The organism is Streptomyces sp. NPDC048473 (assembly GCF_043200155.1).
In the GTDB taxonomy this organism is placed as follows: domain Bacteria; phylum Actinomycetota; class Actinomycetes; order Streptomycetales; family Streptomycetaceae; genus Streptomyces.
The window spans coordinates 112,680-170,350 of record NZ_JBICXE010000016.1; the positions used below are offsets into that span (position 1 = coordinate 112,680).

A 57,671-nucleotide genomic window follows, 5' to 3' on the forward strand; every position below is an offset into this window, starting at 1 on the left:
CTTGCCCGTGGCCGCGACGTACGTCGTCAGCGTCTGACCGTCCCTGAGCCGGGTCAGCGGCACCACCGAAGCCCCGCCGAGCGTGGTCTTCCTGCCCTTGTTCAGCGTCCCCCGGTCGTTGTCGGCGTTGTCGCTGACCAGCTTCTGGAAGGTGTCCAGATCGCAGCCGTTCGCCACGTCGCGCAGCCTCGGGTCGTCGGCCGAGCCCTTCATATAGCGCCCGTTGAGGATCGCGGCGAAGGCCGAGCCACCGCCCGGAACCTGGTTCTTCCAGAAGTTCGCATCCGGCTTGACCCAGATGTCGTCGCCGCGCTTCACGATCCGGACCGACCCCTGGTTCTTGCCGAGGTCCACCGAACCGTTGCAGTTGCCGTCCCGGTCCAGGGTGAGATCCAGGGCCACCGACGGGCTGCCGCTGTCGAGATGGCCACGCGTGCTGAGGTGCACGGAGTGGACGCTCAGAAGGGCGTCACGTGAGCGGTCGGCGATCTGCTGGGCGGAGAGCGTGTCGATGCCGTTGTCCGCCCGCGCCACACCGCCGCCGATGACGCTGCCGCTGGTGAGTCCCAGCACGAGGACCGCTGCCCGGGCGGCCTGGCGTGTGCCGATGAGTTGGCCGGTCACGGCGCCTCCCTCGAAGGGCCCGTCGGGCCTGTTCAGGTGTGCGATCCGATCCTTTTGAGAGTACGCCGGGGCGCGGCGGGCCGCTCGGCGTGAGCCCAGGCCGTCGGACCGGCCGATGTGGCCCGGCGGCCGGTCCGATCCTCATGACGACGGAGCATTCCGGTCCAGGAACCGTGCCAGCGCACCCGCCAGCCGCTCCCGCAGCCGGCCCGGATCACTGTCCACCCACGGATGGGCGGCGTGGAACGCGGCCCAGTCCACCAACCAGTCCAGCACCGTCCCGGGCGTGAACCCTTCCGCGTGCGGGCCGAGCACGGTGCGCAGCAGGCGGGGCGGCAGCAGAGTCGACGGGTGCTCCGCGAGCAGCACCGCGTCGTACAGGTCCTTGGCAGCCGACCGGCCCTCGGCCTCCTGGTCCTCGGCGAGCCACAACAGCTTCCAGGCGAGCGAGAGTTCCGGACTCGCGGTACGGACCGGCGTGGGCGGTCCGCCGTCGCCGCGCGGGCAGGCCGTCCACACCGGGGCCTGGGGCAACCGCTCGTCCTGGGCGAAGTCCATCCGCAGCTCGCCCGGCGGCAGCCCGTCGGCCTGCCAGGGGACGACGACGCGCATGCCGGGCGACTCGTACTCCCGGTACATCCACACGCCGTCCGAGGTCACCGTGGACGTGTCGATCCGTATCCCCTCGGGCAGCGGCGGACCGGCCTGCAGCGCCTCGATGACCTCATCGGCCGGGGAGGGGGAGGGTTCCATGTCGTCGGAATCGATCCAGCGCAACCCCTCGGGTGCGCGTACGGGCCGGGCGCCGCCGGTGGCGTGGCACCGGCCGTCCGTCCACAGCTCGGGGGCCGCCGCGCCGTGCGCGGCCTCCGGCCACTGCTGGACGACATCGATCCCGGCGACGTACGGGTAGGGATCGAGGCGGTCGACGAAACTGTCCGCGGACGGCTCCAGCACGATCCAGTCCAGATCGCCCGGCTCCCGGGCGGCAGCGCCCACCCACGCCTGGAGCGGGAGGCTGCCCCGCAGGATCAGGCCGTCGCCCCAGGGCGACTCGGCGATCACACGCAGCAGATGGTCCTGGACACTGCGCCGGGCCGCCCGCCAGCGCGGTGCCAGGGACGGGTCTTCGAACACCGGCTCCCCGGGGAGCGGCCGGTCCGTCGCGCTCATACGGGCACCCCGGCCCGCTCGTCGATCCAGCCCGCGTCCACCGCCGGATGGTCGTCGTGCACCACGAACTCCTCCTCGGCCTCCAGCACTTCGAGCCCGGCGGCGCCCAGTGCGCCGAGGAGCGCGTCGAGCCGGGCGCGCGCCTCGGGGCGGCCGACCGCGCGGCAGCGCTGGGTGACGAACCGCTCGTGACGTCCCTCCCGGACAGCGCGGCGGGCATTGCGCGAGAGGTGAGCGCTGTGCCGCTCGGCCACGGCCCGTGCGACGGCGAACTCCGGCTCACCGGAGAGCAGCAGCTTGATGTGGTGTTCGAAATGGCAGACGGGGGACAGCGCGGCCGCCTCGTCGGCCGTCCGCGGTATGTCCTCGTTCCACGGAGCGGCCTCGATCTTCACCCGTATGACGGGGAAGCCCGCCGCGCGCAGCTCGGCCGACCGGAGCCGGGCCGCGAACCGCCGCCCGGTGAGCGAACCCCGGCCCTGCTCGGTCAGCATCGGCTGGTCCGGCACGGCGCCGCGGTCCAGGACGATGCGGGTGAGCTTCAGGCCGTTGCAGTCCGCCCAGCGCTCCAGACGGGCACTCTCGTCCGCCTCGCCGGTACCCGTACCGGGGCGTGGATCGAACCGCACCGTCAGATGCGTCTCGAACTCTCCCTCGAACTCCGCTTCCACGCGCCCCCCAGCAGTACTTTTGCCGTCCGCTTCCGTCAGTGAACGTAGCAAGCGGCACTGACAGTCTCCGGCCACTCTCCGCGACAGTCTCCGGCCACTCTCCACCGAACGGTTGAGCGGACCGCCCACTACTCATTACCCTCCGGTAAGTTCGTTCGGGCGTACAGGTGCGGGCGCGCGCACCTGCCGATACGAGGAAGGCAGGCAGCCCATGTCCTCAGCGGAAGCCGTCGAAACCACCGAACCGGCGGGCCCGACCGGACTGGCCGACAGCGCACGGGAGCTGGCCGAAGGCCGTACCACCTCGGCCGAACAGGTGTCCGCCGCCCTGAGCCGTATCGAAGCGAGCCAGGGCACCCTCAACGCCTTCAGGCACCTGCGCGCCGAGGCCGCACTCGCCGAGGCCGAAGAGGCCGACCGCCGGCTCGCCGCGGGGGAGCGGCTGCCCCTGCTCGGGGTTCCGGTCGCCGTCAAGGACGACACCGATGTCGTCGGGATGCCGACCTACTTCGGCTGCGACGGCGATCTGCCCGCCGCCACCGCCGACAGCGAGGTCGTACGCAGGCTGCGGGCCGCCGGGGCCGTGATCGTCGGCAAGACCAACTCCTGCGAGCTGGGCCAGTGGCCGTTCACCGAGGGCCGAGCCTTCGGCGCCACCCGCAACCCGTGGAACACCGGACACACCCCCGGCGGCTCGTCCGGCGGATCCGCGGCGGCCGTCGCGGCCGGGCTCGTACCCGCCGCGCTCGGCTCCGACGGCGCCGGGTCCGTCCGTATCCCCGCAGCCTGGACCCATCTCGTCGGCATCAAACCGCAGCGCGGCCGGATCTCCGTCCACCCGCAGAGCGACGCCTTCCAGGGCCTGACCGTCAACGGCCCCCTGGCCAGGACCGTCGCCGACGCCGCCCTGCTGCTCGACGCCGTCGCCGGACCCCATCCCGACGACCCGCACCGCCCGCCTCCCGTCGCGGCGTCGGCCGCCGCCCGCCGCGACCCGGGCAGACTGCGCATCGCCCTCGCCTGGCGCCCCCCGCTCACCCTCACCGGCTCCGCACCCCACCCCGATGTGCGACGGGCCGTCACCGCACTGGCCGAGGCCCTCGCCCGCCTCGGCCACGACGTCGAGGAGGCCAGACCCCGCTACGGGCTGATCGGCCTCGGCTTCGTCCCCCGCGCCACCGCCGGGATCGCCGAACTCGCCGCCCGCCACCCCGACCCCTCCCTCCTCGACCCGCGCACCCGCAGCGCCCTGCGCACCGGCACCCGGCTGGGCGGCCGGGTGGTGCGCGCGGCCAGGGAGCGGGAGGTGCGCCAGCACCGCAGGATCGGCGCGTTCTTCCACACGTCCCGGGCCCGCGCCGGCTACGACGTACTGCTCACCCCGACGACCGCCCTGCCCCCGCCCCCGATCGGCAGGTTCGACGGGCTGAGCGCCTGGCGCACCGATGTGACGATGGCCGAGGCCTGCCCGTACGCCTGGCCCTGGAACGTACTGGGCTGGCCCGGCATCAACGTACCGGCCGGGTTCACCGCCGACGGGCTGCCCGTCGGCGCCCAGTTGCTCGGCCCCTCCCGCAGCGAGGAACGGCTGATCTCCCTCGCCGCCCAGCTGGAGGCCGACCGGCGCTGGTACGAGCACCGGCCCGCCGCACCGTCCCCCTCGCTCAGGCCGGGCGGCGGGCGCTGACCACCCACACCCTCGCCCGCATCAGCACACCGCCCGGGGTCTCGTGCGGCAGCAGCACCTCCGTCATCGAGGCCCGGGTGGCGTCGGAGACGGCGAGCCCCGGCGTCCGGGAGAAGGACACCGGGCCCGCCGAACTCCTGAGGGCCATCCGCGTCGCGGCGGGCGGTGACGCACTGCTCTCGCCCGCCGTCACCCGCCGGCTGATCGGCGAATTCGTCGCCGGACCACCCGACCGGACCACTGCGCCCGGCTTCGAGACCCTCACCCGCCGGGAACGCGAAGTCAGCGCGCTCGCCGCCCGCGGTCTCACCAACGAGGAGATCGCCGCGCACATGGTGATCAGCCCGTTCACCGCGAAGACCCACATCAGCCGCGCCATGACGAAGCTGGGCGCCCGCGACCGGGCGCAGCTCGTCGTTTTCGCCTACGAATCGGGCCTCGTCGCACCCCGGGAACCCCGCCCCTGAAGGCGGCGCGACGGGAGCCCCGCCCGCCCGGTCCACGGCGGCGGACGTTCGCACCGGAGCGCCGTAGGCGGGATCATGGACTGGAACGGAGTGGATGGGTGGTGACCAGTATGGCGTCCGCAGGCCCGCAGTCGGCGCCCGGAGCCGAACCGTCGCAGCCCAGGACCCCCCAGCACTCCTTCGACACAGCGAACGACGCGACCGCGGTGGTCGCCGCCAACGGGACGGTCGTCGGGTGGACGCACAGCGCACAGGACCTGCTGGGGTACCGCGCCGCCGAGGTGGTCGGGCGGTCCGCCGGCTTCCTTCTCGCGATGCCCGAGGACCCGCTGAGAGTGGCGAGGATCGCCGAGCGGTGCCGTGCGGGCGTGGGCTGGAGCGGCCGCGCCGATGTGCGCCGGCGCGACGGCCGGCAGATCGAAGTGGATCTGCGGGTCTCGGCCTCGTTCCACCTGGACGGCCGGGAGTGTTTCCTGATCTCCGGACGTGAACGGAAGCCGGAGTGGACGGTCGGGCAGTCCGTGCTGGATACCTTGCTGACCAGCGCGCCGATCGGTCTGGCGGTGATGAGCCCGCAACTGCGCTATGTCTGGATGAACAAAACCCTGGAACGCATCGGCGGCATCCCGCGTGAGCAGCGTGTGGGCCGCCGGATGAGCGAAGTGCTCCCGGGACTGGAGACCGACGCCATAGAGCCCCTGATGCGCCGTGTGCTGGACACCGGGGTCCCCGTCATCGACTTCGAGTACCGGGGCTGGAGCTGGGCAGATCCGCACCGTGAGCGCGCCTACTCCACGTCGTTCTTCCCCTTGACCGACGGCGATGGCACGGTCACCGGCATCTGCTACATGGTCCTGGATGTCACCGACCGGTGGAAGGCCCAGCAGCGCCTGGCCCTGGTCAACGACGCCGGAGCCAGCATCGGCTCCACCCTGGACGTGATGCGCACGGCTCAGGAGCTGGCCGACTTCGCGGTGCCGCGGTTCGCCGACTTCGTCCTGGTCGACCTGCTGGAGCCGGTTGCCAGCCCCGAGGAGACCGGTCCGTGGCCCTCCGGCACGGGGCTGTCCGGCATGAGGCTTTCCGGTACGGGAGCCGCCCGTCCCGGTGCGCCTACCGAGTCGGCCCGGCCGAGGATGCGCCGCGCCGGGATGAGTTCGGTGCGGGAGGGCTGCCCGGAGGCGGTCTGCCGGATCGGGGACCCGGTGGATTTCGTGCCCCCGCCCCACGACATCCGGTTCCTCATCGACGGTGAACCCATCCTGATCCCGGTCCTCGACTCCGTCAGACATCTGTGGGCGGTCGAACAACCCGCCAGGGCGGCGCGCATCCGCGAGTACGGTTTCCACTCCCTCATCGCCGTACCCATGCGGGCCCGGGACACGGTGCTCGGCCTGACCACCTTCGTACGATCGGTGAATCCGGTCCCATTCGAACCGGACGACGTGCTGCCGGCCCGCGAGCTGGTGGCACGGGCGGCGGTGTGCGTGGACAACGCCCGCCGCTACACCCGAGAGCACGCCGCGGCGCTGACACTGCAGCGCAGTCTGCTCCCGCACACGCTGCCCGGAGGGATGGCCCTGGACGTGGCCTCCGCGTATCTCCCGGCGGACGCCAAGGACGGTGTCGGGGGCGACTGGTTCGATGTGATCCCGCTGTCCGGCGCCCGGGTCGCCCTGGTCGTCGGCGATGTCGTCGGCCACGGCATCAGCGCCGCCGCGACCATGGGCAGGCTCCGCACCGCGGTGCACACCCTCGCCGACATGGACCTTCCCCCCGACGAACTGCTGGCCCACCTCGACGACCTCGTACTGCGCCTGAGCGATGAGGAACCCGAGGGCCAAGCGAGCGGCGCGACCGTGCTCGGCGCCACCTGCCTGTACGCCATCTACGACCCGGTCACCCAGCTCTGCACGATGGCGCGCGCCGGCCACCCGCCCCCCGTCGTCGTCTCCCCGGACGGGTGCGTCGACTTCCCCGAACTGCCCGCAGGACCCCCGCTGGGCCTGGGCGGGTTGCCCTTCGAGACAGCGGAGATCGAGCTGCCGGAAGGGACCCTGATCGGCCTCTACACCAACGGTCTCATCGAAGGCAGGGACCGGGACGCCGAACTCGGGATGGCCCGCCTCGGCGGCGCCCTGGCCCAGCGCGGACTTCCCCTCGGCACACTGTGCGACACGGTCGTGGAGCAACTGCTTCCCGTGCCGCAGCCCGACGACGTAGCCCTGCTGCTCGCCCGCACCCACGAGCTGAGCGCCGACCACGTCGTCTCATGGGACGTGCCCTCCGACCCGGCAGCCGTCGCGGGCGTGAGGGCCCGGACGTCCCGCCTGCTGAGGGCCTGGGGCCTGGAAGAGCTGGAAATGACCACCGAGCTGATCGTCAGCGAACTGGTCACCAACGCTGTGCGCTACGCGACCGGCCCGATCCGGCTGCGGCTGCTGCGCCAGTCCGTCCTGATCTGCGAGGTCTCCGACGCCAGCAGCACCTCCCCCCGGCTGCGTCACGCCAGGACCACCGACGAGGGCGGTCGCGGCCTCTTCCTCGTAGCCCAGCTCACCCACCGCTGGGGTACCCGCTACACGCCCGAAGGCAAGATCATCTGGACCGAGCAGGAACTACCGGCGACGGAAGCGTGAGGACGTTCCGGGGGGAGCCGTTCACAGCACCGGCTCCAGAGGTCTTGCAACACCGGCTCTACGGCACCCGAGCGGTCCATTGCGCGGTGCCGAACTTCGTACGTACGAGCTCCTCGGCCTGCGCCATCTCCTCGTCCGTCACCTTGCCCCGCGTGAGGCCGTGCCGGGTACGGAAGGAGTCGATCATCCGCTCGATGACGGCCTCGCGCGCCAGCCCGGTCTGGCGGCGCAGCGGGTCGACACGCTTCTTGGCGCTCGTGGTGCCCTTGTCGGAGAGCTTCTCCTTGCCGATCCGGAGCACCTCCAGCATCTTGTCGGCGTCGATGTCGTACGACATGGTCACGTGGTGCAGAACGGCACCCTCCCCGCCCGCCACACGCTTCTGAGCCGCGCCCGCGATCTTCCCGGCTTCCGTGGCGATGTCGTTGAGCGGCTGATACCAGGCCTTGATGCCCATGTCGCCGAGCGCACCGAGCACCCAGTCGTCGAGATAGGCGTAGCTGTCGACGAACGAGAGGCCGGAGACGAGGGAGTCCGGGACGGAGAGCGAGTACGTGATGGTGTTGCCGGGCTCCACGAACATGGCCCCACCACCGGATACGCGGCGCACGACCGTGATGCCGTGGCGTTCGGCGCCGGCCGGGTCGACCTCGTTGCGCAAGGACTGGAAGCTGCCGATGATCACGGCGGGGGAGGCCCACTCCCAGACCCGGAGTGTCGGCGGTCGCCGGCCCGCGGCGACCTCGGCGGTGATGACCTCGTCGAGTGCCATGTGGAGTGCGGGGGACTGCGGGGCCTCGTGAATGAGCTGCCAGTCGTAGTCGCTCCACTCGGTGGCCTGCGCGAGGGCCCGGCGTACGGCGACGGCGACGCCCTCGGAGGTGAGGCCGAGCATCACGGTCGAGGCGGGGAGAGCCGCGTCGATCCGGGCGGCGAGACCGGCGGTGTCGGTGTTGGCCGGGGCACCTTCGAGCGCCGCGTCGATCGCGAGGATCGCCTCGTCCGGCTCCAGGAAGAAGTCCCCAGCCACCCGCACGTTGCGCAACGCCCCGCCCTCGACGTCCAGGTCGACGACGACGAGCTTGCCGCCCGGGACCTTGTACTCACCGTGCACAGCCATGCCTCCAGTTCCCGCCCGACTCTCATCTCTGCGAATCGGCTCCGATCTGGCATAACTCCGCCGCCGTACGGTTTAATCCGCACGGGTATCGCTACCGCACCGCATGGTGAGGGCGCCGCCGTTGACGCGGATGGTCTGGCCGGTGATGTGCCCGGTGCCGGGAGAGGTCACCCGGATGAGGCCGGCAGTTTCGCCTCATCGCGATGACGAGCATCCGGGCAGCTTGGAGCTGCCGGTGAGCTGCGCCGGCATCGCGAAGGCGTCGGCAGACGGTTCCTCCATGATGACGAGCGGGTCCTGGCCCGGGAAGCAGGCAGCCTCCAGGACGGCGGCGCACACCGCTCGTGCCCGCCGGTACAGGAAGCGGGAGCCGGCCACCACGACAACCAGCAGAAGAGGCCCGGATACCATCGCCACCGAGATCCACGCGGGGTCGTCGCGCTGGAGCACCGCCGGTGACAGCCCGGTGAGTTCGGCGACCAGGGGGATACGTACCAGACCGGCGAGGGCCAGGAGTCCCAGGACCGTGGTGCTTCCCGCGGCCGGCACCACAGCACCCGCCGTCAGCACCCAGGTGGCCAGGCGCGGCTCCAGCCGGTCGGCGAGCGGTCGGCGGGCGCGGCGAACAACGGGATGAGCAACGGCAGATGGACGGCCGGATACATCCGGGCGGTGTCCTTTACTGTCCGGAGTCCAGGTCGCCGCCGAGCAGCCGGCGAAGCAGTGCCTCGTCACCGCTCGACAGGTCGTCGACGAAGCGGGTGAGGACCGTCTCGCGGTCCGCCACCTCCTCCATCGCCCGGTGCATCCGGCGGGCGGCGAAGCCCGGCTCGTCCGTGGCGGGCGCGTAGGCGAAGGCCCGGCCACGTGGAACGCGGGCGAGGACATCCTTGTCGTACAGCCGGGTCAGGATCGTCACGACCGTGCTGTACGACAGGCCCTCGCCCATACGTTCCAGCACTTCCCGCGGAGTGAGCGGCCCGGACACGGACCGGAGCACGGCGAGAACCTCCGCCTCCCGCTTCCCGTTGGCCAGCCGGCGCTCCGCCTCATGTGCCCCGGCACGCTGCTGCGCGTCCACGGTTGGCTGCCTCCTCGCTCATCCTCTACAGTCACGCTCATCTTCTACGCGCGCGTAGAAGATAGTGTCATTTCCGAGTGCGCCACGCATGCTGTGGTCCTGTGACGCCCGTCGTCGTCCGGTACGACGCCATGACAGGAATCCCGTGCCTCGTCCCGCTGTCCGCCTCACGCCCGAGCCTCGGTACGTTCTGTGGGGGCCCTGGCCGTCGGCGCGAGCCGGGTCCACCTCGGTGATGTCCTGGCCGGCCGGCTGCCGGCCGGCCGCCCGGACCTCACTTCTCGGGGCGTCGGCCCTGAGACACGCACAACAACGCACCGCCGCCATCCCATCGGACTCCTCTCAAGGACGGACCACTTGAGCGCCATCAGCATCGGACAGGCCATCGTTCTCGGCGTCGTCGAGGGGGTGACCGAGTTCCTGCCGATCTCCTCCACCGGCCACCTGAAGATCACCGAGGGGCTGATGGACATCCCTGTCGACGACAAGGCCGTGGTCGCCTTCACCGCCGTGATCCAGGTCGGAGCGATCGCCGCCGTCCTCGTCTACTTCTTCAAGGACATCGTGCGCTTCGTCACCGCCTGGGGACGGGGTCTCGTGAACCGCGAGGAGCGTTACCACCACGACTACAAGTTCACCTGGTGGGTCATTTACGCGACCATCCCCATCGTCGTCGTCGGCCTGGCGGCGAAACCGCTCATCGAGGGCCCACTCGCCTCGCTGTGGGTGGTGGCCGGCTCGCTCATCGTCGGCAGCGGTGTGATGTGGGCGGCCGACCAGATGGGCCGGCACAAGCGCGGCGAGGACGACACCTCGTTCAAGGACGCGATGCTGGTCGGCTCCTCGCAGATCCTGGCCCTTCTCTTCCCCGGCTTCTCCCGCTCCGGCGCCACCATGTCCACCGGCCTCATCCTCGACCTGGACCGGGTCGCGGCGACCCGCCTGTCGTTCTTCCTCGGCATTCCGTCCCTGACCGGCGCCGGGCTCTACGAGCTGAAGGACGCGGTCGGCGGCGGCGTGGGCGCGCTGCCGCTCGCCGTCGGCACGCTGGTGTCGTTCGTCGTGGCGTACGCCTCGATCGCCTGGCTGCTGAAGTTCGTCGCCAAGCACTCCTTCAACGCCTTCGTCATCTACCGCATCGTCGTCGGCGTCCTGCTGTTCGGCCTGCTGGGTACGGGGATCCTCAACGCGTGACGGCGGCGCCGCGGGGGACGGCGAAATCGGCGAGCGCCGCCGTGCCCGGCGCGAGCCGGGCCCACGTGCCGGGCAGCACCAGAACCGCGACCGCGGAGGTCGGGAACTTCACGTGGGCCCGCGCAATTGCCTTGTCGTCCCCGTCTCCCGCCAGGGACAGGACCAGGTCCTGCACTCCGGGCTGGTGGCCGATCAGCAGCACGGTCCGCCGCCGCTCCGGGACATCGCGCACGACGGCGACCAAGGCGGACGCGCTCGCCTCGTACACCCGCGGCTCGAACACCACCTCCGGTGCCGCGCCCAGTTCCGCCGCGACCAAGCCCCACGTCTGTCGGGTGCGCCGGGCGGTCGAGCAGATGACCAGGTCGGGCACGCACTGTGCCTCGTACAGCCGGCGCCCAGCCGCCGGGGCGTCCCGGCGGCCCCGGCCGGCCAGCGGGCGTTCGTGATCGGGTACGCCGTCCGGCCGGGCCGACTTGGCGTGCCGCAGCACGATCAGCCGGGCCGGTGCGGGCCTGGGCACGGTCTCACCCCGCTTCCGGCAGCGGGACGCGCCCGATCTCGCGGATGAGTTCCAGGCCGAGCATCCGGTCCGGAGAGGCGAAGGTCTCGAACCTCGCACCCTCGGGCATGCCATCGGCAGCCTCGGCGCGGAGCAGCAGGTCGAGGACGGCCGGTGTGTGCCGCCGGCCATCCTGGGACGAGCCCTCGCCTGACAGCGTTCCGTCCTTGAAACGCTCCTCAGTCATGGGAACAGCATAGGTACGAGCGGCCCCGACCTCCCGGCTCGTCACTCCGAGTCCTGCGACGAGGGATCCAGTCGCGGCCGGAACCAGTTGCGAAGATGTGAAATCGCCGGTCTGCGCTCACCAGTCAGGAATCGCGTCGCTCATGCCGTCGTCTCCGGGGCGATCTCCTCGATCAGGCCCTCGACGAGCGTCTTGATCTCGTCGCGGATGGGGCGGACCGCTGCGACGCCCCGGCCTGCCGGGTCCTCCAGCTTCCAGTCCAGGTAGCGCTTGCCGGGAAAGACCGGGCAGCTGTCGCCGCAGCCCATGGTGATGCAGACGTCCGACTCCTTGACCGCGTCCACGGTGAGGATCTTCGGGGTCTCGGCGGAGATGTCGATGCCGACCTCGGCCATCGCCTCGACGGCGGCCGGGTTCACGGCGTCGCCGGGGTTCGATCCCGCCGAGCGGACCTCGACGCGGTCCCCGGCCAGGTGGGTCAGCCAGGCGCCGGCCATCTGGGAACGGCCGGCGTTGTGGACACAGACGAACAGCACAGAGGGCTTGTCGGACATCAGAGATCTCTCTTGTCTCACGACGGAATCAGCTATCGGTGATATCGACACCAGGTGATATCACCACCCGGTGGTGTCAGTCGCCGCTGATGTGACAATATCAGTCCATGATGACGTCAGTTGACACTGACCTGATTCGGGTTCTCGCCGACCCGCTCAGGCTCCGGATCGTGACCCTGCTCGCCCACGAGACGCTCTGCACCACGCATCTGGTCAAGGAGACCGGTGCCAAGCAGACGAACCTCTCCAACCACCTGCGCGTCCTGCGTGAGGCCGGGGTGGTGGAGACGGAGCCCTGCGGGCGCTTCACGTACTACAAGCTCCGTCCCGACGTCATCGAAGCAGTGGCGGGCTCGTTCAGTGCCCTGGCCGCGACCGCCCGTGCCACCCGAGCCGCCGACACGAAGAGGTTCTGTCCGTGACCAGCGCCGAACCGGCCGCCACCCCACGCACGCAGTCCGGGGAAGACTCGGTCGTCGCCAAGCTCTCCACGCTCGACCGCTTCCTCGCCGTGTGGATCCTTATCGCGATGGCCCTCGGCCTGGGCCTGGGCCGCCTGATCCCCGGCCTCGATGACGCGCTCGCCGAGGTCGAGATCGGCGGCATCTCGCTGCCGATCGCCGTCGGCCTGCTGATCATGATGTATCCGGTCCTGGCCAAGGTCCGCTACGACAAGCTCGACGCCGTCACCGGTGACCGCAAGCTCATGGCGTCCTCCCTGGTCATCAACTGGATCGTCGGCCCGGCCGTCATGTTCGCGCTGGCCTGGATCTTCCTCCCCGACCTGCCCGAGTACCGCACCGGCCTGATCATCGTCGGCCTGGCCCGCTGCATCGCCATGGTCATCATCTGGAACGACCTGGCCTGCGGCGACCGCGAAGCCGCCGCCGTGCTCGTGGCGCTCAACTCGGTCTTCCAGGTTGTCGCGTTCGGGGTGCTCGGCTGGTTCTACCTCGACCTCCTGCCCGGCCGGCTCGGCCTGGGTGACGGCCGGCCCCTCGACATCTCCATGGGGAAGATCGCCCTCAACGTCGTCATCTTCCTCGGCGTCCCGCTGCTTGCCGGATTCCTCACCCGTCGCATCGGCGAGAAGAAGATGGGCCTGGAGAAGTACGAGAACAACTTCCTCCCCAAGATCGGCCCTTGGGCCCTCCACGGACTGCTCTTCACCATCGTGATCCTCTTCGCCCTCCAGGGGAAGACGATCACCTCACAGCCGCTGGACGTTGTCCGTATCGCGCTGCCGCTGCTCGCCTACTTCGCCGTGATGTGGTTCGGCACGTTCCTGTTCGGCAAGGCCATCGGCCTGAACTACGACCGCACCGCGACCCTCGCCTTCACGGCGGCGGGCAACAACTTCGAACTGGCCATCGCGGTCGCCATCGCCACCTTCGGCGTCACCAGCGGCCAGGCCCTCTCCGGGGTTGTCGGTCCGCTCATCGAGGTCCCCGTCCTGGTCGCACTCGTCTACGTATCGCTGGCCTGGCGCAAGAAGTTCGCGGCCACGGCCCTCGCCACCTCTGGAGGCGAAAGCTGATGCACTGCCTCTACTGCCGTGCAACCGGAACCGGAATTGGAACCTCCACCGTCGGTGTCTGTCAGAGCTGCGGCGCCTGAGTCGGAGCGACGCACGCCCGCATCGCCACCCGCACGGTGCGGCGCGGCGCTCTGATCGAAACCCCCGATGAGGGCGAGGCCCGTACGGTCTTGTGCCCGGTATGCGCCACAGCCGAGGCACCGGCCGCGACAGCCCTGGCGTCGTGACCACGACGACCGATGTGGTGGTGATCGGCGGCGGACCAGGCAGGGCTTGCCGCCGGTTACGTACAGGTCCGCGGTGTCCACCGCGACGGACCGCGCCTGCGCGTCACGACAGATGCGCCTGTGCTTCGGCCCGGGGCGCCATGCCGTCATCGCCCTCCGGTACGTCCCTGCTCGTCGGAGCTCGGGGTGGTCAGCTCCGCGACGCCAGCATCTGGCCCATCGCGGCCAGGACGGACGGCTCGACCCGGTAGTAGACCCAGGTGCCCCGCCGCTCGGAGGAGAGCAGGCCGGCTTCCTTGAGCTTCTTCAGGTGGTGGGACACGGTCGGCTGGGAGACGCCCACGTCGGAGATGTCGCACACGCAGGCTTCGCCGCCCTCGTGCGAGGCCACCAGCGAGAAGAGGCGCAGCCGGACCGGATCGCCGAGCGCCTTGAACATCGCGGCCGTCCGCACGGCCTCCTCGGCGGTCAGGGCGCGCTCGGTCATCGGCGGGCAGCACGGTGCGACCTCGGGCTCCAGCACCGGCAACGCCTTCACGTTCGACATATGTCTATGTTGACACACATCGAACCAGGCGTCCGGGTGCTCGGCCGGCGGTCAGGGGCGGGCGAGGTGCCTGGCCAGGCGGCGGGCGATGCGGTCGGCGTCGCGGCCGACGTCGCACAGGGGGGCGGAGGGCAGGCTGCGCTGCCAACTCAAGGCCGACGAGGCCGAGCCAAGGATGGGCGAGGGGCGTTCCGTCCAGGTGCCGGGATGGCCGTTCTCGTCGAGCGCGCCGAGCGGGGCGAGGCAGGCGAATGCTTCGGGGGAGTGGCAGTCCTTCACATGCAGTACCCGCCCCGTGCAGGTGTCGAGGCCCGGCAGCGTCGGCAGGTTCGGACGGACCGAAGCCGCCGGTGGCGGCGATTGCGCCGCGCGTGGCCGGTTCGGTGCCGTTCTCCAGGGTGAGACCGAAGCCCCGGTCTGTTCTGCGGACCTGCCTGACGTGGTGCCCGGCGCGGATGTCGGCGTCCAGGTGGTCGGCGTAACGCAAGAGGTACTCGACGACCTCGTCGCGGCGTGGGTACCGGTTCCCGCCGCCTGGTCGAATGCCTCAAGCGCCACGAGATTCGGGCCGCGGCGTCCCGGTGCGTACGTGGCAGCCAGGCCGGACTGTCCGCCACCGATGACCACGACATCGAGATGCGCCATGAATCGCTCTTGATTCGATGAGTGTCTATGTTGACGCATGTCGAAACAGGTGTGACGCTGTCTGTGCAAGCCATCGACGGATGTCGAAACAAAGGGGCGTACACCGTGAACGTGCCCACCGTGGTGATCGGAGCCGGCCCCATTGGCCTGGCGGCCGCAGCGCACCTCGTCGAGAGGGGTATCGACCCGCTGGTCCTGGAAGCCGGGCCGCGGGCCGCCTCCGCCGTGCGCGAGTGGAGTCATGTACGGCTGTTCTCCACCTGGTCCGAGCTCGTCGACCCGGCCGCCGAGAAGCTTCTCGCCCCCACTGGCTGGACCGCGCCGGAAGGCTCCGGCTGTCCCTCGGGCGGCGACTGGGCCGAGCAGTACCTCCAGCCGCTCGCCGAGGTGCTGGGCGACAAGGTCCGTTACGGTGCCCGCGTCACCGGCGTCTCGCGACTCGGCCGCGACCGTGTCGTCGACGCCGACCGTGGTGACCAGCCCTTCACCGTCCACATCGCGCTCGCCGACGGCACCGAGGAGCGGATCACCGCCCGCTCCGTCATTGACGCCTCCGGTACCTGGACCACACCCGGCCCGATCGGCGGCGACGGCCTCCCCGCCCTCGGGGAGCGGGCGGCAGCCGAGCGCATCTCCTACCGCGTCCCCGACCTCAAGGACCCCGCCGTCCGCGCCCGTTACGCGGGCAAGCGCACCGCTGTCATCGGCTCCGGCGCCTCCGCCTTCACGGCCCTCGCCCACCTGTCCGGCCTCGCCAAGGAGACCCCCGGCACCCACGCCGTATGGATCCTGCGACGCGGCATCAGCGGCTCCACCTTCGGCGGCGGGAGCGCCGACCAGCTCCCCGCCCGTGGCGCACTCGGCCTCGCGGCCAAGGCCGCCGTCGACGACGGACACGCCGACGCCGTCACCGGCTTCCGCACTTTCGCCACGGAGAAGTCCGGCGCCCAGCTGGTCCTCGTCGCCGAGGACGGCCGTCGCCTCGACCCGGTCGACGAGGTCATCGTCCTGACCGGCTTCCGCCCGGACACCGGCATCCTGTCCGAGCTCCGCCTGAACCTGGACGAGCGCCTCCAGGCCCCGGTGGAACTGGCCCCGCTCATCGACCCCAACCAGCACTCCTGCGGCACGGTCTACCCGCACGGCGCCAAGGAACTGGCCCACCCGGAGCAGGACGTGTATGTCGTCGGCATGAAGTCCTACGGCCGCGCCCCGACCTTCCTCGCGATGACCGGCTACGAACAGGTCCGCTCCGTCGCCGCCGCCCTCGCAGGCGACAAGGAGGCCGCCGAGCGCGTCGAACTGACCCTGCCCGAGACCGGTGTCTGCGGCGGCGCGGGACTCTTCGACGACCCGAACACCGCCCGGTCCGAGGGTGAAGGCGGAGGCTGCTGCGCCGCCCCGGGCACACTCCAGATCGGCATCGGCGCCCCTGCAGCCACCCCCCACCAGTGACAAGCCCGTCACGAAGACCACGCAGCAGCACATCCGCGCCTCGTCCGCGCCCGCGGTGTCCGTTCATGGTCGAGCCGAGGTTGTTGCTGCCCGTGGTCAGGAACATGGTCGCGGGCAGCGAACCGCCGCTGCCCCCGTGTCCCGTACGCCGTGTCCGCACTGGTCGACGTGAAAGGCGGGGTCGGCACGCCGCTGTCCCAGTTGTTGCCGGCCGAGACGGTGGAGCCGCCGGGCTTGAAGCCGTTGCCGTTGTCGTTGCGTTCGAAGGAGCTGTCGTTCCACCGGTTCCTGCCCTCATGACTGCCGCCCCGGACTGACGGCCGCCCCCGTCTACAGCACGGGGCGGCGTTCCGGTGTGTACGCCCACGGCCGTACCCGTTCCACGGCCTTGCCGACGCGGAAGACGGTCGGGTCGTCGAAGGTGTGGCCCACGATCTGGACGCCCGTCGGAATGCCCCAACTCGACCGGCCGGAGGGGACATTGAGGACCGGGCAGCGGTTGCTGATGTTGAACGGGCTGGTCATCGCGGCCCAGAAGGTGTCGCACTGCTCCTCGCCGTTCACGGTGAGCCGTTCGTCCGCCAGATCGTCGCCCGCGTGCCAGCCCGGCACGGCCGTCGTCGGGCAGAGCAGCGCGTCGAACGGGGCCATGGCCTCGGAGAGCTGACGCTGCAGGCGCTGTTCGGCGCGCAGGCTGTCGAGGTAGCTGACACGGGTGCGGGCGTAGGCCATCGTGTCGGCGAACTTCACGGCGTACGACGAGAGCCGGTCGCGGTCGCGCTCGGCGACCTCGCTGACGACCGCGCCGAAGATGGTGGAGAAATGCCCGGCGACTGCGGTCAGCAGATCCTCCCGGGTCCAGGGCAGTTCGATCTCCTCGACCTTCGCCCCCGCATCGGCGAGTGCCTTTGCCGTGGCCCGCAGATTGGTCTCGACCTCGGGGTGGACGTCGTAGGCGCCGAGCCGGACGCAGAGCGCCAGGCGCAGGCCGGCGGCGTCCTCGTACCGCGTCGGGAGGGTCAGTTTCGGGCGCAGGGAGGTGTGGTCGCGCGGGTCGGGGCCGGCCAGGACGTTCTGGAGGGCGATGCAGTCGTCGACCGTACGGGCCATGGGTCCGTCGCCCCGGTAGTGGTCGGCGACCAGCGGGCCGAGGCCCGGGTTGCGGCCGTAGGGGGCCTTGAATCCGACAGTTCCGGTGAACGCGGCGGGGATGCGGGTGGAGCCGCCGATGTCCGAGGCGGTGGCGAGCAGCGCCGTACCGGCGGCGAGGGCGGCACCGGAGCCGCCCGAGGAGCCGCCGGGCGTGAAGTCGGGGTTCCACGGGTTGCGGGTGACACCCCACAGGCGGGTGTGGGTGTACGTCGCGATGGAGAACTCGGGGGTCGCGGTGCGGGCGTGGATGATGCCGCCCGCCTCCACGACGCGGTCGATGACAGGGGCGTTCTCGGTGGCGATGTTGCCCTGGTTGGTGAGGGATCCCTCGGTGAGGGAGCGGCCGGCAATCGCGTGCTTCTCCTTCGCGGCGACCGGAATGCCCTCCAGAGGGCGGGGCGTGAGGCCGCCCTTGCCGAGGTAGCGGTCCTCGGCGTCCCGGGCCTGTTCAAGGGCCTCGTCGAAGAGGCGCTCGGTGAAGGCGTTGATCGTCGGCTCGACCTTCTCCGTGCGCTCGATGACGGTCTTCATCAGCTCGACCGGCGACAGCTCGCCGGAGGTGAACAGGGCCTGGGCCTCGGTGGCGCTGAGATAGGGGAGGTCGCTGCCGAGAGGATTCGAGGTCATGGGAGAACGTCCTTCCGGTCCGGCGTGAACACGCGAACATGCGTGTATGCCTCGGTGAGGCGCCGCCAGCATCGGAGGTCCGACCGCCGTTACGGCCCGTACTGCACGGATCCGCCACGCAGAGCACGGAAATGCAGGATTACGCAGCCACCGGCTGCACCGTCACGGGCGCATGGACCTCCATCGGCACACAGCCCGCGCTGCGCACCCGGCGCAGCGTGACGGCCCGGTCAAGGACCCGCAGGCACGCGGGGTGCGCCCGCCGGACGTCCGGGTCGGGTGCGCCCGAAGTGCCACGCATCGTGGTACCGCCGCCCATTCCATTGCCGAGTGGTGGCCTCGTTGTCGCGCGGGAGACTGGGACCAGGCACGGTCTACCGGACGAGGCTGGTGGCGATGGGTGTAGCCGATGTTACTTACAGTAGCGACGAATATGGCGGGCCCTCGGCGCGGGCCTGGGCCCGGATCGTGGTCGACATGCACGGCGCGGTGACCGGATGGAGCGCCGCGGCCGAGCGGCTGCTCGGCCACACGGCCGATCGGGTGCTGGGCCGTCCGGTGGCCGAGCTCCTGGCCACGGCCCGGGAACCGGCTGCCGAAACGGGTGGCGGGGTGGTCGCCCTGCGTCATCGTGACGGCCGGGCAGTGTCCTGCCGGCTCGGCATCCGCCCTGAGAAGGGCCCCGGCACCGACGCGGGAGCCGACGCCGAGCCGCGCTGGGAGGTGATGCTCGCCCCGGCCGACCTGACGGACCCGGCATCAGGTCCGGCGCTGGAACAGGAGCTCGACCGGGCGCTTCTGGAGGCGCTGTTCACACAGTCCCCGGTGGGACTGTTCGTCCTCGACCCGCAGTTGCGTTTCAGGCGGTTCAACACTGCCGCCGAATGGATGCGGGGCACCCTGGCCGCGGAGGCACTGGGCAAGCGCCCGACGGAAATATGGCCTGACTTCAGTGCCGAACTGACCGAACGAGTGATGTCGCAGCTGCTTGCCTCGGGGCAGTCGGTGATCGGATTCGAGAAGCGCGGGCGGCCTCCGGGTGACCCTGGTCGCGAGCACGTCTACTCGGCCTCCGCGTTCCGGCTCCAGGACGCGCACGGCCGGACCCTGGGGGTCGCCGACGCAGTCGTCGACGTCACCGAGCGTCATCTGGCGCAGCAGCGCCTCGCCCTGCTCGCGGAAGGCGGTGCCAGGATCGGAACCACGCTCGATCTGCTGCGCACGGCCCAGGAACTGGTCGATGTGGCGGTGCCGCGGCTGGCCGACAGTGCCGCGGTCGAGATCCTGGAGCCCGTACTCACGGGCGAGGACATCGTCCCCGGGCCGGTACCCCCGGATGCGGTGTTGCGCCGGGCGGCCTCCCGTTCCTCCCGGTCCGCTGTGCCGCCCGGGGTGTACGAGGTCGGAGAGGTGAGCACGCTCCCGCTCGCCGCACGGTGCGTCCCGGTACTGGCCGAGCTCCAGCCCCGTCTGGTCAGCCCGGTGCACGCCGACAGCGAGTGGGTGAGCGGGGATCCGGTCCGCGGTGGGCGGATGCTGGAGGAGCAGGTGCACTCGGTCATGTTCGTGCCGCTGGTCACCCAGAACCATGCCCTGGGTCTCGCGGCCTTCTACCGGTGGGGTGACCAAGGCCCGTTCGACGAGAACGATCTGACCCTGGCCACGGAGCTCGCCCGCCGCACGGCCGTGTGCATGGACAACGCCCGCCGCTACCTGCGCGAGCGCAACTCCCTCGTGGCACTGCAACGCAGTCTGCTTCCGGGCGAACCGCCCCATCACAACGGTGTGGAGGTGGCCCACGAGTACGTGCACGCCGGCGCGGGCGGCGACTGGGTCGAGGTCGTACCGCTGTCCGGAGCCCGGGTCGCGCTGGTGTCCGGCAGTGTGCCCGGTCGCGGCGTGCATACCGCCGCAGCCATGGGACGGCTCCGCGCCGCCGTGCACACACTGTCGGACCTGGATCTGGAGCCCGACGAACTGCTCGCCCGCCTCGACGACCTGGTACGCCGCCTTGCGGGGGCCGACGGTGCGAGGGGCGACGGAGCAGGGGGCGACAGCCCCGAGGACACACTCGACGGACCGGAGCGGGAAGCGAGGTCCGGGCTGCCTCCGGTGGGCGACGAGGCCGGATGCAGCTGCCTGTATGCGGTCTACGATCCCATCTCCCAGCGCTGCACCATGTCCGGCGCGGGATGCCCCGGCCCCGTCGTCGCCTTCCCGGACGGCACCGTCAGGGCTCTGGACCTGCCCGACTCCAGGCCACTCGGCAGCCCCGGACCCCCGTTCGAAAAGACGGAGCTCGAACTGCCCGAGGGTTCGACGCTCGCGCTCTACACCGCCGGGCTGCTTCAGGCGCAGCCCGGCGAGTCGGGCCGGGCCGGGCTCGTGGGCCTGCTCGCCCGGTCGCCGGGCTCCGTACGCGAGACCTGCCACATGCTGACCGACGCTCTGGTCCCCGCCCGGCCTCGCGAGGACGCTGCGGTGCTCGTCGTCCGTACGTACGGACTGGGCCCCGGCCGGGTCGCGTCGTGGGACCTGCCGAGTGACCCGGCCGTCGTCTCCACCGCCCGTTCACTTGTCACCCGACAGCTCGGATCATGGGCCCTGGACGAGGCGGCCTTCGCCACCGAACTCATCGCCAGTGAGCTCGTCACCAACGCCATCCGGCACGCCAAGGCCCCGGTACGGCTGCGACTGATCCGCGATGACGTTCTGACCTGCGAGGTCTCCGACGGCAGCAGCACATCACCACGTCTGCGGCATGCCCGCACCACCGATGAAGGCGGCCGTGGGCTGCTGCTCGTCGCTCAGTGCTCCGAGCGATGGGGCACTCGCTACACAGGTGAGGGCAAGACCATCTGGGCCGAACAGAGCGTCGAGATCGCTGCGTGAGCGGTGGGGTGCCGACGATGACGTCGGCGCCCACGGCGCGTGTTCGTTCAGCCTTCGAGCCACCAGGTCCAGGCGCAGGGGACGGCACCGATTGAATGATCAAAGTGGCAGGGGGTTAGCATATGAGCGCCGCCTAGCTCGAAAGATAAACCTGTGACTGTCAATGACGACTCGTTCACCAACTGGAAGAACCGCGAGGAGATCGCGGAGTCGATGATCCCCATCATCGGGAAGCTGCATCGGGAGCGGGACGTCACGGTCCTGCTTCACAGCCGCTCCTTGGTGAACAAGTCGGTGGTCAGCATCCTCAAGACCCACCGATTCGCCCGGCAGATCGCCGGTGAGGAGCTCTCGGTCACCGAGACGCTGCCGTTCCTGCAGGCTCTCACCACGCTCGATCTCGGCCCTTCCCAGATCGACATCGGCATGCTCGCCGCGACGTACAGGACCGACGACCGCGGTCTCTCGGCGGAGGAGTTCACCGCCGAGGCCGTCGCAGGCGCCACGGGTGCCAACAAGATCGAGCGCCGCGAGTCGCGCGATGTCGTCCTCTACGGGTTCGGCCGCATCGGTCGTCTCGTCGCCCGCCTGCTCATCGAGAAGGCCGGCTCCGGCAACGGCCTGCGGTTGCGCGCCATCGTCGTCCGCCAGGGCGGCGACCAGGACATCATCAAGCGCGCCTCGCTGCTGCGCCGCGACTCCATCCACGGCCAGTTCCAGGGCACGATCACCGTCGACGAGGCGAGCAGCACGATCATCGCCAATGGCAACGAGATCAAGGTGATCTACGCCAACGACCCGTCGGAGGTCGACTACACGGCGTACGGCATCAAGGACGCCATCCTCATCGACAACACCGGCAAGTGGCGCGACCGCGAGGGCCTGTCGAAGCACCTGCGCCCCGGCGTCGACAAGGTCGTCCTGACCGCGCCGGGCAAGGGCGACGTTCCCAACATCGTCCATGGCGTCAACCACGACATGATCAAGCCGGACGAGCAGATCCTGTCCTGCGCGTCCTGCACGACCAACGCGATCGTCCCGCCGCTGAAGGCGATGGCGGACGAGTACGGCGTCCTGCGCGGCCACGTGGAGACCGTCCACTCGTTCACCAACGACCAGAACCTGCTGGACAACTTCCACAGCGCCGACCGCCGCGGCCGCTCGGCGCCGCTCAACATGGTCATGACCGAGACCGGTGCTGCCTCCGCCGTCGCCAAGGCGCTGCCCGACCTCAAGGCGCCGATCAGCGGCAGCTCGATCCGCGTCCCGGTGCCGGACGTCTCGATCGCGATCCTCAGCCTGCGGCTCGGGCGCGAGACCAACCGCGAGGAGGTCCTCGACTACCTCCGTAACGTGTCGCTGACCTCGCCGCTCAAGCGCCAGATCGACTTCACCACCGCCCCCGACGCGGTGTCGAGCGACTTCATCGGCTCGCGCCACGCCTCGATCGTCGACGCCGGCGCCACCAAGGTCGACGGTGACAACGCGATCCTCTACCTGTGGTACGACAACGAGTTCGGCTACTCCTGCCAGGTCATCCGCGTCGTCCAGCACGTGTCCGGGGTGGAGTACCCGACCTACCCGGTTCCGGCGGTCTGATCTCGGCGGACTGCCCGACCCGATGTCCTGGCAGGCGGGGCGGCAGTGGGGCGGCAACCGATCCCGATCGGTATCAGGTTGCTCTCCCACCGCCACCCGCAGGCCACCGCCGGCAGCGGAATGGCCCGGCTCGTGCGGAGCCGCGGACGATGTCGATGAATCCGGTGCGCGTCCGGTGATTCGCCGTTCCGGGTGAAATCGACACCGTACAGCCCATTTGCAGTGTCATCAGCGGCACTTGTGGGGTTGTCTGGTGATCCGGAGTCCGGCGGGAGGTGTGCATGGTGCCCAGCAGCGGCAGTGCGATGCGCATGCTGTCCCGTGCCCTCTGTGTGATCACGCTGATCACTCTGGCGACGCTGGCACACGCCGTCTCGGCCCCGTCCGGGCAGCAGCCGATGGTCTCGCATGCCGGCTTGGAAGGCCGCACCGTTCACACCGTGACCGAGGACGTCGACCGTGCCACTCTCCCTGTAGTGGGGTCCGCCGTACCGGACTCCGGAGGTCACGGGGGCGGCCATGGATGGCGAGTGAGTTCGACTTCTGTCGGCAAGCCGAAGCATGCTGCTGACCTCGCGGGTGCTTCCTCTGCCATGCCACACGTGGCCCGCCGGGATGCAGAGGCGGGCAGTGGCACTGCTCGGCCCGCTCCTGCCGCAGCCGCGGGCGCTGCCGGGTTCTCCTCAGGGTGCGCTCTGCGCTGCTGAGCGCACCCGGCCTCTTCGACGACGTGCCTGCCGGCCGGCAGGGCGCCACGGAAGAGGCCTGCCGTCACAGTAGTTGACGCTCATTGACTCCGCAGGAGCACTCCGCCATGCCCGCAGATGTCTTTGCGGCCATGGGCGCGTTGGTACGCGCCGAGGCCGCCCGGAAACTCACCTCACCAGCCCCGCCCGTGAACATCGCCCCGTCCCCACTCGGCGATGGGTCCGTTCACGGCCCCGGTCCGCTGCCACAGGCACCACGCCCTACGAAGGCGCCGTCCGGGTGGTGGCGCCGGGTCGTCGTCACGCGGCACCCCTGGTGTGTCACGTTGTGCCGCCACGACCCACCGGGGACGGCTCACCCCAAACCCCGCCTCTGACTGCTTCCCGGCGATAAGTGGGCCCAGCGGCGTATGCCGCACCGGCTCCTTCTGCTCGGGTGCCTTCACCCAGGTCACAGACGCGCCTCGGGCGCATTGGGGACACCTGCCTGACATGCAATTCTTCATCGATCACGCCCGCGTCCTTCGCGATCGAGCCCTTCGCCGTCGAGCCCTTCGATGCGGCAATGACCTGGCCTGTCCGGCAACGGCGGGTGGCATGACTCCTCACCTCCCGCTGTGACCGGCCCCCGCGTACCCGACCGCGATCGGCACCCCAGGGGCAGGGGGGACGACCCCGCAGCCGGTAAACCGCGCGCCGGAGCGCCGGGACGTGAGGTAGCGGCGTCCTTCGTCGTCTTCCTCGTGGCGCTTCCCCTGTGCGTCGGAGTGGCGACCGCGTCTGGCGTTCCGGCTGAACTCGGCCTGGTCACCGGCATTGTCGGCGGACTGGTGGTCGGCTGTCTGCCTGGCAGCAGCCTGCAGGTGAGCGGCCCGGCAGCCGGCCTGACAGTGCTGGTCCATGAGGCGGTCAGTGCTTATGGCATCACCGTGGTGGGGGTGATTGTCCTCGCGGCAGGCGTACTGCAGCTGGCCATGGGCCTTGCACGCATCGGAGGTTGGTTCCGGGCGGTCACTGTCGCCGTCGTACAAGGAATGCTCGCCGGAATCGGGCTCGTGCTGATCGCCGGTCAGCTCTACGCGATGGCGGACGCGACATCACCGAGTACCGGCCCGGCAAAGATCATCGGTCTGCCGGGATTGTTCGCAGGAGCAGCGGGCTCTTTCGAGGCACAGGCCGCACTCGCACTTGGGGCCACAACCATCGCGGTGATGACCATGTGGAGGTATCTGCCGCACGCTGTACGACGAGTACCGGCTCCGCTTGCCGGGGTCGGTGTGGCCACCGGATTGGCGGTTCTGTCCGAGGCCCCTGTGGCGAAGATCGACGTACAGGGGGTGTTCCAGGCCGTTCAGCCTCCGACCGCAGACGCCTTCGGGCAGTTGGCCGGGGTGAGCGTGGTCGGCACCGTGATCGCCTTTGCCCTCATCGCCTCGGCGGAAAGCTTGTTCAGCGCAGCGGCTGTGGACCGGCTGCACGATGGGCCGCGTACCGACTACGACAAGGAGCTGATTGCCCAGGGCGTCGGAAACACGGTCTGCGGGATGCTCGGCGCCCTGCCGCTGACGGCGGTCATCGTGCGCAGTGCGGCCAACGTCCAGGCAGGTGCGCACACCAAGGCTTCCCGTGTACTGCATGGTGTGTGGCTTCTGCTGTTCGCCGCGATCCTGCCGGCCGCCCTCTCCGTAGTGCCGCTCGCCTCGCTGGCCGGGGTCCTGATCTACTCGGGCGGCAAGCTGATCCCCGTCAGGGAATGGCGCGGACTGTGGCGCGAACAACGCGGAGAGGCCGTGATCCTCGTGGCAACGGCAGCCTCGATCGTCATGGTCAACATGTTCGAAGGCGTGCTGATCGGTCTGGTGTTCGCCGTGGCCAAGACTGCTTGGGACACCTCCCACCTGCGCTTGGAGGTGTCCGATCAGGGCAACGGGCCGGTCAGGGTGTCCCTGATCGGCAACGCCACCTTTCTGCGACTGCCGAAAATGCTGGACGCGTTGGAGGCACTGCCCCGAAACCGCAGCGTGGAAATCGACCTGACGGGCCTGCGGCACCTTGACCACGCGTGCCGCACCGCATTGTCCACATGGGCGGAGCCACGCAATGAGCCTCCGTCAACTTGAAGTCGCAGGTCAAAGGGCTGGTATGACCAGCTCTCGGGGTGTTCACCCTGGTCGTGGGCGGCAGTCTGCGGCGTAGATCGTTTGTCAGCGGTTGACTTCGAGGTTCGTCAGGACGAGCAGAGCGCGCAGGAGGTGGGTGGCGCGGGCGGGGTCGGTGCGAAGTTTGGTGAGGGTCCGCCAATTCTTGAGGTGAGCGAAACCATGTTCGACCGGTGCGACCTATGAGCCCGCCATGCCATCTCATTGGGTAACAGTCCGCACCCAGGGGGAGTAATGAATCATCGCTCAGGCCGTGTACTCGGCATGACTGCCGCCGCGTTAATCGGCCTCGTCGGTTGCGGCAGCGGTAAGCCCTTCGACGGCCCTGCGCCCGAGTCCCGCTCGTCTGCCGTACCTGAGTACGTTGCTGCCTACCGTGCCGGATACACCGCGGGCAAGGCCGTCTACGACTCCTCGGGCAAGGGGGCGGCCGTGCGCGAGACCGTATGGGGCGGCTGTACCCGCCGGGCCCTGCAGGCCGGCAGCGCCGCCGAGATGGATCGTGGCTCCTGGGTGCAAGGCTGCCTCAACGGCGTCGCCAACGCTCCTGAGCAGTTGCCCACCGGCCCCATGACCAAGCGGACCACGGATGCAAAGATGCTGGAGCGGTTCCGTGCCTGGGCTCGCACCAAGGGTGAGGAGCAGCAAGTCGACCACGTCCGCATGCTGGCCACAGTCCAACTGACTGAACAGGACTATGACGTTGAGTTGAGCACGGACTACTCGGCAGGGTCCGGAAATCCTGGATCTGAATCGCTTGCCCAGAGTTTCGTCGAGTGGTGGGACGGCGATCACGGCCGGGACGGTACCGCCAGGAACATTCTGGTCCTTGGGGCAGATGGAAAGAGGCTGACCGCACAGCGCATCTGAGGAGCGTCAACGGCCCCGTAGCGCTGGCTCTTCGGCAGCCGAAAGTGCCGAAGAGCCGGTTCCTGCGCGCTGTAGCCGGGCGGCCTCTACGGTCCGGTGCATGCGGGATCCCGAGATGCTGGAACGGATCACCGCGCGACGCGCGGAACTGGACGAACTCGAAGAACAGCTGGCCAAGCAGTTGGCGGAGGTACGGGCCGAGCGGGACGAACTCGCCGTCGCCGAAGGCGTCCTTGAGCGGATGAGCAAGCAGCTCGCCGACGAGCGCGCCTCGGCCGCGCCAGCGCCCGGACAGGTCGGCGGACAGGCTGTGATGCTGATCCCGCACCGCGCGCCGGACGTGCAGGAGACCATGCTCCCGCCGGACTACCAGCGCACCCTCGCCACTGTGCGGCAGGCCGCGGGACCGGTCATGGCCCGGCAGGTCGGCGAGGTGCTGGGGGTGGACGTCAGCGTGCGGGGCAGGCTGGAACCGCTGCGCGGGAAGCTGGTCAGACTGGCCGACCGCGGCTGGCTGCGGAAACGGCCCGACGGCCGGTTCGCCACCCGCCTGTGACCTGTTCCGCCGCCCGGAGCGGTGCGGCCCGGGCGTAACCGAAGTGCCCCCGGCGGCCGTTGGAATGAGCGACGATGCGTCGGTCCATCTCCCCACCCAGCCGGCCGATCCCCGAAGCAGACGCTGAATCACAAGCTCAGCAGCTGACTTCGAGGTTCGTCAAGACGAGCAGGGCGCGCAGGAGACGGGTGGCGCGGGCAGGGTCGGTGCGGAGCTTGGTGAGGATCCGCCAGTTCTTGAGGTGGGCGAAGCCGTGTTCGACCGGTGCACGTCCGACGGCGAGGACTCGGTTGGCGTCCTTCTGGCCTGGGGTGAGTTTGTGGGCGCGGGTGGCGGTGAAGCCGGTGACGATCACGGGATCGCGTACGTCGTTGTCCAGACCGCGGAAGCCGAGGTCCGCCGGCGCCCCGAGACCGGCGGCGCGCAGGTGGGCCAGGATGTGGTCGTGGCGGGCGGCGGTGATGTCGTGGGTGCGGCCGGATCGGGCGGCAGATATCCAGATCAGGCGGCCTCTCTCGTCGGTCAGGGCGAGGAAGCGCAGGCCGTGATGACGGTGCTTTCCGGAGTAGTTCTTGCGGTCGGCTCTTCCGGTGCGGCGCTGGGTGGGGATGAGGGTGCCGTCGATCAGGACCACCTCCCCGCCTTGCTTGGCGACTTTGTTCAGGGCGCGGTCCAGGCGCTGGGCCTGTGCGGCGAGTAGTCCGATCAGTTCGTCGCGCCAGCGGCGGACGGTGGACTCGGAGACGTTATTGCCGTCGGCCGTGTCGGCCAGGCGCTGGTCGTGGCGCAGATCGGCTCGCCGGCGTAAACGACCACCCCACGCCCTGTTCCGTGCGAAGCAGGTGTCTGAGTCATACTGAGGCGCCGGAGCACAAAGGAGGCACACAGCGCATGGGGTACGGGGCGGACGGTGCGGGCCTGCCGGAGCGCATCGGCGGGTACGTCGTGGAGCGGGAGTTGGGCGCCGGCGGGATGGGCATCGTCTATCTGGCGCGTTCGCGCGGCGGGCGCGCGGTGGCCGTGAAGGTGGCGCGCCCGGAGCTTGCGACCGACCCGCACTTCCGGGAGCGGTTCCGTGCCGAGGTCGAGGCCGCGCGCAGCGTGGGCGGCTTCCACACGGCCCCGGTCGTGGACGCGGACCCGGCAGCGGCGGCACCCTGGCTGGCCACGGCGTATGTTCCCGGGCCCACGCTTGCTGCGCTGATCGAGTCCGAGGGGCCGATGGACGAGGCGCGGCTACGGCAGCTGGGCGCGGCGCTCGCCGAGGCGCTGGCGGCGATCCACGGCTGCGGCCTGGTGCACCGTGACCTGAAGCCCGGGAACATCATCATGGCTTCGGACGGCCCGCGGGTCCTGGACTTCGGTATCGCGCGGGCGCTGGAGTCCACGCGCCTGACGGCCACCGGTACGGCCTTCGGGACGCCGGGCTTCCTGGCGCCCGAGCAGGCGCTGGGGGAGCAGGAAGTCAGCGGCGCCGCCGACGTGTTCGCGCTCGGCGCCGTGCTTGTCGCGGCGGCGGGCGGCAGCGCGTTCGGGGCGGGCACGCCGATGGGTCTCATGTACCGGTCGGTGCATGAGACGCCGGATCTGGCCGCAGTGCCGGACGGCCTGCGTCCGATCCTGGCGTCGTGCCTGGCCAAGAACCCCTACGTACGGCCCACGCCCGATGGCCTGTTGGACCTGTTCATGTGTGCACCGGGCATCGCGACGCCCTCCCCGACGGTGGTGGTACCTCCGCCGCCCTCCTACGCACCCTCCAACGTCGTTCCGTTGCACGAGGCCCCGGCCGAGTACGCCCCTGTGGGCAACGCGTCGCCCGACACGGACCTCGACTTCATGGCGGTTGCCGCGGAGAGCGCCCTCCTGATCGACGCCATGGGGGTCAGTCTCGCCTCGGAGGCCGGTGAGCTGCAGTTCACCTGGGCCGAGATCAGCACGGTCGAGTACGCGGCCGTGGGCCCCAAGCACCTCAGGGTCTTCGTCCGTCTCCACAACGGCGCCACGTACCCGTGCTTGCTCGCCGCACGCAAGCGGTCCCGCCTCCGGGAATGGCTGACGGACCTGCCGCTGATCCTGGAGTGCTTCACGTAGCCGCCGCACCGCCTGGGCAGACGGCGGCCCTCCCCCAGGTGGCCGGCCATCGCGGTGTTGAGGCCGATCGGACCATCCGCTCAGCGAGGCCCCTCCGGTGTGCGGTCTTGACCCCACACCGGACGCGGCGGTGTAGGGGCAGTGAAGCTTCCCCTTGACGCGGCCCGTGTCAAGGGGAAACGCGCCGCTCGTGCGCACCCGGAACACCGCACCGCGCGCACCCGATGCGCGCCACTCCCACCCGCCGGCCACCCGACGCGGCTACCTGAGTCTCCGCCGGCGCGGGCCGGGTTTCCTGATGACCGGCGTCCAACCGCATCCGCCGGGCCGCCGGCCGCGTGGCTGAGCTCAGCCGACGTGGATACGGGGCCGTCGGGCCAGGTCCGGCTCGGCGCGGCGCAGCACCTCGCGCGTCACCGGCGCGACCTCGCCGGCACCGAACACCAGGAAGCGCAGCAGATGGCTGAGCGGGTGGCCCTCGGTCCAGTTGAAGCAGGCGTGCGGGACCTGTCCGGTGTGCTCGCGCAGCTCCATCAGCACGGCGGCGATGGTGTTGGGCACCACGGCGCCCTCGACCCGCAGCCTGCGCGCGCCGTGCTTCTCGTCGCCGTGCACGGTCAGGTCGGCGGTGAGGAGCGAGTATCCTGCCCGTCCTCACCCGGACCGTCGGCGGGGCGAACGCGGCTGCTGCCGGCGCCGACGTACGGGACCCGTAAAGGGAACGGACGGGCTCGTCAGAGGGGCATCAAGGACGGACCGGCCCTGTTGAAGTCTTTGTGGGCAGGCGAGTTGGATGAACCGTGTGAACAGCAGTCTGCGCCATGACGACCGGCCGCCGCATACGGTGCCGCCGGTCCTGCACGCTGCTCACCTGCCGGTGTGCTGACGCACTCGCTCTGAACACCTGACGGCGGCCGCTCCTTCGTATGCGGGCCTTGGCCGCCGGCCGGCGGTACGCACCACCATCCTCCGCATGGCCGACGCACTCTCCCTGCCCGACCGGGGAGGGAGCTGCGTCGCGGCCGTGCCCGTTTCCAGTTCCAGGAATTGATCATGTCTTCTTCCTCCTTGTCCTCCCAGCCGTCCCTTTCCGGGCGGACCGTGCTGGTCACCGGAGCCACCTCCGGCATCGGTCGGGAGACCGCGCGCCGGCTGGCCGAGCGCGGCGCCACCGTCCTCGTCCACGGCCGTACCGCCGAAGAGGCGCGGGCGGCGTCCGACGAGCTTGTCGCCGTGGCCGGCATCGACAGTCGACTCCTGCGCCCGTTCGCGGCCGACTTCACCCGTCTCGAAGAGGTCGAGCAACTCGCTCACCGGGTGGCCGAGGAGCATCCGAGCCTGGACGTTCTGGTGAACAACGCGGCCATGGCCGCCCCCGAGCGGCACACTGTCACCGCGGACGGCAACGAGATCACCTTCCAGGTCAACTTCCTCGCCCACTACCTGCTCACCCAGCTGCTGGAGCCCGCCCTCACCCGCGCACCCGGCGGCCGGGTCGTGAGCGTCTCGTCCTCGCTGCACCGCACCGCCTCGGTCCAGTGGAGCGACCCGAACCGCTCCCGCAACTACTCCCGCCTCGCCGCCTACGCCCAGTCGCAGTTGGCTCTCACGGTCTTCGCCGCCGACCCGCGCGTGACCGCGGTCTCCGTCCACCCCGGCATCTGCGACACCGCTCTGCTGTCCCTGTACGCCCTCAAGGGGGCCGCGGCTGCCGAGGGCGCCGCACATGTGGTGCGGCTGTGCGACCCGGCGACCGAGATCGTCAACGGCGCCTACTACGACCGGGATCAGTGTGCCGAGCCGGCCCCGGCCGCCACCGAGACGCGCACCGTCCAGCGACTGAACAAGCTCGCCTCCCTGCTCGTCGGCCAGAACGCCTGAAGGAGGCACAGATGTCCGGGCGCGCACGCAAGAAGAAGGCCCGCCGTAAGAAGAAGGCCAACCACGGCAGCAAGGCCGGCCGGCGCTGAACCCTGTGCGGGGCGGCCCCACCAGGGCCGCCCCGCACCCGAACCAGGTGGTCTCTCCCATGATCCGGATCCAGATCCCGTCGCACAGCCTTCCCGCCCTCGCCCGGTGGTTCCCCGCCGGGGCACCGGGCCCCGCAGCTCTGGCCGAACACGTCCTGCGCACCGGAGCCGGGCACTGGTGGGCGGACCGCGCCGTCGAGCCGCAGGCCGTTGCCGTCAGCTGCGCAGACCATGTGCTGCTGCGCGGCGACCCGCGCGCCATCGCCCCCGGCTCCCTGGCCCCGCTCGCAGGCAGCTACATCGAGGCACCCGACCACTTTCTGCCCGCCCTGGGCGCGTCCTTCGGCAGGATCGTGCCGGGGGAGCGGATGGTGTACGTCCACCGCGCACCCGCAACATCACCGGCACCCCGGCCGCCGCGGGGCGTGACGGTACGCCGGCTCGTCCCCGAGGACGCCCGGGCACTTGCCGCGCTCGGCCCCGACGCGGCCTGGCTGCACGCCGGCTGGAACGGTCCGTCGGGCCTCGCCGCCTCCGGTCTCGGCCGGGCCGCCTTCCACAAGGACCGGATCCTCGCCGTGGCCTGTACGTACTTCCTCGGCAGCGCGTACGAGGACATCGCCTGCTTCACCGTCCCCGAGCACCGCCGCCGGCACCTGGCCCACGCCTGCGTCGCCGACCTGTGCGCGGACATCGCCGCCCGCGGCCGCACCCCGAGCTGGTCCTGCTCCCGCGGCAACCGCCCCAGCCGCCTCCTTGCCTGGACCTCCGGATTCCGGCTGGAGCGCGAATACGTCCACTACGCCACCAGGGAACCCACCGTGTCGCGAATCCCGAAGACGGGAATCCCCGCATGAGCAGGTCCTTTCCGAGGGCCCGGGCGGACGGTTGCGCTCCGCCCGGCACCCGGGAGGGACATGTCCCGGGCACCGGCGGTGTGCTGACGGTCCTGATCAGGCGGCTGCGGGCGTCGCGCCGGATGCGGTTACGACGGGTGCTGGACCGGGGCCCCGCGCTCAAGTTTCGCCCCGGACCGCGCGATAGGGGTGCCGGGAGCCCGGTAGGGGGTGGCCGGGGTAGGGGTTAACGGAGTTCGGGTGATCTCAATAGATTGCGGCCGAGGCGTCCGGATCGCAGGGAGGTCCCCGATGGAAGAGATCGTCAGTGCAATCCTCGCGGAGGATGCCGAGAACGGGGGGCCGCGGAGCGCAGACTTCGCCGCTCTGCCCGTACCGGCGAGCTATACGGGAAACGTGCTGCTCAAAGATGAGGCCCTGATGTTCGAAGGGCTCGCCAGCGCCGACAAGGACCCCGCCAAGTCGCTGCGCCCGCAAGAGGTGCCGACGCTGCTGCCCGGTCCCGGCGAGGCCCTGGTCGCGGTGATGGCCAGCGCCGTCAACTACAACACCGTGTGGAGCTCGATCTTCGAGCCGCTGCCCACGTTCGCGTTCCTGGAGCGCTATGGGCGCACCGGGGCCATGGCGGCGCGGCACGACCTGCCGTACCACGTGGTGGGCTCCGATCTGGCCGGTGTCGTGCTGCGGACCGGGCCCGGGGTGGACCGCTGGCGGCCCGGGGACCGGGTGGTCGCGCACTGTCTGTCCGTCGATCTGGAGTCCCCCGACGGGCACGACGACACGATGCTCGACCCTGAGCAGCGCATCTGGGGCTACGAGACGAACTTCGGCGGCCTCGCGGAGCTCGCTCTGGTCAGGGCCAACCAGCTGATGCCCAAACCGGAGCATCTGACCTGGGAGGAGTCGGCGTGCTCCGGGCTGGTCAACTCCACCGCGTACCGCCAGCTGGTCTCCCGCAACGGGGCCCAGATGAAGCAGGGCGACACCGTGCTGATCTGGGGCGCGGCCGGCGGCCTCGGCTCCTACGCCACCCAGCTCGCCCTCAACGGCGGCGCCCTGCCCGTCTGCGTCGTCTCCAGCGAGCACAAGGCGGCGCTCGTCAGGGCCATGGGTGCGGAGGCCGTGATCAACCGGGCCGAGGAGGGCTACCGGTTCTGGAAGGACGAGAACACCCCTGACGTCCGGGAGTGGAAGAGGTTCGGCGCGACGGTGCGCGAGCTGACCGGCGGCGAGGATCCCGACATCGTCGTGGAGCACCCGGGCCGGGAGACGTTCGGCGCCAGTGTGTTCGTCGCGCGCCGGGGAGGCACCGTGGTCACCTGCGCCTCCACCTCCGGCTACCGCCACGAGTACGACAACCGCTATCTGTGGATGCATCTGAAGCGCATCGTCGGCAGCCATTTCGCCAACTACCGGGAGGCCTGGGCTGCCAACCGCCTCATCACCAAGGGGCTGGTCCACCCGACCCTGTCCGCCGTCTTCCCGCTGCACGAAGCGGGTCACGCGGCGGCAGAGGTCCACCGAAACCGGCACAACGGCAAGGTCGGCGTGTTGTGCCTCGCCCCGCGAGAGGGGCTCGGCGTGCGCGACCCGGAACTGCGGGAGCGCCATCTGGGCGCCATCAACAGGTTCCGCACCGCGCCCGCCGATGAGGCCGGGGGACAGGCGGGCCGGGCCGATGGGTGACCTCGACTCCGCCGCCGTGGCGTCCACCGAGGGCGCCACGGGGCTGTGGATCCGGCGTTTCCACCCGGCGCCCGACGCGCCCGTGCGCATGATCTGTCTTCCTCACGCGGGCGGCTCGGCGACCTACTACCTTCCCGTCGCGCGGGCGTTGGCCCCGGCCGTGGACGTGCTCGCCGTCCAATACCCCGGGCGCCAGGACCGCATGCGCGAGCCGTGCGTCGATTCCCTGCACGAGCTGGCCGACCGCGTGGCCGAGCAGGTGCGGCCGTGGACCGGGGTGCCGATCGCGCTGTTCGGCCACAGCATGGGCGCCACGCTGGGCTACGAGGTGGCGAAGCGACTGGAGCGGGACGGGGCCGGGCCCCTGGTCCTGTTCGCCTCCGGGCGCCGGGCGCCGTCCACGCACCGCGACGGCGAGGTCATGTACCTGCGCCCCGACGAGGATCTTCTGGACGATCTGCGCGCGATGAGCGGCACGGACTCACGGGTGTTCGCCGACGAGAGCCTCCTGCGCCTGGTGCTCCCCGCACTGCGCAGCGACTACAAGGCCACGGAGACGTACCGTCACACCCCCGGCGCGGGGCCGGAGCTGGCCTGCCCGATCGTCGCCCTTGTCGGCGACAGCGACCCCAAGGCCACCGTGGAGGAGGCGCGTGCCTGGGACACGCATACGACGGCCGGGTTCGACCTGCGGGTGTTCGACGGCGGGCATTTCTTCCTCAACGACCACGCGCCGGCCGTCATCGAACTGATAGCCGAACGTCTCGCCGGACTTCGGGGTCTCGCGGCCCCGGGCGGGCGGTGCTGAGGCGTGCTCGACGTTCTTGTGCCTCCGGCGGCCGCCACGGCCGCCGGAGCGTTCGCGACATGCCCGGGACCGAGGCCCCGCTGCTGCCCGGCGAGGCGGAGGCCGTCCGTGGCGCCGTGCTCTCGCGGCGCCGGGATGTTCGCTGCCCGGCTGCTGCGCCCGTACTCCCCGGTGTCCGCCACCCTGACGGGCCGCCGGATCGTCGGCTGCGGCCTCGTGCTCACCGCGATCGTGCTCATCGGGCCGGGCACGGCACACAACGGAGAACGGCTCGCCGCCCCGACGGGGGATTGGGGCGACGAGCCGTGATCATGGGTCCGCTACTTCTGAGCGGTTGCGGGGGCGGGCGCTGCCGGTGCGGCGGCCGCGGTCTGCGGAGGTTTGCCGGGCAGCCAGCGCAGCGCCACGAAGGCGGCTGCCAGCGCGATGACCGCGGAGATGAGCATGGTCACCTGCATACCGGACTGGTAGGCGTCCAGCGCGCGCTCCTTGAGTGCCGCCACGTCACCGGCCGACACCTTGTTCCCGGCCGCGTCCAGGGCCCGCAGCGTGGCGCCGACGGAGCCTGCGGCCTCGTCGCGCAACCCGGCCGGCAGGACGTCGACCGCGTCGCCGATGTCCGAGCGGTATGTGGCCCCCAGCAGGCTGCCGATCACCGCGACGCCCAGGGCTCCGGAGACCTGGCGCACGGTCTGGGAGACCGCCTGCCCGGCACCGGCCTTGACCGGCGGCACCGCGGACATCAGCGATGCCGTGGCGGGCGTCATGATCACGCCCCAGCCCAGGCCCAGAATCAGCTGGATCACGGCCAGTACCCAGAACGGGGTGTCGTGGTCGACCAGGGCGAAGCACAGGAAGGCCACCGCCATCGCGGTCGAGCCGCAGGCCACGACCCAGCGGGCGCCGAACCGGGCTGCCAGCGCCGGGCAGCGCTGCGACATGAAGAACCCGCCCACGCCGATCGGCAGCATCAGTGCGCCGACCTCCACCGGCCGGTAGCCGTGCACCGACTGGAAGTACACCGCCGTGACGAACAGCGAGCCGATCAGTCCGAAGAACGCCAGCGCGATCGAGAACGTCCCGGCGGAGAAACGGGCGTCCTTGAGCAGGCTCATGTCGAGGGCGGGCACCTTCAGCTTGCTCTCCGCCCACACGAGCAGGGCGAGCAGCACGATGCCGGCGGCGATGGGCCCGACGGTGCCCATGGCCAGCCAGTCGCCCTCCTCTCCGCCGTTGACGAGGCCGTAGACCAGCACGCCGACGCCGGCGATGGACAGGAGCACGCCGAGCGGGTCGAAGGAGTTGCTCTGGGTGTTCTTCGACTCGGGGACGAGCCAGCTGATCAGCGCGATGCCGAGCACGATGAGCGGAGCGTTGATGAGGAACACCGAACCCCACCACGAGACCTGGAGCAGCAGGCCGCCGACGAGGGGCCCGACGACGGTGGCGACACCGGCGGTGCCCGCCCACCCTGCGATGGCCTTGGGGCGCTCGGCCGGCGGGTAGACGTTGATCAGGATGGCCAGGGTGACCGTGGGCACGGTGGCCGCGCCGACGCCCATCAGGGCACGCCAGATGACCAGTTCGGTGATCGTGTCGGAGTACGCGGCCAGTGTGGAGGCCACGCCGAAGATGACCATCCCCGCGATGAGGATCTTCTTCCGGCCGAAGCGGTCCGCGGTGATGCCGCCGGTGAAGATGAATGCCGCGAAGGTGATCAGGTAGGCGTCCAGCGCCCACTGAAGGCCCGCGGTGGAGGTCTTGAGGTCGTGCTGGATCGTGGCCAGTGCGACGTTCAGGATCGTCAAATCCATCACGACGACCAGGCCCGTAAGGGCGAGTACGACCAGGATGAGCCGGCGGCGTCCTGGGCTGACTTCGGGATTCATGTCCTGTCCTCGCTGGATTCTGTCCTGGAAGCTGTCCCGGAACGTTCTCTTCCGGTTTACTCGCCGGTTCCCCGGGAGTCCGGGAAGATATCTGACGGCGTATGTAAAGTAACTTTATTCGCGACGAATAAAGCACCTTTCCTCGCGTCCGTCAAGGTGGGACGACATCCTTCCGGAAGCACTTGACACGTCCCGCCAAACAAGGTTTTCTCATTGCGAGTAAAGTCAACTGACTCAGGAGATATCACATGACCATGCACGTCATCAGCGAGACCGAAGAGCGCATGAACAGGACCCCGGCCGGCGTTGCGGCAGGGCTCGCGGCCCCCAGCCAGGGCAGCAACGAGGTGTGTACCTGGCGGGTCCAGATGGACGCCGGCTTCGAGTCTCCGCTGCACCTGATCGACCGCGACCAGGTGTGGATGCCGACGGTGGGCACCTTCTCGTTCACCGTGGACGGGGAGACCCAGAAGGTCGCCGCCGGGCAGGCCGTCGTCATTCCGGCGAACTCGGCCCGCCAGTTCCAGGCCATCGGGGACACCGCCCAGGCCCTGGTCTGCATGGCCGCGGGCGGACGGGCGGGAGTGCCGGGCAGCGACGAGCGCCACCCGCTGCCCTGGGCTCAGTGACCGCGACGGGGCGCCACCGCGGTTTTGCCGGTGGCGCCCCGCGAGGTTCTTACCGGACCGGCACCACGAATACCTAGCAGGGGGAACCCGTGACCGACACCGCACCAGAACTCCAGTCCTTTCCGATGCCCCGGAGCTGTCCGTTCGCCCCGCCCGAGCAGTACGCCGAACTCCGTGACAAGGAGCCGGTGTCCCGCGTCAAGCTGCCGAACGGCAAGACTGCCTGGGTCGTCACCAACCACGAGCTGGTGCGTCAGGTCCTGGCCGACCCCCGGATCAGCTCCGACCGCCGCCTGCCGGGCAATCCGCAGCTCGTGCCGATCCCGCCCGCGGCACTTGAAGGTGCGATGCGCTCCATCCTCGTGATGGACCCGCCCGAGCACACCACGCACCGTCGGCTGATCATCAACGAGTTCACCGTGAAGCGGATCCAGGGGCTGCGCCCGCGGATCCAGGAGATCGTGGACGAGCGGATCGAGGCGTTGCTGGCCTGCGAGGGTTCCGCGGACCTGGTGGACGTCCTGGCGCGGCCCGTGCCCTCACTGGTGATCTGCGAGCTGCTGGGCGTGCCGTACGAGGACCGGGAGACCTTCTACCGGTTCGCGTCGGTGGTGTTCGACGAGAACAGCACCCCGCAGCAGGTGGGCGGGGCGATCATGGAGACCCGGGTGTTCCTCGGCAAGCTGGTCGCCGCCAAGGAGAAGGAGCCGGAGGACGACCTGCTGAGCAGGCTGATCGTCAAGTACAAGGAGCTGGGGGAGGGGACGTACGACCCCCAGCAGGTGATCAGCACCGCGCAGGTTCTGCTCAACGCCGGGCACGAGACCACGACCAACATGATCGCGCTCGGCACCGTGGCCCTGCTGGAGAACCCCGACCAGCTCGCCGCGCTCAGGGAGGACCCGAGCCTCATCCCGCAGGCCGTCGAGGAACTGCTGCGCTACCTCAGCATCGCCGACCTCGTCACCTTCCGGGTCGCCACCGCGGACATGCAGGTCGGGGATGTGACCATCCGCGAGGGCGAGGGCGTGATCGCACTGGGCGGCGCGGCCAACTGGGACCCGGTCGCGTTCGAGGAGCCGGACAAGCTCGACATCCACCGCAACCCGCGCCAGCACGTCGCGTTCGGCTACGGCGTGCACCAGTGCGTCGGCGCCAACCTGGCGCGGCTGGAGCTGGAGATCGTCTTCAAGACGCTGTTCGACCGCCTCCCCGGGCTGCGCCTGACCGCGCCGGTGGATGAGCTGTCCTTCCGCCAGCGGATCCTTTACGGCCTGGCCGCGCTTCCGGTGACGTGGTGAGGTGACGGTGGCCGTACGAGTCGACGTCGACCGCGAGCGCTGCATCGGGGCGGGGCACTGCGTGCGCTCCGTGCCCGGTCTGTTCGACCAGGACGAGGACGACGGCAGGGTGATCCTGTTGTCGGCCGAGCCGGGGGCGGACGTCCTGGATGCGGTGCGCGAGGTGGTCGAACTGTGCCCGTCCCGGGCACTGACGTTGCACGGGGGCTGACCCCGCTCCTCCTGCAGAAGCCGATCGGCCCCCTCTCCGAGAGAGGGGGCCGATCAGCATGTGAAAGAGGGTCAGTTGCCGGAGGTCTGGGATTCGGGGACCGGCCGGCACAGGAGGGCGAACGTCAGATGGGAGCGTTTGCGTACGTCGAGCTTGCGATAGATCCGCGTCAGGTGCTGCTCCACCGTGCTCACGGTGATGAACAGCTCCGCCGCGATCTTGCGGTTGCTGTGGCCCTGGGCGGCGAGCAGTGCGACGCGGCGCTCGGCGAAGCTCAGTTCGGCGGTCGGGGCGCCCACGCCGCTGAAGGGTTCGGTTTCCTCCCGCTGGGCGGGAATCCGGCCCGCCGCCGAGGTGGTCTCGGCCTCGTGCGGGAGTCCGCGGCGTACCGGTTTCTCGTTGCCGCACTGCTGCGCCAGATGGATCACTTGCCGGGCCAGGGACGTGGCGCGGGCCTCTTCGCCCAGGCTGTGGTGGGCCCGGCTCAGGTCGGCGAGGGTCGCGGTGAGTTCTCCCCGGGCGCCGGCAGTACGGAGTTTCTCCGCCGCCTCCCTGAGGATGGCCGGGCGTCTGCCGGGCTCGCTGGTGGCGGCGAGCATCCGCAGGCACGCGCCGTGCGTGCGACGGTCGCCGGGGCGCACCCGGGCCAGTTCCTTGCTGATCAGGGACCGGGCCGCCGCCGTGCCGCCCAGGCCGAGGTAGGCGGCGGCCGCGCACAGCCGCCACGGGACGAGCCCGGGGGAGTCCAGATCCCATCGGGCCATGAGAGCCCCGCAGGTCTCGAAGTCACCCAGCGCGCTGCGCAGGCGACCCGTCGCCAGGTAGTGCCGGCCGCGGGCGTGCAGATAGTGCAGCCCGACCGGCGTGCGGAACATCTCCTCCGGCGGGGGGACGGCCAGATACGCCGCAGCCTCGTCGTGCTCGCCCATCTCGGTGCACGCCAACACCATCCCGGCGACCGGCAGGCCCACGGCGATGCCCCAGCTCTGCGGGGAGATCAGGGTCAACGCCGTGCGCGCGTGCTCCCGGGCGACGGTCAGGTCCCCCTGCTGTACGGCGATCAGCGCGCGGGCAGCGGCGAACAGGGCGCGCGAGGTGGGGGTACGGCAGGCCGCGGCCTGCTCCAGCAGGGCGTCACACCAGGAGGCGGCCCGTTCCAGGCGGTTGGCGTAGATGAACGCGGCCAGGGCGGCCAGCAGCGGCACCACGTTGGAGCTGTGCAGCCGGGCGCCCTGGAGCACCTGTTCCGCGTCGTCCAGCGCGTCCTCGTCCCCGTCGGAGCGAACCACCCGGACCAGTGCGAAGGCGGACTGGAGGTCGGGGCGCACCGCCGTGCCGACCGGCCACGGGGCGGCGGCGGCCCGGCCGATCCCGTCGGGGACCAGGTCCGGGTAGGTGCACGACAGCCACACCCGCATGGCTTCGAGCTGGGCCAGGGACTCGGTGTCGAACGAGGCCGCGTCGCCGGCCAGCGCCTCCAGGCTCTCGCTCGCCTCCTCGGGGCGGCCGTGCCAGAGCAGATAGCCGATCGCCGTGATCGCGTCCTGGCCGCTGACCTGGCCCTTGTTCACGGCCGGGACGAGTTCGCCGAGGTGGCGTTTGACGGCCGCCGGGTCCACCTGCCACTCCGCGCGCGCCAGCGCCGTCATCAGCTTGGTGCGCCGGGGGCTGCCGACGGGGTCCACGCACGCCCGCTGCGCTCGGCGCAGAAACGAGATGACCGAGGGAATGTCGTTGTCGCGCAGCGCCACATCCGCCGCTTCCTGGAGCACGGGCACCGACCAGGGCACGTCGAGCGGCTCGGCGTCGATGAGGTGCCGTGCCACGAGGGTCACATGGGCGCCGTTCTCGTGCAGGAGCTCGGCGGCGCGGCCGTGCACCCTGGCACGCTCCTCGGGGAGCATCCCGTCCAGCACCGCGAGGCGGGCGCTCTCGTGACGAAACCGTCCCCCGCCGAGGAGGCCGATCGCGTGCAGCGTGTCCACGGCCTCCGCGGCCGAGCCCGCGGGCACGTTGAGCAGGCCGCCGAGCAGCTCGGGCGAGGCGGGCTCCGGTGAACCGGGGCCGGTCAGGACCGCGAGGGCCCTGGCGATGCTCAGCGTTTCCGTCTCGCAGCGGCCCAGGCAGCTCAGCACGGTCTTCTTGAACGTGTCGCCCACCGTCAGTTCGGCCCGTCTGGGGCCCGTGCACGCGAGGTAGTCGTCGATCAGGGCGCGTACCAGCATGGGACTGCCACCGCTGACGCGGTGGCAGGAGGGGGCGAGGTCCTCCGCGGTCCGCTTGTCCAGATGTGCGCCGAGGAGGCAGGCCACACCGGACTGGGACAGCGGGTTCAGGGTTATGTGCGTACATCGGGTGCCGCGGAAGGGCTCCGCTGTGGGAGGCAGCTGCCCCGAGGGGGTACTGGCCCCCGCGGTGAGAACCACCAGGACGCGCACCGACCGCATACGGTGAATCAAGTACAGCAGGCACTGGATGGAGGCGGCGTCGGCGTGGTCGACGTCATCCACGGCGATCAGCAGCGGGTGCTGGGCGGCCAGTTCCTGCACGGTCTGCCACAGCCGGTGCAGGACGGGCGCCGGTACATGTCCGGAGGAGTCGCCGTCCCGCTCGTGCACCACGGCGCTGAGCGCCCCCGTGTCCAGCAGCCCCGCCACCCGGGCGGCGAACTCGGTGCGTGGCGCCAGGCCGCTGAAGAGCTGGCTGATGACGCCCATGGGCAGGCCGCGTTCCGCGCGGGACGCCGACGCGCTCAGCACCAGGGCGCCGGACGCCGCCACAGTCTCTTCGAAGGAGTGCAGCAGCGCCGTCTTGCCGGCGGTTGTCACACCGCTGATCAGGGCTGTCCGGCCGTCGCCCGACACCGAGGCGGCGTACAGGCCTGCCAGGGTGTCGAGCTGTTTCTCGCGGTCCGCTACCGTCATCGACCTGTCCCCCATTTGTGCTGAGTGTGGCCCGAATCCGTTGAAACGGGGATTCGGGTAAGACTGTGCAAAAAACAAGACCGGCCTTTGTGTGATGGGCGTCGGCTGTGAAAACAGCGGTCGATCACATAAAGGCCGGTAACTGCAAGTTCGTAACGCCCAGTTACGCAAAGATGGTATTAATTGGGTTGACGCGGCGAGCGCCATGAAGGCGGCTTCGCAATCGCAGCGGTGCGGCGCCCTGAGCCTGTGCCGGCTGTTTCGCCGAGAGATCGGCACAGCGGACCGTCGAGTAGCAGCCTCATCAATTCCCCCGTATCTGCGATGCCCGTACTCGACGCTTAGTAGATTCTTTTGACTCCCATTGTGTCAAGATTGATCTGTGACACGCGAAGACCCACCCCAGACCACGCCACAGGTTGCGGAGGACCCGCTCCAGGGCGCTGACCTGACGTTCTTGCTCGGCATGGCGTTCCAGCTGGTGCACGCGGAGTTCGTGTCCAGGATCAACGCGCTGGGCTACGACGAGCTGCGACCGGTGCACGGTATGGTGTTCCAGGCGCTGCACCGGGCGGGTACCACCAGTACCGAACTGGCCGAGCGGCTGGGTGTGACGAAGCAGGCAGCCGGCCAGATCGTGGACTACCTGGAAGAGCGCGGTTACGTGCGCCGCGAGCCGCACCCCGACGGGGGGCGGCGCAGGCTGGTGGTTCTCACCGACAAGGCGCGGCAGCATCTCGCGGTCGCCGGACGGGTCCTGTACAGCCTGGAGGTCGAGCTGGCGAGCCAGCTCGACCCCGAGGCCCTGACGTCGATGCGCCGGCAACTGGCGCGGCTGATCCGCGAGTTCGCCGGAGACACGCTGCCGCCCCTGCGCCCCCTGTGGTGACGCGTCACGGATAGATGTAGAAGCCGCGTCCTGTTTTCCGGCCCAGGAGGCCGCCCTCGACCATGCGGGAGAGGAGCGGGGGCGGGGCGTAGGACGTGTCCTTGTATTCCGCGTAGAGGCCGGTGGCCACGCCTGCGAGGGTGTCCAGGCCCACCAGGTCCGCGAGTTGGAGGGGGCCCATCGGATGGGCGCAGCCCAGGGACATCCCCTTGTCGATGTCCTCTGCGCGGGCGTGGCCCGACTCCACCATCCGGATCGCGCCCATCAGGTAGGGCACCAGCAGGGCGTTGACCACGAAGCCCGGCCGGTCCTGTGAGCGGATGACCTCCTTGCCGAGGCACTTGGACATGAATGCCTCCGTGCGCTCGTACGTCCGCTCCGCGGTCAGCAGGGAGCAGCCGACCTCCACCAGGCCCAGCACCGGTACCGGATTGAAGAAGTGGGTGCCGATCACCTGCGCGGGGCGGTGGGTGGCGCGGGCGAGCTTCATGATGGGCACGGAGGAGGTGTTCGAGGCGAGGATCGCGTCCGGGTCTGCCACGGCCGCGTCCAGCGCGGCGAACAGCTCCAGTTTGAGGGCCTCGTCCTCGGTGACGGACTCGATGACGAACTCCCGGTCCGCGAGGTCGTCGAGGTCCGCGGTGAACGAGATCCGGTCCAGGGCGGCATCGCGCTCGGACTCGGTGAGCCGTCCCCTGCGCACCGCCGTGTCCAGCGAACCGGCCACCCGCTTTCTGCCCGCCGCGACGGACGCCGCCCGCGACACCGCCACCCGCACGTCGCAGCCCGCCCTAGCGGACACCTCCGCCAGGCCGGAGCCCATCAGCCCGCAGCCGACGACCCCGACCCGCGTGATCCCGCTCATCGCGCCACCGGCCCGGACCAGCGCATCAGACAGGTGCCCAGAGCCATACCGCCGCCGAACCCGGCCAGCAGCACCATGTCGCCCTCCGCCAGCGCGCCCGTGCTCGCCGCTCGGTCGAGGGTGATGGCCACGGAGGCGCTGCCCACGTTGCCGTACTCCTCCAGCGTCAGATGGGTGCGGGCCTTGACCAGACCGGAGCGCTCGACGAGGGTCTCCAGCATCCTGCCGTTGGCCTGGTGCGGAACGAAGTGGTCCACCTGCTCCGGCCGGACCCCGGCCCGGTCCAGCAGGTCGCCCAGCGCGCCGGGCACGTTGGTCAGCACGAAGTCCGTGACGTCACGGCCGCGCATCTTCAGGTAGTGCCCGCCGTCGGCCAGCGTCTCCGGGGAGGCCGGGCGCCTGCTGCCCCCGGCCGGGATCACCAGCAGGTCGTGGTCCTCGCCGTGGGTGCGCAGGTCCACGTCGATGATCCCGGTGGAGGGCGGGACGGGTCCCACTACGGCCGCGCCCGCGCCGTCGGCCAGGAGCACCGACGTACCGCGGTCGCCCGGGTCGATGAACCGCGAGAACACCTCCGAGGCCAGCACCAGCGCGTACGAGCCGGGGGAGACCGCCGCCATCGCGCGGGCCAGAGCGATGCAGTACACGAAGCCGCTGCACCCGATGTTGATATCGAAGCAGGCGGCGCGGCGGGCGCCGAGCGCGTTCTGCACCAGCGCGGCCGTCGGCGGAAACGGGGAGTCGGCCGTGGCCGTGGAGACGATGATGTGGTCGATGCGCTCCGCGGGCACGCCGGCCCGCTCCAGCGCCACCTTCGCCGCCCGCACCGCGAGGTCGGACGCGGCGTCGCCGGGCTCGGCGTAGCGCCGCTCGCGGATCTGCGTCCTGCGCTCGATCCACTCCGGCTCCACGTCGAAGCGCGGGGCTATCTCGTCGTTGAGGACGCGCCGTTCGGGCAGATACGAGCCCGTTCCCAGGATTCCCACTGCGTGGTTGCGCATGGTCACTCGCTCCCCAACGGGTTCAGCCGGCTCTCGCCGATCATCGCCCTGGTCTCCGGGTCGGTGACGCCGAGCCCGCGCTCCGGCGCCATGCACAGCACCCCGACCTTGCCTATGTGTGTATTGACCTGCACGGTGCGTGCCGCCTCGCCTATCTCGTGCAGCGGGTAGACCGTGGACAGGCCGGGCACGAGCCGGCCCATGGTGACCAGGCGGTTGGTCTCCCACTGCTCCTGAAGGTTCGCGCCGTGGCTGCCGACGATCCGCTTGAGCTTCATCCACAGGTAGCGGTTGTCGTAGTTGTGCTGGTAGCCGGTGCTGGACCCGCAGGTCACCACCGTGCCTCCGCGACGCACCACGAACATCGAGATGCCGAACGTGGCCCGGCCGACGTACTCGAAGACGATGTGCGGATCCTCCCCGGTCTCCCGGCGGATGATCCTGCCCAGTCGCTTGCCCGCCTCGATCACCCGGGACGGCTCGTCGGCGTAGTCGTCGCCGATGCCGATCTCGTCGCGGTTGATCACCACGTCGCAGCCGAGCCGGCGCAGCGCCTGCGCCTTCGCTTCGGAGCTGACCACGCCGACGGAGATCCCGCCGCCGTTGCGCACGAGCTGCACCGCGTACGCCCCGAGGCCGCCGGTGGCACCCCAGATCAGCACCACGTCGCCCTGCTTCATCCGGGCGCCGCGGTCGCTGACCAGCATGCGGTAGGCGGTGCCCCCGCAGCCGGGGATGCTCGCGGCCTCCTCCCACGTCAGATGCGCGGGCTTGGGGATGAGCTGACTGGCGCGCACCACCGTGTAGTGGGCCAGGCCGCCGAAGTTCGTCTCGTACCCCCAGGCGCGCTGCTCCGCGCCCAGCATGCCGTCGGCGTGGCTGGCCGGCTCCTGGTCGTCCGCCTGCACGGGGCTGACCACCACATGGTCGCCCACCCGCCAGCGCCGCACCCCTGCACCGACCCTGACGATCACTCCGGCCGCGTCGGAACCCAGCACGTGGTACGGCTGGTCGTGCCTGCGCTCCCAGTGCCCCTTACCGGCGTAGTGCTTGAGGAACGAGAAGGTGGGCACGGGCTCGAAGGTGGCCGACCACACCGTGTTGTAGTTGACGCAGCTGGCCATCACCGCGACGAGCACCTCGTCGGGGGCCGGCTCGGGCATGGGAACGTCGCCGACGCGCAGTGACTTGCGTACGTCCTTGTCCGGCGCGTCGCCGAACATGTTCACGTCCTCGATCCGGGTGTGCGCGGCGGTGAAGCTGTCCGGCACCGGAATGCGGGCGAGTTCGTCGGGGTCCGCGCCCTGTAGCAGAGCCTCAGCCATAGATCTCATGGGAAAGCCATCCTTCACCGGTCCTCGAACGAGGTCGTCGAAGCCAAAAGGTCGTCGAAGCCCTTAGCAGGGCTGGACAAGTGAGGGCGAGCGTTCCATCCGCCGATCGCCAAGGACACGGTCCGCGAGAAGGCTAGGGGGTGTGTAGGGGCTGCCGCGGGAGCTAGGGGACGGTAAGGGGTTGGGCCGCCGCATCCCGTTTCCTAGGTTCGCCACCAGGAGATTTCGAGGGGACGGCGGATGATTCCAATGCAGCACGCAGGACGGTCCAGGGGCACGGTCGCCCAGGGCGGTGTGGCGGTCGCGGTCGTGGGAATGGCCTGCCGCTTCCCGCAGGCGCCAGGTATCGAGGAGTTCTGGCGGCTGCTCGCCGGCGGTTCGAGCGCTGTCACCGCACCGCCCGCCGGACGCGGCGACGCGGCGGCGCGTGGCGGCTTCGTCGAGGGGATCGACCTTTTCGACCCCGAGTTCTTCGGCATCTCGCCGCGCGAGGCCTCGGCGATGGACCCGCAGCAGCGGCTGATGCTGGAGCTGAGCTGGGAGGCCCTGGAGGACGCCGGGATCGTGCCCGGCACGCTTGAGGGCAGTGCCGCGGCGGTGTACGTGGGCGCCATCGGCAGCGACTACGCCAACCTCGTGCTCGGCGGCGGGCCGCAGGCCGTCACCCATCACTCCCTGACAGGTCTGCACCGCGGCATCATCGCCAACCGCGTCTCCTATGCGCTGGGCCTGCGTGGGCCCAGCATGACCGTGGACGCCGGGCAGTCGTCGTCGCTGGTCGCCGTGCACATGGGCTGCCGCAGCCTGCTGAGCGGGGAGGCACGGCTCGCCGTGGTCGGCGGCGTGCAGCTCAACCTCGCGCCGGAGAGTCTGGCCGTCGCCGAGCAATTCGGCGGGCTGTCCCCCGACGGCCGTTGCTTCACCTTCGACGCGCGGGCCAACGGCTATGTGCGCGGCGAGGGCGGCGGTGCCGTCGTGCTCAAGCTCCTCTCCGACGCCCTCGCCGACGGCGACCCCGTGCACTGTGTGATCCGCGGCAGCGCCGTCAACAACGACGGTGCCGGAGAGGGTCTGACGGTGCCCAACCGTGCGGCACAGGAGGAGGTCATCCGGCTGGCGTACGAGCGCGCCGGTACCAGCCCCGCCGATGTGGGCTATGTGGAACTGCACGGTTCGGGCACCCGGGTCGGCGACCCCATCGAGGCCGCGGCGCTCGGGGCCGTGCTCGGCGCGGGCCGCACCGCCGAAGACCTGCTGCCGGTCGGCTCCGTGAAGACCAACATCGGCCACCTGGAGGCCGCCGGGGGCATCGCCGGCCTGCTGAAGACCGTGCTCACCCTGCGCCATCGCACTCTGCCCGCCAGCCTCAACTTCGAGACGCCCAACCCGGCCATCCCCCTGACCGAGTTGGGGCTGCGGGTGAATACCACGGCGCAGCGGTGGGAGGACGCGGACCGGCTGCTGGTCGCGGGCGTCAGCTCGTTCGGCGTCGGGGGCACCAACTGTCATGTGGTGCTGGCCGAGCCGGTGCCGGTATCCGTGCCCCCGGTCGCGTCCTCGGCGGCAGGTGCCACGCCATGGCTGCTCTCCGGCCGCGACGAGGCCGCGCTGCGGGCGCAGGCCGCCCGGCTGAGGGACCATCTGCGAGACCGGCCCGCGCTGGACGCGGCCGAGGTCGGCTGGTCGCTCGCCACCACTCGTTCGGCCTTCGCGTGCCGGGCCGTCGCCCTGGGCGACAGCCGCGACGACCTGCTGCGCGCGGTGTCGGCCCTGGCCGGGGGCGAGCCTGCCGCAGGTCTGGTGGAAGGGGAGACGGGGGAAGCGGGCGACGACCGGGTCGTGTTCGTATTCCCCGGTCAGGGCACCCAGTGGGCCGGGATGGCCGTGGAACTGCTCGACACCGCGCCGCGCTTCGCCGAGCAGATGCGCGCCTGCGACGAGGCAGTGGCGGCGCTGGCGGGCTGGTCCGTCCTCGACGTCCTGCGCGCCTCCGGGGAGAGCGGCGGCGCGGCAGAACTGGAGCGCATCGAGATCCTCCAGCCCGTGCTGTTCTCGGTGATGGTGTCGCTCGCGGAGCTGTGGCGCTCGTTCGGCGTCGAGCCCGCCGCGGTGGTGGGCAGCTCGCAGGGGGAGATCGCCGCGGCGTACGTCGCGGGCGCGCTGTCCTTGGAGGACGCGGTGCGGGTGGTGGTGCTGCGCAGCCGCCTGTTCGCGGAGGAACTCGTCGGGCGGGGCGCGGTGGCCTCGGTGGCTCTGCCCGTGGCCGAGGTGCGCGAGCGGCTGGCCGCCTTCGACGGGCGGCTGAACGTGGCCGGGGTCAACGGGCCCCGCGCCGTGACGGTGGCCGGGGACACCGAGGCGCTGGCCGCGTTCGTGGACGTGTGCACGGGCGAGGGCGTGCGGGCGCGGATCGTTCCCTCCACGGTGGCCTCGCACTGCGCGCAGGTGGAGCCGCTGCGGGAGCGGCTGTTGGAGATGCTGGCGCCGGTGCGGCCCCGGCCGGGCACGGTGCCGGTGTACTCGACGGTTGCCGGTGCGGTGGTGGACGGGGCCGGCCTCGACGCCGGGTACTGGTACCGCAACGCCCGTGAGCCCGTGCAGTTCGACGGCGCGCTGAGGGCGCTGCTGGCCGACGGGTACCGGGTGTTCGTCGAGTCCAGCTCGCACCCCGTGCTGACGCCGGGCGCGCAGGACGTCTTCGAGGACGTGGGCGTCGAGGCCGTCGCCCTGGGCACGCTGCGGCGCAACGAGGGCGGGCCGGGCCGGTTCCTGCGGTCCGCCGCCGAGGCCCATGTGCGCGGAGTGCGCGTGCAGTGGACGGCGGCGTTCGAGGGCTCCGCCGTGCGCCGGGTGCCGCTGCCCACATACGCGTTCCAGCGCGGCCGTTACTGGGTGTCCGCGCCTGAGCGGGACGCGGCGGGCGGCTGGGCGTACGACACCGGGCACGCCGCGCCGGCGCCCGTCATGGACCTGCCGCAGGACGGCGCCGTACGGGATGCGGGCGACGCCTCCCCGCGCACCCCGGCGCTCCGCGAGCGGCTGGCCGGGCTGTCCGGGGCCGACGCCGAGCAGGTCGTGCTGCGGGTGGTGCGCAGTCATGCCGCCGCCGTGTCGGGCCGCGACCCGATGGACGCCGCACGTACCGGGCGCACGTTCAAGGACCTCGGTTTCGACTCGGCGATGCTCGTGGAGCTGCGCAACCGGCTGGGCAAGGCGGCCGGTGTCACCTGGCCCAGCAGCGTGGTCTTCGACCACCCCACACCCGCGGCGCTGGCCCGGCACATGTGCCAGGTACTGCTGGACGGCCTGGACGGCCTGGACGTGAAGGACGAGGACGTCGTCGAGGACCCGGTCCAGGGACTGGGGGACGCAGAGGATACCGGGGCTGTAGGGGGTGCTGGGGTTATAGGGGGTGCCGAAGCTGTAGGGGGTGCAGGCGAGGACGACGGCGACCCCATCGCCATCGTCGCCATGGCCTGCCGCTACCCGGGCGGTGTCGACTCGCCCGAGGACCTGTGGGACCTGGTCCGCGCGGGCACCGACGCCATCGGGGACTTTCCGGCCGACCGCGGCTGGAAGCTCGACGAGCTGTACGACCCGCAGCGCAGCCGCTCAGGCACCTCGTACACCCGCGCCGGTGGGTTCCTCGACGGGGCCGACCGGTTCGACCCGGCGTTCTTCGGGATCTCCCCGCGTGAGGCCCTCGCCATGGACCCGCAGCAGCGGCTGCTGCTGGAGACCGGCTGGGAGGCGATGGAGCGGGCGGGTCTCGACGCGAACGCGCTGCGCGGCAGCCACACCGGCGTCTTCGTCGGGGCCATGGCACAGGACTACGGGCCGAGGCTGCACGAGGGCGCCGGAAGCGGCAAGGGCGTCGAGGGCTATGCGCTGACCGGTACCACCATGAGCGTCGCCTCCGGCCGGCTGGCGTACACCTTCGGCTTCGAGGGCCCCGCGCTCACGGTGGACACGGCCTGCTCGTCCTCGCTCGTGGCCCTGCACATGGCGAGCCGGTCGCTGCGCTCCGGCGAGTGCTCGCTGGCGCTGGCCGGCGGTGTCACGGTAATGCCCACCCCCGGCCTCTTCGTGGAGTTCAGTAAGCAGCACGGGCTGTCGCCCGACGGGCGGTGCAAGGCGTTCGCCGAGACGGCGGACGGCACCGGATGGTCCGAGGGCGCCGGGATGGTGCTCCTTGAGCGGCTCTCCGACGCGCGCCGGAACGGGCACCCGGTGCTGGCGGTGCTGCGTGGCTCCGCGATCAACCAGGACGGTGCGTCCAACGGCCTGTCGGCGCCCAACGGCCTGGCCCAGCAGCGGGTGATCCGCGGGGCCCTTGCCGACGCCGGGCTGACGGCCGCCGACGTGGACGCGGTCGAGGCGCACGGCACGGGCACGAGGCTCGGCGACCCGATCGAGGCACAGGCGCTGCTGGCCACCTACGGCAGGGAGCGGCAGGCGGAGCGCCCGTTGTGGCTGGGGTCGCTGAAGTCCAACATCGGCCACACGCAGGCGGCCGCGGGCATCGGCGGCGTCATCAAGATGGTCATGGCCATGCGGCACGCGACGCTGCCGCGCACCCTGCACGTCGACGCGCCCACCCCGCATGTGAACTGGGCGGCCGGGGCCGTCTCGCTGCTCACCGAGCCCGTCGCGTGGCCGGAGTCCGGCCGCGCCCGCCGCGCCGCCGTCTCCGCGTTCGGCATCAGCGGCACCAACGCCCATGTCGTCCTGGAACACGTCGGGGAGCCCGTCGAGCCATCGGACCGGCCGTCACCGGACGAGGGAGTGTGGCCGCTCGTGGTGTCCGCGCGCGGTGACGCCGCCCTGCGCGCCCAGGCCGCGCTGCTGCACGGCTTCACCGCGTCCGACGCCGGCCCGGCCCCCGCCCGTCTCGCCCACGCGCTGGCCACCACCCGTACGCCCCTCGAACACCGCGCCGTGGTGCTCGCGCACGACCGCGACGAGGCGCTGAGCGGCCTGGAGGCCCTCGCCGGCTCCATCCCGTCGGCGTCCGTGATCACGGGCGCGCCCGGGGCGCCGGGCAGGACCGCGTTCGTCTACCCCGGCCAGGGCTCGCAGTGGGCGGGCATGGCGGCCGAACTGCTCGGCACCCGACCGGTGTTCGCCGAGCGTCTGCGCGCCTGCGGCGAAGCGCTCTCCCGCCATGTGGACTGGTCGCTGGTCGACGTGCTGCGTGGTGCCCAGGACGCGCCGTCGCTGGAGCGAGTGGATGTCGTCCAGCCCGCCCTGTGGGCCGTCATGGTCTCCCTGACGGATCTGTGGCGCTCCGCCGGGGTGGCACCCGAGGCCGTGATCGGCCACTCCCAGGGCGAGATCGCCGCCGCGACCGTCGCGGGCGTGCTGTCCCTGGACGACGGCGCCCGCGTCGTGGCCCTGCGCAGCCAGGCCCTCACGCTGATCGCCGGTACCGGCGGAATGGCGTCCGTGGCGCTCCCGGCGGACGAGGTGCGCGGCAGGATCACCCGGTGGCCGGGCCGTCTGGACGTGGCGGCCGTCAACGGCCCCGCTGCCACGGTCGTCTCCGGCACGCCCGAGGCCATAGCGGAGTTCGTCGCCGCCTGCGGGAGAGACGACGTGCGCGCTCGTGTGATCCCCGTGGACTACGCCTCCCACTCCGCCCAGGTGGAGGCCATCCGGGAGCGGGTGCTTGAGCTGCTCGCGCCGGTGACGCCGCGTCGGACGGACACCGCGTTCTACTCCACGCTCACGGGCGAGCGGCTCGCCGACACCACCGTCATGGACGCCGCCTACTGGTACCGCAACCTGCGCGAGACCGTGCGGTTCGAGGAGGCGGTGCGCGCACTGCGGGAGGACGGCTACGGCACGTTCGTGGAGTCCAGCCCGCATCCGGTGCTGGTGCAGAGCATCCAGGAGACGTTCAGCTCGCAGGACGAGGCGGGGGCCGACGGGACGGGGGACGCGACCGTCGTCGGAACGCTCCGCCGTGACCAGGGTGGTATGGCCAGGTTCCTCGCCTCCGCCGGTGAACTGTACGTCCGGGGCGGCGCCGTGGACTGGGCGCCGCTGACCGCCTCCGGCGCGCGCGGTTCCCGGGTCGGCCTGCCCACCTACCCCTTCCAGCGCCGCCGCTACTGGCTGGAGTCCGACAGCGGCCACGCCGCCGACGTGGACTCGGCGGGGCTGACCGCCGCCGATCACCCCTTGCTGGGCGCGGCCGTCGATCTGCCGGACGGAACCCTCGTGTTCACCGGGCGGCTGGACTCACGTACCCATCCCTGGCTCGCGGACCATGCCGTGCTCGGCACCACGCTGCTGCCCGGCACCGCCCACGCCGAACTCGCCCTGCACGCCGCGGCGGCGGCCGGATACGACTCGCTCGACGAGCTGACCCTGCAGACCCCGCTCGTCCTCGACGAGCGCGCCCCCGTGCGGATCCAGGTCATGCTGGCCCCGCCCGCCGCGGACGACGCCTCCGGCCGCCGCACCGTCACCGTCCACGCCCGCCCCGGCGACGCCGCCGACGGTACGCCGTGGACGTGCCATGCCACGGGCGCCGTCGCCCGGACGTCCGACCCGGCTCCTGCGACGACACTCGCGGGTGCCTGGCCCCCCGCGGGAGCACAGGCGGTGGAGCTGTCCGGGGCGTATGAGCGGCTGGCGGAAATCGGTTACGAGTACGGGCCCGCGTTCCGGGGGCTGCGTGCCCTGTGGCGGGACGGGGACGACCTCTTCGCCGAGGTGGCACTGCCCGCCACCGGCGACGGCAGCCCGGCCGCCGACGGGTATGGCATCCACCCGGCTCTGCTCGACGCCGCCCTGCACCCGATCCTGGCCGTGGACGATACGGAATCCGGTTCCGGGAACGGGGTCCGGCTGCCGTTCTCCTGGTCGGGTCTTCGGCTCCATGCCGTCGGCGCCACCGGCCTGCGCGTACGCATCACCCGGCGCGGCTCCGGCGAGATCGCGCTCACCGCGGCCGACCACACGGGCGCCCAGGTGGCCACGGCAGCGTCGCTGAGCCTGCGGAGCGGCGGCGCCGGCGAGATCGTCGCCGCCCGCGCCCCGGGCCGGGACCTGCTCTTCCGGCTCGACTGGAGCACCGCGCCCGTGCCGCAGGACGCGCGCCTGCCTTCGGCCGCGCTGCTCACCTGCTGTACCGAAGGGTCCCCGGCCTTCGGGGTGCCCGCCCATCCGGACCTGGCGTCCCTGAGGGCCTCCGTGGCCTCCGGCACACCCGTTCCCGAGATGCTCCTCGTCCCCTGCACAGCACCGAACGGCGACACCGACCAGGCCGCCCGCACGCACCGGGTGACCGGGGAACTGCTGGGCCTGCTCCAGAACTGGCTGGCCGACCCGGCGTTCGCCCAGAGCCGCCTGACCGTCCTCACCAGGGGCGCGGTGGCCACCCACACGGACGACGACGTGCACGATCTGCCCGCTGCCGCCCTGTGGGGACTTGTGCGCAGCGTCCAGTCCGAGCAGCCCGGCCGGATCGTTCTCCTCGACCTGGACCCGGACCCGGCCCGGGGCCCCGCCCACGACCGCGACGAGGCTTCGCCGCAGGCCCTGGCGGCGGCCCTGACCTGCGGCGAACCTCAGCTCGCCCTGCGGGAGGGCAAGCTGTTCGTCCCCCGCCTCGTCCGCGGCACGTCGGGCTCGGGCCTGGTCCCGCCGGACGGTGTCCGGCACTGGCGGCTGGACGTCGCGACCCCGGGCAGCTTCGACGGGCTCACCCTGTCCGAAGCCCCGGAGGCCGGCCGGCCTCTGGAGGCCGGGCAGGTCAGGGTGGCCGTGCGCGCCGTCGGGGTGAACTTCCGCGACGCCATGATCGCCCTGGACGTCTACCCGGGCGAGGCGCGCCTCGGCGGCGAGGCCGCGGGCGTCGTCGTGGAGGTCGGCCCCGGCGTGCCGGGACTGGCCTGCGGGGACCGGGTGACCGGCTTGTTCACGGAGGGCGTCGGCCCGTTCGCCGTCACCGACCACCGGCTGCTCACCCGCTTCCCCGCCGCGTGGACATTCGCCCGCGCCGCGAGCGTGCCCGCCGTGTTCCTGACCGCGTACCACGGCCTGATACGACTGGCCGCGCTGCGCCAGGGGGAGACCCTGCTGTTGCACTCCGCCGCCGGTGGCGTCGGCATGGCGGCGCTGCAACTGGCCCGCCACCGGGGCGCCGAGGTCTTCGCGACGGCGAGCCCCGGCAAGTGGGGCACCCTGCGGTTGCTCGGCCTGGACGAGGAACACATCGCCTCCTCGCGCGACCGCGACTTCGAGGACGCCTTCCGCCGTGCCACCGGCGGGCGGGGCGTGGACGTGGTGCTCAACTCCCTGGCCGGTGCGTACACCGACGCATCACTGCGGCTGCTGGCCGAGGACGGCCGTTTCGTGGAGATGGGCAAGACCGACATCCGCGACCCCGAACAACTCGCCGAGACCCGGCCCGACATCACCTACGAGCCGTTCGACCTGCTGGCCCTCGACCCGGACACCATCCAAGAGATGCTGGCCGAGCTGATGGCGCTGTTCAACACCTGCGTCCTCAAGCCGCTGCCGGTGACGGCCTGGGACCTGCGGCAGGCGCCGCGCGCGCTGCGCCACGTCGGCCAGGCCCGGCACGTCGGCAAGGTGGTGCTCACCCTGCCCGCCCCGCTCGACCCGGACGGCACCGTGCTGGTCACCGGCGGCACGGGGGCGCTCGGCTCCGTGCTGGCCCGCCACCTCGTCACCGTCCACGGCGCGCGGCACCTGCTGCTGGCCAGCCGCAGCGGCGCCGACGCCGAAGGGGCGGCCGAGCTGCGCGAGGAGCTGACCGGCCTCGGTGCGCAGGTGACGCTCGCCGCCTGCGACATCACCGACCCCGCGGCCCTGGCGGCCCTCGTGACGGGCGTGTCCACGGAGCACCCGCTCACCGCCGTCGTCCACGCCGCAGGGATCCTCGACGACGCCACGATCACCAACCTGACCGCCGATCAGCTGCATGCGGTGCTGCGGCCCAAGGTGGACGCCGCCTGGCAGCTCCACCGCCTCACCGAGCACCTCGACCTGCGGGCGTTCGTGCTGTTCTCCTCGGCCGCGGGAATCCTGGGAACGCCGGGCCAGGCCAACTACGCAGCCGGCTCCGCATTCCTCGACGGCCTCGCCGAGCACCGCTGCGCACGCGGTCTGCCCGCCACCAGCCTGGCCTGGGGCTACTGGGCCGAGACCGGCGCCATGACACGCCACCTGAGCGCGGCGGACCTCGCCAGGCTCGCCCGCTCCGGCAGCCTGCCACTGGCCACCGACGAGGCGCTCGCCCTGTTCGACGCGGCGCTGACCGGTGACCGGGCGACCTGTGTGCCCGCCCGGCTCAACCTGTCCGCGCGGCAGCCGAGCGACCGGCCGGAGTCCATACCGCCCCTGCTGCGCGGGCTGGTCCGTACCCCGGTACGGCGGGTCGCCGCCGCGGCGGCGGGCGGGGACGGCGGCGCGGATGCGGGCGCCGGAGCCGGAGCTTCCGAGCTTGCCGGGCGCCTGGCGGGACTGCCCGCGGCAGAGCGGCACCGCCTCCTGCTCGACCTCGTGTGCGCCAACGCGGCCGTCGTGCTCGGCCACGACGGGGCGCAGGCGGTCGGCGCCGGCCAGACGTTCAAGGACCACGGCTTCGACTCGCTGGCCTCGGTGGAGTTGCGCAACCGCCTCGGCGCCGCCACCGGGCTGCGCCTGCCCGCGACGCTGCTGTTCGAGAACCCGACGCCCACGGCCGTCGCCCGGCGACTGCTCGCCGGCCTGCTGCCGGACGGCGGCACCGAGGAGGCGGTGACGGCAGTGACGGCGGAGACCGCCGAGCCGGCGAAGGCGAAGGCCACCGAACCGGCCGACGCCGCCGTCCCGGCCCCGGCCGGGAACGAGGGCCTCGAACCGCTCGCCGTCGTCGGCATCGGCTGCCGCTTCCCGAACGCCGAAGGACCCGGGCAGTTCTGGCGTCTGCTGCGTGAGGGCACCGACGTGGTCGGGCCCATCCCCGCAGACCGCTGGGACCCCGCCGTCTACCGTGACGCCGCCCCCGCCGGGCCCGCCGGATTCGGGCAGACCGTGCCCATGCGGGCCGGGCTGCTGGACACTCCGGTGGACGAGTTCGACCCGCTGTTCTTCGGCATCTCCCCGCGCGAGGCGCAGGAGATGGACCCGCAGCAGCGGATCTTCCTCGAAGTCGCCTGGGAGGCGCTGGAGGACGCGGGGCTCGCGAACGAGAAGCTCACGGGCAGCCGCACCGGGGTGTTCGCCAGCGCCATCTGGCACGACTACGCCGAACTGGCCCCCGGCGGCCGGGGTTCCGTCTCCCCGCACTCGGCCACCGGCCGGGCGCTCAACATGGTCGCCAACCGCCTGTCCTACGTCCTCGGCCTGCGCGGGCCCAGCATGGTCGTGGACAGCGCCTGCTCCTCCTCCCTGCTCGCCGTCCATCTCGCCTGCCAGAGCCTGTGGTCGGGCGAGTCCACGACGGCCGTCGCCGGCGGGGTGAACCTCATGCTCAATCCGGCGAACATGGTGTCCCTGACCAGCTTCGGCGGGCTCTCGCCGGACGGGCTGTGCAAGGCGTTCGACGCACGGGCCGACGGGTTCGGGCGTGGCGAGGGCTGCGGTGTCGTCGTGCTGAAGCCGCTGTCGCGCGCGCTTGCCGACGGCGACGACGTCTACTGCGTGATCCGGGGGAGCGCGGCCAACAACGACGGCCTCAGCAACGGGCTGACCGCGCCCAACCCCGAGGCGCAGGCGGAGGTGCTGCGCGAGGCATACAGCCGTGCCGGGGTGGACCCGCGCGACGTGCACTACGTGGAGGCCCACGGCACCGGCACCAACCTCGGCGACCCCATTGAGGCCGCCGCACTGGGCGCCGTCGTCACCCGGGACCGCCCGGCCGGGGCAGAGCTGGTCATCGGCTCGGTGAAGTCCAACCTCGGCCACCTGGAGGCCGCGGCCGGCGTCGCCGGTTTCATCAAGGCCGCCCTGTCCCTGCGCCATCGCGCGGTGCCCCCGAGCCTGCACTTCGAGACGCCCAACCCCCATATCGCCTTCGACGACCTGCGGCTGCGCGTGGCCGAGCGGCTCGAACCCTGGCCCGAGGACAGGCTCGCGCTGGCCGGAGTGAGCGCGTTCGGCTGGGGCGGCACCAACGTCCACGTGGTTCTTGAGGGCGCCCCGCAGGCCCCACAGCCCGCAACCATCCCTTCGACCACGCACGAGCGGGGCGACGAGCAGGACGCCAACCTCTTCCCGCTGTCCGCGAAAACGCCCCAGGCCCTCCGGGAACTGGCGGGCCTGGTGGCGTCGGCCATCGCCGGACCGGAGAGTGACGAACCGTCCCGGCTCCCCGATCTCGTGCGCGCCGCCACCCTGCGCGCCGCCCAGCCCTACCGCCTCGCCGCCGTCGCGCACACCACGGCCGAATTGCACGGGGTGCTGGCCAGGTGCGCCCGCGGCGAAGCCACGGGGGACCTCCAGCTGTCCGGGCAGGCGGTGGACACCCCGCCGAGAATCGCCTTCGTCTTCCCCGGGCAGGGCTCGCAGTGGCTCGGCATGGGCCAGGAACTCCTGCGCCGCGAGCCGGTGTTCGAGGCCGCCGTCCGCGCCTGCGACACCGCCGCCCGGGCCTATGTGGACTGGTCGATCGTCGACGAACTGACGGCGGGTGAGGACTCCTCGCACCTGGACCGGGTCGACGTGGTGCAGCCCGTGCTGTTCTCCGTCGCCGTCGGCCTCGCCGCGCTGTGGCGCTCGTGGGGTATCGAGCCGGACGCCGTGATCGGGCACAGCATGGGGGAGATCGCCGCCTCGCACGTCGCGGGCGCCCTCTCCCTGGACGACGCGGCACGCGTGATCTGCCTGCGCAGCAAGCTGCTGCGCAGGACCAGCGGCCAGGGGGCGATGCTCGCCGCCGAACTGACCCTCGACGAGGCCCGGCAGACGGTGGACGGGCACGAGCACCTCGTGTCGATCGCGGTGAACAACAGCCCGCGGTCCACCGTCCTGTCCGGCGACCGCCCCACCCTGGAGCGCATCAAGGGCATGCTGGAGGAGGCAGAGGTGTTCTGCCGCTGGGTCAAGGTGGACGTGGCCTCGCACAGCCCGCAGATGGACCCGCTGCGCGACGACCTGCTCCGGGCGCTCGACGGCATCGCCCCGCGCCGCGGGAGCGTGCCGATCTACTCCACGGTGACCGGCGAGGTCGTCGACGGCACGGGCCTGGACCCGGCGTACTGGGTGGACAACCTGCGGCGGCCCGTTCTCTTCTCCGACCAGGCCACCCGCCTGCTCGGCGACGGCGT

42 protein-coding genes and 3 pseudogenes (2 of these 45 cut by a window edge) are annotated in these 57,671 nt (G+C 71.2%); 24 read left to right on the forward strand and 21 right to left on the reverse strand.

What is annotated here, in order from left to right:
• From ACGFU7_RS24955 to ACGFU7_RS24965, 3 genes are all read right to left on the reverse strand, one after another.
• Window positions 1–624 carry the 5' portion of a hypothetical protein gene (locus ACGFU7_RS24955; protein WP_393698381.1) on the reverse strand. 153 nt of this gene lie to the left of the window's left edge, so 624 of the gene's 777 nt are visible here — the first part of the coding sequence; its start codon is at window positions 622–624; its stop codon lies beyond the left edge, outside the window.
• A gap of 141 nt (window positions 625–765) precedes the next feature.
• Complete coding sequence (locus ACGFU7_RS24960) at window positions 766–1,797, reverse strand: nucleotidyl transferase AbiEii/AbiGii toxin family protein (protein WP_393698383.1); 1,032 nt, start codon at window positions 1,795–1,797, stop codon at window positions 766–768.
• Window positions 1,794–2,468, reverse strand: a complete 675-nt coding sequence (locus ACGFU7_RS24965; RefSeq protein WP_393698385.1) for a hypothetical protein — start codon at window positions 2,466–2,468, stop codon at window positions 1,794–1,796. The genes ACGFU7_RS24960 and ACGFU7_RS24965 overlap by 4 nt, the downstream gene beginning before the upstream one ends.
• 211 nt (window positions 2,469–2,679) lie before the next feature.
• On the opposite strand from ACGFU7_RS24965, the gene ACGFU7_RS24970 reads away from it, so the two are divergent.
• The 3 genes and pseudogenes from ACGFU7_RS24970 to ACGFU7_RS24980 all read left to right on the forward strand — a co-directional run bounded on the left by ACGFU7_RS24970 (window position 2,680) and on the right by ACGFU7_RS24980 (window position 7,261).
• Window positions 2,680–4,155, forward strand: coding sequence for an amidase (locus ACGFU7_RS24970; RefSeq protein ID WP_393698387.1), 1,476 nt, complete (start codon window positions 2,680–2,682; stop codon window positions 4,153–4,155).
• Window positions 4,156–4,262: 107 nt separating this feature from the next.
• Window positions 4,263–4,622: pseudogene (locus tag ACGFU7_RS24975) on the forward strand (response regulator transcription factor); the annotation flags it as partial.
• A 110-nt stretch (window positions 4,623–4,732) separates the two neighbouring features.
• Complete coding sequence (locus ACGFU7_RS24980; RefSeq protein ID WP_393698461.1) at window positions 4,733–7,261, forward strand: SpoIIE family protein phosphatase; 2,529 nt, start codon at window positions 4,733–4,735, stop codon at window positions 7,259–7,261.
• A 58-nt stretch (window positions 7,262–7,319) separates the two neighbouring features.
• Here the strand turns inward: ACGFU7_RS24980 and ACGFU7_RS24985 are convergent, their stop codons facing one another.
• The 3 genes from ACGFU7_RS24985 to ACGFU7_RS24995 form a co-directional block, all read right to left on the reverse strand.
• Window positions 7,320–8,375 (reverse strand): biotin/lipoate A/B protein ligase family protein, encoded by a 1,056-nt coding sequence (locus ACGFU7_RS24985; RefSeq protein ID WP_393698462.1) that lies wholly within the window; start codon window positions 8,373–8,375, stop codon window positions 7,320–7,322.
• A gap of 201 nt (window positions 8,376–8,576) precedes the next feature.
• Window positions 8,577–8,930 carry a hypothetical protein gene (locus ACGFU7_RS24990; protein WP_393698389.1) on the reverse strand — a complete coding sequence of 118 codons (354 nt, stop codon included), beginning with the start codon at window positions 8,928–8,930 and terminating at the stop codon, window positions 8,577–8,579.
• A 130-nt stretch (window positions 8,931–9,060) separates the two neighbouring features.
• Window positions 9,061–9,462: a BlaI/MecI/CopY family transcriptional regulator gene (locus tag ACGFU7_RS24995; protein ID WP_393698390.1), complete on the reverse strand. Its 402-nt coding sequence runs from the start codon at window positions 9,460–9,462 to the stop codon at window positions 9,061–9,063.
• Between the two features lie 357 nt (window positions 9,463–9,819).
• Between ACGFU7_RS24995 and ACGFU7_RS25000 the strand changes: the two genes are divergently transcribed.
• Window positions 9,820–10,656, forward strand: a complete 837-nt coding sequence (locus ACGFU7_RS25000; RefSeq protein WP_393698392.1) for an undecaprenyl-diphosphate phosphatase — start codon at window positions 9,820–9,822, stop codon at window positions 10,654–10,656.
• On the opposite strand, the gene ACGFU7_RS25005 is transcribed toward ACGFU7_RS25000, so the two are convergent.
• The 3 genes from ACGFU7_RS25005 to ACGFU7_RS25015 all read right to left on the reverse strand — a co-directional run bounded on the left by ACGFU7_RS25005 (window position 10,646) and on the right by ACGFU7_RS25015 (window position 11,959).
• A complete protein-coding gene (locus tag ACGFU7_RS25005; RefSeq protein WP_393698394.1) occupies window positions 10,646–11,179 on the reverse strand; it encodes a SixA phosphatase family protein in 534 nt (177 codons plus the stop codon). The genes ACGFU7_RS25000 and ACGFU7_RS25005 overlap by 11 nt on opposite strands.
• Before the next feature lie 4 nt (window positions 11,180–11,183).
• Window positions 11,184–11,405 carry a hypothetical protein gene (locus tag ACGFU7_RS25010; RefSeq protein WP_393698396.1) on the reverse strand — a complete coding sequence of 74 codons (222 nt, stop codon included), beginning with the start codon at window positions 11,403–11,405 and terminating at the stop codon, window positions 11,184–11,186.
• A gap of 140 nt (window positions 11,406–11,545) precedes the next feature.
• On the reverse strand, window positions 11,546–11,959 hold the full coding sequence (locus tag ACGFU7_RS25015; protein WP_393698398.1) for an arsenate reductase ArsC: 414 nt from the start codon (window positions 11,957–11,959) through the stop codon (window positions 11,546–11,548).
• A gap of 107 nt (window positions 11,960–12,066) precedes the next feature.
• Between ACGFU7_RS25015 and ACGFU7_RS25020 the strand changes: the two genes are divergently transcribed.
• Both ACGFU7_RS25020 and arsB read left to right on the forward strand, forming a co-directional pair.
• A complete protein-coding gene (locus tag ACGFU7_RS25020) occupies window positions 12,067–12,381 on the forward strand; it encodes an ArsR/SmtB family transcription factor (protein ID WP_393698400.1) in 315 nt (104 codons plus the stop codon).
• Window positions 12,372–13,496, forward strand: coding sequence for an ACR3 family arsenite efflux transporter (arsB, locus tag ACGFU7_RS25025; RefSeq protein ID WP_393698464.1), 1,125 nt, complete (start codon window positions 12,372–12,374; stop codon window positions 13,494–13,496). The genes ACGFU7_RS25020 and arsB overlap by 10 nt, the downstream gene beginning before the upstream one ends.
• A 417-nt stretch (window positions 13,497–13,913) precedes the next feature.
• Here the strand turns inward: arsB and ACGFU7_RS25030 are convergent, their stop codons facing one another.
• Together ACGFU7_RS25030 and ACGFU7_RS25035 are read right to left on the reverse strand one after the other, a co-directional pair.
• Window positions 13,914–14,270 (reverse strand): ArsR/SmtB family transcription factor, encoded by a 357-nt coding sequence (locus tag ACGFU7_RS25030; protein WP_393698401.1) that lies wholly within the window; start codon window positions 14,268–14,270, stop codon window positions 13,914–13,916.
• 51 nt (window positions 14,271–14,321) lie between these two features.
• Window positions 14,322–14,915 carry a hypothetical protein gene (locus ACGFU7_RS25035; protein WP_393698403.1) on the reverse strand — a complete coding sequence of 198 codons (594 nt, stop codon included), beginning with the start codon at window positions 14,913–14,915 and terminating at the stop codon, window positions 14,322–14,324.
• Between the two features lie 105 nt (window positions 14,916–15,020).
• On the opposite strand from ACGFU7_RS25035, the gene ACGFU7_RS25040 reads away from it, so the two are divergent.
• Window positions 15,021–16,370, forward strand: coding sequence for an NAD(P)-binding domain-containing protein (locus ACGFU7_RS25040; RefSeq protein ID WP_393698405.1), 1,350 nt, complete (start codon window positions 15,021–15,023; stop codon window positions 16,368–16,370).
• Between the two features lie 150 nt (window positions 16,371–16,520).
• Window positions 16,521–16,670 (forward strand): hypothetical protein, encoded by a 150-nt coding sequence (locus ACGFU7_RS25045; RefSeq protein WP_393698407.1) that lies wholly within the window; start codon window positions 16,521–16,523, stop codon window positions 16,668–16,670.
• Between the two features lie 30 nt (window positions 16,671–16,700).
• Here ACGFU7_RS25045 and ACGFU7_RS25050 read toward each other — a convergent pair whose 3' ends face one another.
• Together ACGFU7_RS25050 and ACGFU7_RS25055 are read right to left on the reverse strand one after the other, a co-directional pair.
• The gene (locus ACGFU7_RS25050; RefSeq protein ID WP_393698408.1) at window positions 16,701–18,149 is read right to left on the reverse strand and encodes an amidase; all 1,449 of its coding nucleotides are present in this window, start codon (window positions 18,147–18,149) and stop codon (window positions 16,701–16,703) included.
• Window positions 18,150–18,288: 139 nt separating this feature from the next.
• Window positions 18,289–18,450 (reverse strand): hypothetical protein, encoded by a 162-nt coding sequence (locus ACGFU7_RS25055; protein WP_393698410.1) that lies wholly within the window; start codon window positions 18,448–18,450, stop codon window positions 18,289–18,291.
• A 95-nt stretch (window positions 18,451–18,545) separates the two neighbouring features.
• On the opposite strand from ACGFU7_RS25055, the gene ACGFU7_RS25060 reads away from it, so the two are divergent.
• From ACGFU7_RS25060 to ACGFU7_RS25070, 3 genes are all read left to right on the forward strand, one after another.
• A complete protein-coding gene (locus tag ACGFU7_RS25060; protein ID WP_393698412.1) occupies window positions 18,546–21,041 on the forward strand; it encodes a SpoIIE family protein phosphatase in 2,496 nt (831 codons plus the stop codon).
• Between the two features lie 153 nt (window positions 21,042–21,194).
• Window positions 21,195–22,640, forward strand: coding sequence for a glyceraldehyde-3-phosphate dehydrogenase (locus tag ACGFU7_RS25065; RefSeq protein ID WP_393698414.1), 1,446 nt, complete (start codon window positions 21,195–21,197; stop codon window positions 22,638–22,640).
• A 1,324-nt stretch (window positions 22,641–23,964) separates the two neighbouring features.
• The gene (locus tag ACGFU7_RS25070) at window positions 23,965–25,467 is read left to right on the forward strand and encodes a SulP family inorganic anion transporter (RefSeq protein WP_393698416.1); all 1,503 of its coding nucleotides are present in this window, start codon (window positions 23,965–23,967) and stop codon (window positions 25,465–25,467) included.
• Between the two features lie 84 nt (window positions 25,468–25,551).
• Here the strand turns inward: ACGFU7_RS25070 and ACGFU7_RS25075 are convergent.
• Window positions 25,552–25,683, reverse strand: a pseudogene (locus ACGFU7_RS25075) (IS5/IS1182 family transposase); the annotation flags it as partial.
• Between the two features lie 87 nt (window positions 25,684–25,770).
• On the opposite strand from ACGFU7_RS25075, the gene ACGFU7_RS25080 reads away from it, so the two are divergent.
• Both ACGFU7_RS25080 and ACGFU7_RS25085 read left to right on the forward strand, forming a co-directional pair.
• Window positions 25,771–26,376, forward strand: coding sequence for a hypothetical protein (locus ACGFU7_RS25080; protein ID WP_393698418.1), 606 nt, complete (start codon window positions 25,771–25,773; stop codon window positions 26,374–26,376).
• 100 nt (window positions 26,377–26,476) lie between these two features.
• Entirely contained in the window at window positions 26,477–26,932 is a 456-nt protein-coding gene (locus ACGFU7_RS25085) for a hypothetical protein (RefSeq protein ID WP_393698419.1), read from the forward strand.
• Between the two features lie 136 nt (window positions 26,933–27,068).
• Here ACGFU7_RS25085 and ACGFU7_RS25090 read toward each other — a convergent pair whose 3' ends face one another.
• Window positions 27,069–27,818 carry a transposase family protein gene (locus ACGFU7_RS25090; protein WP_393698421.1) on the reverse strand — a complete coding sequence of 250 codons (750 nt, stop codon included), beginning with the start codon at window positions 27,816–27,818 and terminating at the stop codon, window positions 27,069–27,071.
• Window positions 27,819–27,823: 5 nt separating this feature from the next.
• Here ACGFU7_RS25090 and ACGFU7_RS25095 point away from each other — a divergent pair, with 5 nt between their 5' ends.
• Window positions 27,824–29,023, forward strand: coding sequence for a serine/threonine-protein kinase (locus ACGFU7_RS25095; RefSeq protein WP_393698422.1), 1,200 nt, complete (start codon window positions 27,824–27,826; stop codon window positions 29,021–29,023).
• 348 nt (window positions 29,024–29,371) lie between these two features.
• On the opposite strand, the pseudogene ACGFU7_RS25100 reads toward ACGFU7_RS25095, so the two are convergent.
• Window positions 29,372–29,653, reverse strand: a pseudogene (locus ACGFU7_RS25100) (amino acid transporter); the annotation flags it as partial.
• A gap of 423 nt (window positions 29,654–30,076) precedes the next feature.
• Between ACGFU7_RS25100 and ACGFU7_RS25105 the strand changes: the two are divergent.
• The 5 genes from ACGFU7_RS25105 to ACGFU7_RS25125 all read left to right on the forward strand — a co-directional run bounded on the left by ACGFU7_RS25105 (window position 30,077) and on the right by ACGFU7_RS25125 (window position 34,653).
• Entirely contained in the window at window positions 30,077–30,904 is an 828-nt protein-coding gene (locus ACGFU7_RS25105) for an SDR family NAD(P)-dependent oxidoreductase (RefSeq protein ID WP_393698424.1), read from the forward strand.
• Window positions 30,905–31,052: 148 nt separating this feature from the next.
• Entirely contained in the window at window positions 31,053–31,850 is a 798-nt protein-coding gene (locus tag ACGFU7_RS25110; protein WP_393698425.1) for a GNAT family N-acetyltransferase, read from the forward strand.
• 291 nt (window positions 31,851–32,141) lie between these two features.
• The gene (gene ccrA, locus ACGFU7_RS25115) at window positions 32,142–33,536 is read left to right on the forward strand and encodes a crotonyl-CoA carboxylase/reductase (protein WP_393698427.1); all 1,395 of its coding nucleotides are present in this window, start codon (window positions 32,142–32,144) and stop codon (window positions 33,534–33,536) included.
• Window positions 33,529–34,344, forward strand: coding sequence for a thioesterase II family protein (locus ACGFU7_RS25120; protein ID WP_393698428.1), 816 nt, complete (start codon window positions 33,529–33,531; stop codon window positions 34,342–34,344). The genes ccrA (ACGFU7_RS25115) and ACGFU7_RS25120 overlap by 8 nt, the downstream gene beginning before the upstream one ends.
• A 108-nt stretch (window positions 34,345–34,452) precedes the next feature.
• Window positions 34,453–34,653: a hypothetical protein gene (locus tag ACGFU7_RS25125; RefSeq protein WP_393698429.1), complete on the forward strand. Its 201-nt coding sequence runs from the start codon at window positions 34,453–34,455 to the stop codon at window positions 34,651–34,653.
• A gap of 11 nt (window positions 34,654–34,664) precedes the next feature.
• Here ACGFU7_RS25125 and ACGFU7_RS25130 read toward each other — a convergent pair whose 3' ends face one another.
• On the reverse strand, window positions 34,665–36,233 hold the full coding sequence (locus ACGFU7_RS25130; protein ID WP_393698431.1) for an MFS transporter: 1,569 nt from the start codon (window positions 36,231–36,233) through the stop codon (window positions 34,665–34,667).
• Window positions 36,234–36,481: 248 nt separating this feature from the next.
• Between ACGFU7_RS25130 and ACGFU7_RS25135 the strand changes: the two genes are divergently transcribed.
• The 3 genes from ACGFU7_RS25135 to ACGFU7_RS25145 all read left to right on the forward strand — a co-directional run bounded on the left by ACGFU7_RS25135 (window position 36,482) and on the right by ACGFU7_RS25145 (window position 38,374).
• Window positions 36,482–36,862: a cupin domain-containing protein gene (locus ACGFU7_RS25135; protein WP_393698432.1), complete on the forward strand. Its 381-nt coding sequence runs from the start codon at window positions 36,482–36,484 to the stop codon at window positions 36,860–36,862.
• 125 nt (window positions 36,863–36,987) lie between these two features.
• Window positions 36,988–38,163 (forward strand): cytochrome P450, encoded by a 1,176-nt coding sequence (locus tag ACGFU7_RS25140; RefSeq protein WP_393698466.1) that lies wholly within the window; start codon window positions 36,988–36,990, stop codon window positions 38,161–38,163.
• 7 nt (window positions 38,164–38,170) lie between these two features.
• Window positions 38,171–38,374, forward strand: coding sequence for a ferredoxin (locus ACGFU7_RS25145; RefSeq protein ID WP_393698434.1), 204 nt, complete (start codon window positions 38,171–38,173; stop codon window positions 38,372–38,374).
• A gap of 71 nt (window positions 38,375–38,445) precedes the next feature.
• Here ACGFU7_RS25145 and ACGFU7_RS25150 read toward each other — a convergent pair whose 3' ends face one another.
• Window positions 38,446–41,298, reverse strand: coding sequence for an AAA family ATPase (locus ACGFU7_RS25150; protein WP_393698435.1), 2,853 nt, complete (start codon window positions 41,296–41,298; stop codon window positions 38,446–38,448).
• Window positions 41,299–41,680: 382 nt separating this feature from the next.
• Here ACGFU7_RS25150 and ACGFU7_RS25155 point away from each other — a divergent pair, with 382 nt between their 5' ends.
• Window positions 41,681–42,187, forward strand: coding sequence for a MarR family winged helix-turn-helix transcriptional regulator (locus ACGFU7_RS25155; protein WP_393698437.1), 507 nt, complete (start codon window positions 41,681–41,683; stop codon window positions 42,185–42,187).
• 4 nt (window positions 42,188–42,191) lie between these two features.
• On the opposite strand, the gene ACGFU7_RS25160 is transcribed toward ACGFU7_RS25155, so the two are convergent.
• The 3 genes from ACGFU7_RS25160 to ccrA (ACGFU7_RS25170) are packed head-to-tail and all read right to left on the reverse strand — an operon-like array spanning window position 42,192 to window position 45,387.
• Window positions 42,192–43,052, reverse strand: a complete 861-nt coding sequence (locus ACGFU7_RS25160; protein WP_393698439.1) for a 3-hydroxybutyryl-CoA dehydrogenase — start codon at window positions 43,050–43,052, stop codon at window positions 42,192–42,194.
• Entirely contained in the window at window positions 43,049–44,053 is a 1,005-nt protein-coding gene (locus ACGFU7_RS25165; RefSeq protein WP_393698441.1) for a 3-oxoacyl-ACP synthase III family protein, read from the reverse strand. Before ACGFU7_RS25165 ends, ACGFU7_RS25160 begins: the two co-directional genes overlap by 4 nt.
• Window positions 44,054–44,055: 2 nt before the next feature.
• Complete coding sequence (ccrA, locus tag ACGFU7_RS25170) at window positions 44,056–45,387, reverse strand: crotonyl-CoA carboxylase/reductase (protein WP_393698443.1); 1,332 nt, start codon at window positions 45,385–45,387, stop codon at window positions 44,056–44,058.
• 249 nt (window positions 45,388–45,636) lie between these two features.
• Between ccrA (ACGFU7_RS25170) and ACGFU7_RS25175 the strand changes: the two genes are divergently transcribed.
• Window positions 45,637–57,671 carry the 5' portion of an SDR family NAD(P)-dependent oxidoreductase gene (locus ACGFU7_RS25175; protein WP_393698444.1) on the forward strand. The gene runs 1,693 nt beyond the window's last position, so 12,035 of the gene's 13,728 nt are visible here — the first part of the coding sequence; it begins with the start codon at window positions 45,637–45,639; its stop codon lies beyond the right edge, outside the window.

What these genes read in the sequence shown, in the direction of transcription:
- ACGFU7_RS25160 (WP_393698439.1), bottom strand. Translation starts at nt 43,052, where the DNA reads ATGAGCGGGATCACGCGGGTCGGGGTCGTCGGCTGCGGGCTGATGGGC.
- ACGFU7_RS25105 (WP_393698424.1), top strand. Translation starts at nt 30,077, where the DNA reads ATGTCTTCTTCCTCCTTGTCCTCCCAGCCGTCCCTTTCCGGGCGGACC.
- ACGFU7_RS25010 (WP_393698396.1), bottom strand. Translation starts at nt 11,405, where the DNA reads ATGACTGAGGAGCGTTTCAAGGACGGAACGCTGTCAGGCGAGGGCTCG.
- ACGFU7_RS25135 (WP_393698432.1), top strand. Translation starts at nt 36,482, where the DNA reads ATGACCATGCACGTCATCAGCGAGACCGAAGAGCGCATGAACAGGACC.
- ACGFU7_RS25055 (WP_393698410.1), bottom strand. Translation starts at nt 18,450, where the DNA reads ATGCGTGGCACTTCGGGCGCACCCGACCCGGACGTCCGGCGGGCGCAC.
- ACGFU7_RS24980 (WP_393698461.1), top strand. Translation starts at nt 4,733, where the DNA reads ATGGCGTCCGCAGGCCCGCAGTCGGCGCCCGGAGCCGAACCGTCGCAG.
- ACGFU7_RS24960 (WP_393698383.1), bottom strand. Translation starts at nt 1,797, where the DNA reads ATGAGCGCGACGGACCGGCCGCTCCCCGGGGAGCCGGTGTTCGAAGAC.
- ACGFU7_RS24970 (WP_393698387.1), top strand. Translation starts at nt 2,680, where the DNA reads ATGTCCTCAGCGGAAGCCGTCGAAACCACCGAACCGGCGGGCCCGACC.
- ACGFU7_RS25020 (WP_393698400.1), top strand. Translation starts at nt 12,067, where the DNA reads ATGATGACGTCAGTTGACACTGACCTGATTCGGGTTCTCGCCGACCCG.
- ACGFU7_RS25110 (WP_393698425.1), top strand. Translation starts at nt 31,053, where the DNA reads ATGATCCGGATCCAGATCCCGTCGCACAGCCTTCCCGCCCTCGCCCGG.
- ACGFU7_RS25060 (WP_393698412.1), top strand. Translation starts at nt 18,546, where the DNA reads ATGGGTGTAGCCGATGTTACTTACAGTAGCGACGAATATGGCGGGCCC.
- ACGFU7_RS25130 (WP_393698431.1), bottom strand. Translation starts at nt 36,233, where the DNA reads ATGAATCCCGAAGTCAGCCCAGGACGCCGCCGGCTCATCCTGGTCGTA.
- ACGFU7_RS25015 (WP_393698398.1), bottom strand. Translation starts at nt 11,959, where the DNA reads ATGTCCGACAAGCCCTCTGTGCTGTTCGTCTGTGTCCACAACGCCGGC.
- ccrA (WP_393698427.1), top strand. Translation starts at nt 32,142, where the DNA reads ATGGAAGAGATCGTCAGTGCAATCCTCGCGGAGGATGCCGAGAACGGG.
- ACGFU7_RS25035 (WP_393698403.1), bottom strand. Translation starts at nt 14,915, where the DNA reads ATGGCGCATCTCGATGTCGTGGTCATCGGTGGCGGACAGTCCGGCCTG.
- ACGFU7_RS25080 (WP_393698418.1), top strand. Translation starts at nt 25,771, where the DNA reads ATGACTGCCGCCGCGTTAATCGGCCTCGTCGGTTGCGGCAGCGGTAAG.
- ccrA (WP_393698443.1), bottom strand. Translation starts at nt 45,387, where the DNA reads ATGAGATCTATGGCTGAGGCTCTGCTACAGGGCGCGGACCCCGACGAA.
- ACGFU7_RS25140 (WP_393698466.1), top strand. Translation starts at nt 36,988, where the DNA reads ATGCCCCGGAGCTGTCCGTTCGCCCCGCCCGAGCAGTACGCCGAACTC.
- ACGFU7_RS25085 (WP_393698419.1), top strand. Translation starts at nt 26,477, where the DNA reads ATGCGGGATCCCGAGATGCTGGAACGGATCACCGCGCGACGCGCGGAA.
- ACGFU7_RS25150 (WP_393698435.1), bottom strand. Translation starts at nt 41,298, where the DNA reads ATGACGGTAGCGGACCGCGAGAAACAGCTCGACACCCTGGCAGGCCTG.
- ACGFU7_RS25030 (WP_393698401.1), bottom strand. Translation starts at nt 14,270, where the DNA reads ATGTCGAACGTGAAGGCGTTGCCGGTGCTGGAGCCCGAGGTCGCACCG.
- ACGFU7_RS25120 (WP_393698428.1), top strand. Translation starts at nt 33,529, where the DNA reads ATGGGTGACCTCGACTCCGCCGCCGTGGCGTCCACCGAGGGCGCCACG.
- ACGFU7_RS25165 (WP_393698441.1), bottom strand. Translation starts at nt 44,053, where the DNA reads ATGCGCAACCACGCAGTGGGAATCCTGGGAACGGGCTCGTATCTGCCC.
- ACGFU7_RS25050 (WP_393698408.1), bottom strand. Translation starts at nt 18,149, where the DNA reads ATGACCTCGAATCCTCTCGGCAGCGACCTCCCCTATCTCAGCGCCACC.
- ACGFU7_RS25095 (WP_393698422.1), top strand. Translation starts at nt 27,824, where the DNA reads ATGGGGTACGGGGCGGACGGTGCGGGCCTGCCGGAGCGCATCGGCGGG.